The organism is Ruegeria sp. AK11 (assembly GCF_056541095.1).
In genome coordinates, this window is the sequence record NZ_JBQFXU010000006.1 from 56,678 (window position 1) to 114,348 (window position 57,671).

Below are 57,671 nucleotides of genomic sequence, written 5' to 3' on the forward strand. Positions count from 1 at the left end.
CCGCTTGCGCACGCTGGATGAAGCACTGGACATTGTCCGCGCCTCTGATCAGCCCAACGGCGGTATTCTGGTCGATACGCTCTACCTGCACCTCAGCCGCGTAGATCTTGGTGAGCTGTTGCACGTTCCCTCGGACCTGTTTCACTTCCTGCATATCTCTGATTGCCTGCCCGGCATCGCCGATACGCGTGAGGGCATGATCCAACTGGCCCGCGATGCGCGGCTATATCCCGGTGAGGGATGGATCGATTTCACAGGCATCATCGAACGGATGCCACCCGTCGACTATTCCATCGAACTGCCCAACCGAAGCCGCGTGGCCGAGTTGGGATATGAAGAACACGCGCGTCGCTGTCTCAGCCACGCCAAGCGAACATTCGGCGAGGCGCGGTCACAGCGTCGTATGCCCGATGCTGCAATTCCAAAACACCAAGAGGATCATCATGGGCAAAGAGCTCACTGAAAACGACCGCAACATGGCGGCCGATATGCTGGCACGCGCCCGCGCTGCCATGGCCGAGATCGAGGATTGGGATCAGGGCAGGTTGGACCGCCTGTCTCAGGCCATTGCATGGTATGCGGGGAACGAGAAAACCTTCACGCGTCTGGCCCAGCAAGGCGTGGACGAAAGCGGTATCGGAGATCGCGAAGGGCGTCCTGCCAAGCGATTTAAGATTCACATGGTGTTGCGTGACGTCTTGCGGACACCATCGACCGGGATCGTCGAAGTAGACGAAGAAAAGGGTCTGGTAAAATATGCCAAGCCTGCCGGTGTGATCGCATCTCTGATTCCGATGACCAATCCAGCGATGACACCACCGGTGACCGGTGTTTCCGCCGCCAACGCCCGGAATGCTGTTATCTTCAGTCCGCATCCGCGAACCGCTCATACCACCTTCGAGATGGTCGAGGTCATGCGAGCGGCCTGCCGTGCCGCTGATGCCCCCGAGGATCTGTTTCAATCCATTCGCAAACCGTCGATCCCATTGACGCAACATTTGATGGAGATCTGTGATCTGACGCTGGCAACGGGCGGCAAGCCCATGGTCAAAGCGGCGTACAGTTCAGGGCGCCCGGCCTTTGGCGTCGGCGCGGGCAATTCATCCATCGTCATCGATGAGACTGCCGACCTGGACATCGCCGCTCAGAACACACGAATTTCCAAGACGTCTGACTTTGGTTCGGGTTGTTCGGCCGACGGTAACATCATCATCCAGCGCTCGGTTTACGACGATATGGTCAAGGCGCTTGAGGCCGAAGGTGGATACCTGTGTTCGACCAAAGAGAAGGCCATGCTCGAAGCTGCCATGTGGGATGAGAAAGGAAACCGTACCTTCCCGACTATCGCCTGTCCGCCTCAGCAAACGGCCAAGGTCGCCGGTTTCTCGATCCCCGAAGATCGCAAGTTCCTGATGGTTGAAAATCAGGGGCAAATCGGGCCGCAGCACAAGTTCTCGAAGGAAAAACTGACCACGCTGATGGCGCTATATCACTTTGACACTTTCGATGACGCGCTGGAAACGGTCAGCCAGATTTACAACACCGGAGGCAAGGGCCATTCCTGCGGCATCTACAGCCACAATGACGATCACATCGACCGGTTGGCGCGCCTGGCTCCGGTCAGCCGCATGATGGTGCGACAGCCTCAGTCCAAGGCCAATGCGGGTGCCTGGACCAATGGCATGCCTATGACCAGCAGCCTAGGTTGCGGCATCTGGGGCGGCAACATTACCAATGAAAATGTCACCATGAAACACATGATGAACTACACCTGGGTCAGCCGTCCCATCCCCGAGGATCGCCCCTCGGAGCCGGACCTGTTCGGTGAGTTCTACGGACAGGAGGTCGCGTGATGGACGGAGCGAAACTGGAAGGCAAAACCGTTGCCGAACACATCGTCGACTTTCTCGAACGTCGCGAGGTCAAGCATGTATTTGGCCTGTGCGGGCACACGAATATCGCGGTTCTGGCCGCGTTGGCGGAAAGCCCCATCGATTTCGTCACCGTACGGCACGAACAAATCGCCAGCCACGCAGCGGACGCATATGCCCGCGTGACGGGCAAGGCCTCGGTGGTGCTGTCCCATCTCTCCCCGGGGCTGACCAATTGTGCAACCGGGGTCGCCAACGCCGCACTGGACTGTATCCCGATGGTCGTGATCGCGGGCGACATTCCAACGCACTACTACGGTAAACATCCACATCAGGAAGTGAACCTCCATGCAGACGCCGCCCAGTGGGAGATCTATCGTCCCTTTGTCAAACGCGCCTGGCGGGTCGATCGGGCAGACCTGATGGCCGAAATTCTGGAAAAGGCGTTTCATCTGGCCGAAAGCGGCCAGCCCGGGCCAGTGCTGGTCAACGTGCCGATGGACATCTTCTCCGAGGTGATCCCCTCGGACAGTTTCGACCGTATCCGCGACAACACGCGCGCGCTCAAAAAACCGTCGATTGACGATGAAACAGCGCGAGAGATTGTCGAAGCGTTGGCGCAGGCTCAAAGTCCGGTCGCTTATGTCGGTGGTGGTATTCTACTGGCACAGGCCAGCGAGGAATTACGCGCCTTTGTGGAGCACATGGGCCTACCAGTCGCGCATTCTTTGATGGGTAAAGGCGCACTGCGCGACGACCATCCGCTTGTGCTGGGAATGACCGGGTTTTGGGGCACCGAGCTGGTCAACCAGTCTTGCCTGAATGCGGATTACATCTTTGCTGTCGGAACCCGGTTCAAAGAGGCCGATTGCTCCAGCTGGTATCCTGGTTACACGTTCAACATTCCTGGCTCAAAGGTCATCCATATCGACATTGAACCGCAAGAGATTGGACGGAATTATCCCACCGAGATCGGAGTCGTTGCTGACGCCAAGGCCGCTTTGCGCGTCGTCAACCGAGTTGCCCGCGAGATGTATCCTGAGGGCTTCAAACGCCCCGCGCTGGAACAGAAGATCACCGACTTCCGAACGAACTTCAAAGCGCGCAACGTGGACATGGCGACCTCGTCGTCCTTTCCGATGATGCCCGAACGTATTTTGGCAGATACCCGCAAGGCACTGCCCGAGGATGCCATTATCACTACGGACGTGGGATGGAACAAGAACGGCGTCGGACAACAATTTGATATCCTGGCACCCGGTTCAATCCTGACCCCGGGTGGATTCGCGACGATGGGCTTTGGCCCTCCGGGAGCGATCGGCGCAAAACTGGCAGCCCCTGACCGTGTGGTGATAAGTCTTGTTGGCGATGGGGGGTTCGGTCAGAACCCGTCGATGCTGGCAACCGCGGTCGAGCTTGATCTGGGCATCATCTGGCTGGTTATGAACAACAACGCCTTCGGCACTATCGCGGGCCTTCAAAAGGCGCATTACGGTCTGACATACGGGACCACGTTCCCTGGATCAGCCGCAGCTCCTGCAAACGGACCGGGTTATGCGGATATTGCAAGAGCTTATGGTGCAGAAGGGCACAGGCTCAGTGCTGCTGATGAATTGTTGCCCGCATTGGAAGCGGCAATCGCCAGCGGCAAACCAACCGTTCTTGATGTCCCAATGATCAACAACCCAACACCAACGACCGGACATTGGAACATCTTGGACATATACTCACCGGACAAAGAGGTATCTCACGTCGCGACTTGACGAAACTGGGCGCGTCTGAACGCGCCCAGTTTCTTGTGTCAATGCTCATCCGTGTTCGAGCAAATATCAACAGCTCCGTCGCGGCGCGGTCATCGTTGTTGTGTGTCTGAACTTTTTTGTTGGTTAGTTATTCTCAACGAAGCACGTGAGATAATGTCAAATTGCAATAACGCTGAAGTATGTGCGTTCTTAGCGTCCAAGTTTTCTCTCTCGCAGCGAATGGCAGATACGACGGGATGCGTCGCAGCATCACCAACAGGCAGCCAACGGCAGCCTAGGGCCGGGCGCGTCGTTTAGGCCAAGGCGCTTATTAGCTACCCGGTACGTGACTGTTTTTTGATGGCGGCGAGCAGTAAATGCCTAAGAAAGAAGGCCCGCAATGACGCGAGCCTTCTTTTGGCGGATGGGTCATCGACTATGCGTCGAGAAACCTTTTCGCGCTCGGCAGGTGGTGCATCAGCACGTAGTAGGTCAGACCCGCCGGGATCAGACTTGCGTACCAGGAGATCCCCGAAAAGATCAGGGCCGCGACAACTCCGACACCCATGGCGATCACGGCAGCCCAGTTCACGCCGTTATAGGGGCCTTCCGGATCATAGAGCTTGTCAAGATCAAGCGTCTGTTTGCGCAGCACGAAGTAATCGACGACAAGGATCGCGAAGATGGGACCTAGGAAAGCCGAGTAGGTCTGAATGAAAATGCTCAGGCCTGCCGCGGACTCATCTTTTACAAGTTCCCACGGGAAAGTGCAGAAGGCGAGCAAGCCGACGATCACTGCAGAGGTTTTGAATTTGATCTTGAAGACATCCATCAGCGCATAGGCGGGAGGGACGACGTTGTTCAGGATGTTCGTTGTGACCTGAGCAAAAGCAATGAACAGGAGCGTTACGACCAGCAGCAGCTTGTTGTCGACAGCGCTCGAAAACACCTTGATTGGATCAACTTCACCGGTAGCACCGGACACCATCAGCCCAATGAGGCCCATAAAAAGTGTCGCCGGCAGGATCGAATTGGCATAGATCGCGACCTGCCTTAGCGGCCCAACGCTCCGACGCAATTCGCGCGAATAGTCCGATACGTTCAGCATCATCGTACTGTAGATCCCAAGGAAGAGCATGGTTGCCCCCCAGAACGGTGCACCCCAGGTGCCCTCGACATTTACCAGATTGGTCGAGATTTCTTCGCCGTATTTGTTGATGACGCTAAAGAACATGTAGATCAGCGACGCGATGATGAAGATCGATCCGATATTCTCGAGCCACTTGATCCCGTGAAACCCAAGCACCGAAAGACCGATCTGAAGGAACTGGAAGCCGATAAAGAACGCCCACATGTTCGAATAACCGAGGAGCGTTTCCGACACGAGGTTGAGTGCGCCCGCGCCGATCCAACTCTGGAACCCGAACCAGACGATAGCGGGAACCGAACGCACCAGCGCCGGAATCCGAGTGCCCGCAAAGCCAAAGGCGGACCGGGCCTGTACCATGAACGGAATGCCATATTTGTGACCGGCCTGACCGTTGATCATTAGCGCGAGCCCGATCACCGTGCAGCCGATGGCGATAGCGACAAAGGTCTGCAGGAGGTTCAGCGTACCGACCAAGCCCGACCCGATAGTAAATGTTCCGATGGAAACACATCCGCCAAGCCACGCGAAAAGATAGGACCACGGGTCCATGATCCGCGTCTCTTGCGGTGCCAGGCTCTCTTCCCCGATCGCCTTGTGTTCGATATGGGTTACGTGATCGTCGTGCGACATAGCGACCGTGTCGGCCGTGTCTGATTTGATTGTCATTTTCTCCTCCGATGACAGGTTATTTTAGTTTTGGCCGGGCGTAGGCATTGATTTTGCTGGTCTTTAGGCCGCAACCGACCAGCGCTTCGATCATGCGGGTTGCCACGCTCACGCCATCGATCACAGGAATGCCGGTCTCTTCGCTGAGCCACGCGGTCAAATCGGCCATCCCCGCACATCCCAGAACAATTGCTTCGCAACGATCTTCCTCAATCGCGCGCAGGATTTCCTCGCGGATCTTTTCGCGCGCGTTCGAGCCGGGCTCTTCCAAGATCAAAACAGGGATCTCTGCTGACCGAACCCGCCGGCATTGATGCGACAGGCCATAGCCATGGATCATGTGTTCGATGATGGGCACTGACCGCGGCAAAGTGGTGACGACCGAGAACGAGGTGGCAAGCATGCTCGCCGCCTTCACCGCAGCTTCGCAGATTCCGATGACAGGGCCCGTCGCGATCTCGCGGCAAGCGCCGATACCGGGATCATCGAAACAAGCAACGACAATGCCATCGACCTGCTGGTCTTCTGCGGCTTGCACGCAGGACAGAAGGCCGGGAACTGACATCGCTTCGTCGAAATGCCCTTCGATACTCGCCGGTGCGCCTTGCGCGGTAGCGCCTCTGATCACGACACCGGCACTCGCGGCCGCCTGGGCGGACGTGATGATCTTGCGTGTCATCGATTCAGTAGAGTTGGGGTTTACAACTAGAATTTCCATGTGATCTCCCTTGACGATATAAATTGTTAACAAACAGTGTTAACGATTCCAAACAAAATGTTAACTTAAATTGTCAAGGCGTTACCGATGCCTAGATGGCGTCTGTTCCGACTGGGGGCAGAATGACAGGGGTGTTGTCAGGTTAACCCTAGATCGGTTGCTCGTGTCTGGATTTGGACATAGATCGCATTGGTGAATCCATCGTCCAACAGCTACAAGCGTCACCGATTTCCGCCTCAGATCATTGCCCACTCTGTGTGGCTGTATTTCCGCTTCAATTTGAGCCTTCGCGAAGTTGAAGAGATGCTGCTTGCGCGCGGGATCGGCGTTTCTTACGAGACTGTCCGGCGTTGCGTGATCAAGTTCGGACGGATGATGGCTCGAAACTTGCGACTAAGTCAGGACCGTCCTGGTGATGTCTGGCATCTCGATGAAGTTGTCGTGAAAATCGCTGGTCGCAGGTATTGGCTTTGGCGCGCGGTCGATCAGCATGGCATCGTGCTGGACGAAATACTCCAACCGAAGCGGGACAAACGGGCCGCAAAACGGTTGTTGCGCCGCCTGATAAAGCGTCTTGGCTTCCTCCATTGGTCAGCAAAGAAGTGAAATTTCTTTCAGACAGTTACACATATCCGCAATGCATCGAGAATTGCGGCGTGTATATTTCGGCTTGTAACTGCGTCGCCAATTCGGGCCAAATGGAAACGGCCGCTTAGATTGGTGTCAACGAATGGAAATGTCCCACCAATAAGCGCCTTGTGTTCAACCTGCCCGTGGTTCCGCGAGCTTGGTTTGAGATCGTGAAAAAGTCCGTCCATTGGGGACAGGCCATGTTCTACGACTACGTGATCAACAAGACGTTCAGTGACATCCCCCGTCAACACATGACGCAGGCTGGCGCGAACTCCATCATCTTCGCGCACCAGGGAGGTAAGCTCTTGCAGGCAGGTGAAGGTAACTCCATTGGCGGCCAGATCGCGTAAGGCGACGGCAGAGGTCGTTGGGCCAAGGTCATGCAGAAGTGCCCGGTCCGGGGTTACAAGATTTACACTGCAACCATTGCCCGCCAGCGCGTCGGCAGTTACAGCCGCAGGGTGGTCGCCGACTTCATCGAACAACAGCACCTCGCCCGAGACACGTGCCTCGCCCGACAACACGTCCCAACTGGAAATTGCCAGGTCGCCGCCGGGGATAACTGTGGTTTCGGGCCAGCCGCCTGTTGCAACGATCACCAAATCGGGGGCTTCGGATATCACGTCATCAGCTTCGGCATAGGTGTTCAAGCGGATATCGATCCCAAGCAAAGTCACTTCGGAAATCAACCAGTCAGCTACGCCCCAGACCTGTCTGCGCGTTTTCCCTTTAGAGGCCAGAACCAACTGCCCGCCCAGCCGATCCGATGCCTCGAACAGCACGACTTCGTGACCGCGCAGGGCGCAGACCCGTGCGGCCTCCAGTCCGCCGGGCCCGCCGCCGACGACAACAACTTTCTTTCGGGTGTCGCTGTAGGCGATGATATGAGGCAAGGTCTGCTCACGCCCCGTGGCGGCATTGTGTCCGCAAACGGCAGGTTTGCCCTGATTGACCCGGTCCACGCAGTAGCCCAAGCCGACACAGGGGCGGATGCGTTCTTCTTCCCCCCGCGCGAGTTTTTCTACCAGATAGGGATCTGCCATCTGTGCGCGGGTCATGCCCACCAGATCGACATGGCCGCCGGAGACCGCGTGGCGGGCCGTGGCAATATCCGCAATCCCTCCTGCGTGCAGGATAGGCAAATCGACGGCATCACGGATGCGCCCGGCCACGGTGATATGCGGTGCCGCCGGCAGGCCCATGGGGCGCACCCATTCAGCCAAACCCAGATCATCATAGGGCGCGCCGGCGAGGATGTTGAGCAGGTCGACATCGCTGGATTTTTCCAGCATCCTGGCTGCGGCAATGCATTCTTCAGCGCTCAGCCCACCTTCTTTCAGTTCATCGCCGGTGATGCGCATCGACAGGATGAAATTAGCGCCGACTTCGGCGCGCACGGCGTCGAGCACCTGCAAGGTCAGGCGCATGCGGTTCTCCAGCGTTCCACCATAGTCATCGTCGCGCTTGTTTGTCAGCGGGGACAGGAATTGCCCCAGAAGGTGTGAGTGGGACAGGAGCTCGATCCCGTCGAATCCTCCTTGCTGACAGCGACGCGCAGCGGCTGCGAAATCGTCAATCACGCGGTTGATGTCTTCTTGTTCCATGGCCTTGGGAAAGGCACGATGTGCACGTTCGCGGATACTGGACGGAGCTATGACAGGCAGCCAATGGCCATCATCCCATGCAGTGCGGCGCCCCATATGAGTGATCTGACACATGATCGCGGCACCATGTTCGTGAACGCCATCCGTTAGTTTCCGAAACCATGGAATGACGCTGTCATCACCGGCATAAAGCTGGCCGAACACCGATGGGCTATCAGGGGCGATATTGGTCGACCCACCGACCATGGTCAGGGCAACCCCGCCCTTTGCCTTTTCCTCGTGATACAACCTGTAGCGGTCCCGGGGATGGCCATCTTCAACAAAATTCGGCGCATGGGACGTGCTGACGATGCGGTTGCGCAAAGTCAGGTGTTTCAATTGAAACGAATCGAGTAGGTGCGCCACTTTCGTGCCCCTTCGGCCAAATCTGCTGTTTGAAAACTGTCCAGGGTCGGCTCCGCTGGTCAGTTTCAACACCTGATGAGTTTGGTTGTCGAAAGCACTTTACTTGGGAAGCTATGCGTAAGAATTCACTGCTTCCGACATTGCTGTATGAAAAGGCGACCCGACCAGGAAATCCAATGGTGGAACACCCTTTGAGTACAGAAGGGAACCTGGCAGGGGCCGCTCGATCCATCAAGGTCTGCACAAGGTTGCAATCACGTGCAATCTTAGATTGGAGGTGCTGCGCGCGCTGTGATCAACTGTCTGGCAGTAACTCTTTCGCGATGTATCATGTACAGACCTGCACCGATGATGATGGCAATGCCAAGCAGGCTAAGCCTGTTCGGAAAGTCATTGAAGACAAGGTAGCCAAACAAGGTTGCTACCGGCAGCTCAAAATACTGCAAAGGAGCCAATGTGGCAGACGGGGCAAATGACAGCGCATAAGTCATCATCATGTGGCTTACCGTCGCAAAAAAACCGGTCCCAAGAAGCCACAACAGTGCAATGTCTTTCGGCCAAACGGGATCGAAAAGTTCGGAACCAGAACCTTGCGCAACCAATAAGATTGGAATGCAAAACAGACTGGCAACCAGGCCAGTGTGAAATTGCAGAGCCACCGGGTGCATCCGTCGCGACAAGCCCCGCGTCACAAGAATGTAGAAAGCGAAAGCAACAGCCGTACCGAGAGGAATAATTGCCACTGCGCCGAAAGCCGCGAAGCTGGGTTGGATGACGAACAATACGCCAACAAACCCTACAAGAGCTGCCCCGACGCGACGAGGACCGACATCTTCACCAAGGTAAAACTTGCCGACCAGCAAGACAATGAACGGTGCCACAAACACGATGGCAAGGGCATCAGCAAGCGGCATCACTCGGATAGCCGTAATGAAACAAAAAGTCGCGAACAGCAAAAGTATTGAGCGGAATACAAGTACCATCAATTCACCGCTCGCGACACGCAATGACAGTCCCATTTTCCAGACAAACGGTCCCATCAACGCACATTGCAATACAAAGCGAGCGGCCGTTATCTGCCCAACCGGCACACTGGCCGATGCGAGCTTGGCAGCTACATCGAGCAAGGGAGCAGTCAGGCAAAATCCAAGCATCAGTGCAACGCCCGCAAGGGTGCGATCCGTGGATTGAGGTGTGGAATCAGCTGAGGTCATCTCATCATGAAGAACTGTCGCCAAATGCGTGTCTGTTCTCAATGCGACGCCAGGCAAAAGTCCCGATATTCCCGAGCTCGGGCAGAGTAGGAGTTTGCTCATGCAGCGAACCGCAGGTTCCATGACCCGCACGGCAGCATCAACTGCCTTGTTTCAGGATTCGCTAACGAGATGTACTGGCTTTTTCATTCAACGGTTTACCTGCAAGGCTAGGCACAGAGATCGGCGACCTGCAAATCTCTAGAAACCGGTCAATCAACGCTGTCTGCACTGTTTGGCGAGAGCGGGCAATCACCACCCTGTAGTGTCCGATGCTTTCCTCGAGCGGTCGCGCAACGATGGGGTCGCCTTCAATCGTGCGATCCTGCTTGGGCGGGAAGCCTGCCAGGGTGAAGCCGAACCCCTTGCCGACGTAGGCCTGAACAAGCTCGCGTGATTGGGATTGGAATGGCACTTCGGGGTGAACGCCTGCGGCCTGCAGCAGTTGAAGATAGCTAGGGCCGGGCCCGGCTGGTGATACAGCGATATAGGGCAGTCCGATCAGGTCGGACAGGCTGATCCGGGCTTTTGCTGCCAAAGGGTGTTCGCCTGACAGCAGAACCAGGGGCGGCAGCTCCAGCAGCACTTCTGCCTCATGCCGCTTGAGATCGAACCCCTGGTCAAAGACCACCAGCGCATCCACTTCGCCACTGTCCAGTGCGTCCACCAAGGTCGGATAATCCGCTTCCTTCACCTCGACACGAACGTCTGGGTAGCTTTCGCGGAAGGCAAGCACCGCAGGCAGGACGATCCGCTGTGCCAGTGCGTGATGAGTGCCGATGTGGATCCTGCCAGTGCGTCCTGACGCCAGGTTCTCGGCCTGCCTGTCCAGCGCCGCGGCCTGCGCCAGCAGCGCCTCAGCCTGGGCGAAAAACTCCTTTCCCGCAGGCGTCAGCCGCATGCCTTGTGCCGGAAAGCGGTCGAACAGGGTCAGGCCGGTGGTCGTCTCCAGTTTGTCCACCGCTGAGGCAATCGCGGCGGGAGAAACATTCAATTGCCGGGCGGCCTGGGCAATACCGCCCCGCCGGGCGGTTTCTGACAGGTAGGCGAGTTGACGAAGGGTGAAATTAATCATCTAAAAAACTAACTTTTGAGGTGTATTAAATCAGTTTTACCGACCTTTTGGCAAGCCCTATGCTGCTTTTGGGACAAACAGGAGACTCACATGGAGATTCTTCCACTGACGGGGGGGCTCGGTGCCGAAATTCTGGGTGCGGATGTCCGCAGCGATGCAGATTTTGACGCCATTCAGCGCGCTTTTGCCAAATACTCGGTGATTGTGCTGAGGGGGCAGGCTGTGGGTCCGGAAGATCACCTGGCCTTTGCCCGCCGTTTCGGGCCGGTCAACGTGAACCGGTTCTTCAAGCCGGTCAAAGGGCACCCCGAGATCGCCATGGTGCTGAAAGAGAAGGACCAGAAAGAAGCCGTTGGAGAAGGTTGGCATACCGATCATTCTTATGATCAGGAACCGGCGATGGGCTCGATTTTGCATGCGATCGAAATGCCGCCTTACGGTGGCGATACGCTGTTTGTCTCAATGGGGGCCGCCTACGAGGCGCTTTCGGCCCCGATGCGCCGGTTTCTCGCCGAGCTGACGGCCGTGCATTCCTCGCGGCATGTGTTCGGCGCTGCCGTAATGGATAGCGAGGCAGTAAAGTCAGGACGTCTGGGCAATGCAGAGGCCGCAATCCAGGACGCCCGGCATCCGGTCGTTATCACGCATCCCCTGAGCCGACGGCGTGGCCTTTTTGTGAACCCGGTCTTCACAACCCGTATCGAGGGTTTGGCCCCGGCTGAGTCTGAGGCGCTTCTGGCCATGCTCTATGCCCATTGCCAGCAACCCGAGTTCCAATGCCGTGTGCGCTGGCAGGCCGGTGACATTACCATGTGGGACAACCGCGCCACCTGGCATAAGGCGATCAATGATTATCACGGCTTCCGCCGCCTGATGCATCGTGTCACTGTTGAGGGCGTGCCCCTCGCGCCCGCTGCTGCGGCCTGACCTTAGCGAAAGTATCGCAATGACCCACCTCAACTCACAGGCAGCAACCAGCCGGCCCAATGTCATCCTGATCCTTGCGGACGACATGGGATTTGCCGATCTTGGCTGCACCGGTTCTGAAATCCAGACCCCCAACATCGACGCCCTTGCGCGGGGCGGCGTTATGCTGTCGGCGATGTACAACTGCGCCCGCTGCTGCCCCACCCGTGCTTCGCTTCTGACCGGGCTTTATCCGCATAATGCAGGCGTTGGCCACATGGGCGCCAATCTGGGCACCCCTGCCTATCAGGGCTTCCTGCGCAATGACAGTGCCACGATTGCCGAGCATCTGCGCGCCAGCGGTTATGCCACGCTGATGTCGGGGAAATGGCATGTGGCGGGCGATTTTGAAGCCCGTAAGGTGGACAGTTGGCGGGTTGGCGACGTCGAACACCCAACCCCGCGCCAACGCGGCTTTGACCGGTTTTACGGGATCATGGATGGGGCCACACATTTCTTTTCGCCGCATTACATGCTGGAGGATGACAGTCGGGTCGAAACCTTCCCCGATGACTTCTACTTCACCGACGCCATCACCCAAAAGGCTATTGGTATGATCGAAAGCGCTGTGGCGGAAGAAAAACCCTTCTTCCTTTACCTAGCCCACACAGCGCCGCACTGGCCGTTGCACGCCCACCCTGAGAACATCGCAAAATACGATGGGGTCTATTCAAAAGGCTGGGACCATATTCGCACCGCGCGCCATGAAACCATGAACAGCCAGGGTGTGTTCCAGCGCGGCTGGGACATCTCGCCCCGCGACAGCACTGTACATGGTTGGGAGCAGGAACAGAACCGGGACTGGGAGGCCAGCAAGATGGCCACCTACGCGGCGATGGTTGACCGAATGGATCAGTCGATCGGCACGCTGGTTGCGGCCCTGAAACGGCTCGGTCAGTTCGACAACACGCTGATCCTGTTCCTGTCAGACAACGGCGGCTGCGCCGAATTCATGGCCGAGGACGGCTGGGCTAAGTTCTATCCCGACCGCACCCATGACGGCAAGCAGATCACCATGGGCAATGTGACCGGTCTGCGCCCCGGCGATGCCCAAACCTTCCAGAGCTATGACAAACCGTGGGCCAATGTCTCCAATGCGCCGTTCCGGCTTTACAAGCATTATGTCCACGAGGGCGGTATCTCCACGCCACTGGTGGCCCATTGGCCAAATGGGTTCGAACCGCGCGGCACAGCTCATGCAGCTTGCCATGTGGTCGATATTCTGCCGACCATCCTGGAAGCCACCGGAGGCGCCTATCAGACAGAGGTGGGCGGTCATGATATCCAACCGTTGCAAGGGGAATCTCTGCTAGGTCTAATGAAGGGCAAGGACTGGCAGCGCGAGCAGCCGATCTTCTGGGAGCACGAGGGCAATGCCGCCATCCGGTTGGGCCAGTTCAAGCTGGTTCGACTGCATGACCGCCCCTGGGAGCTTTACGATATCGAGGCCGACCGTACCGAGTTGACCGACCTAGCGGGCCGCAACGCCGCCCTTGAGAAAGACATGATCCATCAATACCAGGCTTGGGCGGAAACCGTCGGCGTGATGGACTGGAACGTAGCGTTGCCGAAACTGCTGGCGGCATGGGGGATGGAGAACGCGGATGGCTGAAGCTGATCGCTAGGTGGCTGCTGAGGTCCCTTGGTAAAGGACGGGTTTGCTCGCATCCTGCCAGTTCTGGCGAGGTGTAACGAATGGAACCGAAGCCAGCATCAGATCATCCATTTCGATCTTACCTGTGACTTTGGGGGTATCTTGCTCTGGGTAGATTGCTCGCCTCATCTTTTTTCTTGAGACGAATGTTTAATTATAGGAATGTATTTGAAAAAATCGAAAGTAGAACAGAGGAGTAGGCGTCAAATGGCCGGGAAGTTCGAGATATATAAAGACAAGGCTGGTGAATTTCGATTTCGTCTGAAAGCAGGGAATGGTGAAATCATTCTGGCCAGTGAAGGATATGTTCAAAAGGCGAGTGCCACGAACGGGATCGAGTCAGTCAAGAAGAACGCGCCGGATGACAGCCGGTACGAGCGCAAGGAAACCAAGTCCGGCGGTCATATGTTCAACTTGAAGGCCAGCAACGGTCAGGTGATCGGCACCAGCGAGAGCTATACCAGCACTTCAGGGCGGGATAACGGGATCGATTCCGTCAAACGGAACGCACCTGACGCACGTGTCGACGATCTGACGTGACCTGACACGGTAACTTTTTACCACTTCCATTTGTGTAAACTGCGAAGGCGAGATGCATCGACGCATCTCGCACAAAGGCTTGAACAACCAAGCCGAAAGCACACATCAATCAACCCGTAGGCGCGAACGCATCGTGAAGCGTTTCGTTTCGATTCTGTTTCAAATCCGTGCCTACCGAATAAAACGGCGTTTTAGCGACAGAGGATCCAGACCCATGCTGGCAATCAAATCCTTTGCTTCAACCGCATTTGCCCTGACGACCATTAAGCTGAAAAACATGATCCGCTAAAGGCAGATCTCCCCTGGACTCCGTCCATTTCAGCATTTCGCCCAACTGGCAGGCCAATCGAGTCGCCATCTCCACTGATGCTGCCGCTATTAAGACCGTAGTAGAATTGTCAACTTTGGTTCCGCGCGGGTGGGTTTGTCACAGGCAAATTGGGTTTGCTCGCGAGGTCCCCAAGGCTAAAAATCCGGGAGTGAGTGTGAGACGGAGGTAGAGCAGTGACCCAACAGAACTGGAGCCAGGCCATTCTCGACCGGCTCAAGTCCGCAGGAAGTAATCTGACTATACCAGACGGATCCCAACTGTTTGCTCCGGGCGCTTACGGTGAGATGTTTTTGATCGTCCGTTCGGGCATCGTCCGGGTGGAACAAACCAGTCCGTCGGGACGCACCGTTGTTCTTTATCGGGTTGGCCCGTACGACAGTTGCGTTATGACGACCTCGTGCATGTTGTCGGACATCCCCTATTCAGGGTTCGGTTATGCCGAGGGGCCGGTGACGGCGCTGGCCATCGGGCGGGACAAGTTCAACACGTTGCTGGCTACAGATGCCGAGTTTCGGGGCGCGGTCTTCATGGCGTTTTCACAACGCATTGTTGAGCTGTCCGAGGTTATCGATGATCTTCTACTTAACCGGATGGACCTGAAACTGGCGCAGTGGCTTTTGGATCAGGGCGCAACTTCGGGCGATATTCGCACCACGCACCAGCGCATTGCAGCCGAACTGGGCAGCGCGCGCGAAGTCATGTCCCGTATCCTCAAGGATTTTGAACATCGCGGGTGGGTCAGGCTTGAGCGAGGTGTGATTTATCTGCAGGACCGCCCAGCTCTGCACCACCATGCCAGAACGGGGGTTGTGTGACCTCGTCACATAATATGGCTTGGAAAACAGTGAATCTTGGGCCAGACAATCAAGGAGATTCGACCATGCAATTCACGTCTAATGTTGGTTCTGTCGACCGGATTCTGCGCCTGATCCTCGGTGGTGTGCTGATCCTTCTGGCACTGACCGGTACTATCGGCCCCTGGGGTTGGCTTGGGGCTGTGTTTGTGGTGACGGCATTCATGAAATTCTGTCCGATCTATGCGCTTCTGGGTCTGTGCACCAACAAGCAAGCCAAGCCGTAACACGACCAACCCTTGCCTCGTGCAACACCGGGATTTTCTGGATCCCGGCGTTGCGCAGCGGGCGCGGGTCAGGCGCGGCGTTTCTCAGAGCTGACGCTGTTTGAGGCGGCCCGAGCGCCCGTGATCCTGGCAAGGGCGGGGGCCAGCTCGGGGCTATTGAAACGGAACCCGCTGCGTAGCAGTTTTGCCGGAATGACACGCTGGCCACCCAGTATCGTTTCACGTCCCATATCCCCTGCGACGTTTGTGATCAGCCAAGCAGGCAGACGTATCAAGGCAGGGCGGTTCAATGCGCTTGCCAAAGCCTGTGTGAACTCTGCGTTGCGCACCGGGTTTGGAGCAGTGGCGTTGAGCGGGCCGTTGATATCCGGATGCGACATGACGAATGCGATGACGCGGATCAGATCATCCCGTTCGATCCAGGGCATCCACTGTTGTCCATCCCCCAGCTGACAACCGGCACCAAACTCGAAAGGTGTCAGCATTCGGGCCAGCATGCCGCCTTCAACCCCCAGCACCAGACCGATACGCAGTTGCACAACCCGGACGCCCATATCCACGACTGGCGCAGCGGCGCGCTCCCATGTGTCGCACACCTCATGGATGAAGGCGGGGCAGTGCGTGTCGTCTTCGGTGAGGGTCTCGTCTTGCCGCAGCCCATACCAGCCCACGGCGGAGCCGGTGATCAGACAAGATGGTTTTTGATCCAGCCTGCGGATCAGTGCGACCAAATCTTTCGTCATCTTGACCCGAGACTGCAGGATGCGCGCGCGTTTCCGAGGCGTCCAATGCGCGTTTGCTACCGGCTCACCCGCCAGATTGACGATGGCGTCAAAACGCTCTGTGTTGTCAATTTGCTCGAGTGAGGTGATCAGGCGTACCGGATGGGTCAAAGCGTCGACCTTTTGCAGATTGCGGGTCAGGACGGTGACGTGGTGGCCGCCAGCAACCAGGGCTTCGACCAGGCGTTGTCCGATGAAACCGGTGCCACCCGTGATCAGCAGATGTTGTCGGGGCGCGAGTTGCGCGACCAGAGAGGTCGCGTTGACAGCATTCAACCGCGTGCTGCGTGCGGCCGCCACCAAATCGCGCGCGCTGAACAGCGCCACACCAATCGCGGCAAGGGTCGCCATGATGCTCCAACCGCCGCGATGGACGGGTACCATCTCTGACGGCAGGGCAGACCAGGTCCAAAGGTATGGGGCAGCCAGCGCGAGGATCGCACCATAATTCAGCGCCAGCAAAGTGTGATTGACCCGTTCTGTGGCGGGGAGACGGCGGGTCAGGTCCTCTTCAACGAAATCCCAAAGGGTAATCAGGACCTCAAGGCCCAGGATTATGGTCAGAGCAATGGTAAACGTGCCGTGGGGTTCGAACCATCCAAGGCACAGGAAGATGACGGCGTAGAAAGCGTTCCTGACCCCATGCAGGCGCAGTTCGGTCTGTTGCGAAGGGCGCCAGGCCAGCCGCTCGGTGCCTTCATGGTGCACCAGCGTGTCGAATGCACCCATCGAGATCTGAAGGGCAATCAATGTCCAAAGCAGCGGGTCAGTCATGTCGGATCCTTTCTGTCGTAAAAAATGGCGTCCTGGTGGATCAACTCTCCGAACAGGCGGCTATGAAGGCTTAGGGAAAACAGAAACCGCGCGTCGCCAAGATCGGTGTGAGTGATGGTCAGAACGCCAGGGCGAATCCAGCGCGGGAGGCGCAGTTTCCTATCACCCAATTGAACGAAGTAATGATCGCTGAGAAAGCGGAGACCGGTGCGGTCTGCTTGAACGCGCAATGCGATACCGATACCGGCGCCGATGTATTCTTCGATCCCGGTCGGTCCAGAGAACCGTTTTGCGCTGTGGATAACTTGAGGAAACCCTCCGGCGCGCCCATACTGGCGGATCCAGAACTGTCCGTTAACGGAACTATCCTCGGTCACGGTGACAATCGCGGGCTGATCCACGCTGGATGTATCAAAGGGTAGGGGGCCGCCGATCAGACGGGCCAGATGCGCCAGCAGTTGCCCGGCCAGCGTCAGACGCATTGCTACAACTTTGCCCTGATAGACCACGCTGGCGCCGTTCGCTAGGCAATGACCAAACCGCGCCCGGACCTGATGGGGCAGGGCGGCCCAAGCTGCGGGGCCAACCAAGTCGCGAAACCTTTGATCGGACATGTCCATAACATGCGGAGAGAAGTTGCTCAGTTTCATATCACACCATATGCTGTAGTTGCTGTTATTTCTGTATGAAGAGAAATATATTCTCAAAATTTTTTACGACTTGCCTTTCTTGCTCCCGATCTTGAGGAGCATGATGATCTTGTCGCCCATCTTCATAAGAGCCGAAAGCTTGGACTTAGGGACCGACAGCATTTGCTCGGACCATTGGTCGGCCGTAGTCAGGAACTGTTGCATATTTTGCATTCTCTCCAATACGACAGGGGACAGATCAGCCTCGTCCGAGGCTTGTTGCACGCAGATGTCCAACGCCCGCATCGCGGGGTCGATCTCGCGCTCTTTGCGGCCTTTTGCAATCAGAAGGGCCATGTTCCAGACATCAGTTTCGGCTGCGAAGTGCTCGCGACGATCACCGGGGACGGGCACGCGGTGGATCAAACGCCATCCGGCCAGCTCTTTCAGCGAGTTTGAAACATTTGACCGGGCGATGCCAAGTTCGTTTGCGATTTCTTCGGCATTCATGGGCGAAGTGCTGAGGTACAAAAGCGCATGTATCTGCGCTACGGATCGGTTCACACCCCACTGGCTGCCCATATCACCCCAATAGAGGATGAATTGTGAACGGGCCGAGGATTCGGATAAATCAGTTGTTTCTGTCATGACAGAAATATGAGATACCGGTAGTCTGATGTCAAACAAATTTACCATGACGTCAGGGTGATCCGCCCGAAACCTGTACCGAGGTCTTGTCGCAACCGGATCGCAATTGATGACCGTGGAATCCTGAGTGACTAACCAATTCCAAAGTCAAATTTAGGGAATTAACCAGCCGCAATACCTGCCGTGCATTTGTAGCTAACAAACTATGCTAAAACCCGCGGTACGTTGGAACTGGTCACCTGACCGTGGCAATCTGGACATTTCCTACACGGAACCGACCATCCGCGGCCAACGGTACCCATTTTTCAGGACCGACACGCCGTCCACCTGTCCAGGTTCCGTTCGTTGAGCCCATATCACGAATAAAAAGATCGCCCGTTTTTTCTACGCGTAAAACACAATGCTGACCCGAAGTTCTTTCGCTGCGAGAAAGCGCAAGATCAGCCCAGTTCTTGTCACGTCCGATTTTGATCTGATGTGTGTTAGACAAGCCTTTAACATTCCGAAATTCGACAAACTTGCCGCGATCCGGGCCGTTCAGAACAACCAGTTGCCAAAAGGCCAAGGCGCGGGGAGCCATCGGGCTGTACCATGTCACATCGGCGGCCCTGTCATACCGGGATGCGACGTTCGGATTTGCTCCGGTTAAGCCAAACGACATGATCTTCTTCAACGCGCGGGTAGAACGCCGCATATGAGATACCGGATTGCCGCGTTTGTCGCGCATATTCAGACGTAAGGCATATCGTCCCAGGCTGTGCCCACCAAGAAAACCTTCGCAGATCAACCAGTAGCTAAGAACCAGGATCAGATAAAGCCCTACCGGTAAGGCCAGACCGGTATTTCCCAACCGTAGTTCCTGACGCAACACAGGTTCCAAAGTGACCAATACAAAACCCAGAAACATAAAATCTAGGACAGCGGCGGCGCTCAGCAGGCGCGCGGCGTTTTTTGAATCCAGAGGTCCACTGAGCTTCATGTCCGCGCCCCCAACAAAGTAAGCACCATAAAAAGGGCCGCGCCGATCGAGAATAGGAACAGCGCGTCGCACCTGATCCGCAGTGCTCGTCTACCACCTGCACCGGCGCTTTGAAAATGGAATCCAGCGACCCACACGGCAAGACCCGTTCCTGTGACAGTGAATAACAGGACTTCCGGCAAGACCTGTTGGTGGGGCGCAATAGAAAGCCAGTCAGCGGCCCCCACCATAAGGCCGCCCCACAAAAGCGCGACGACATAAGCTGCAAAGCCAAGAGACTCATTTCTTTGCTGACTTAGCTTTCCGACAAGTGCACCCAATCCCCATCCCAATGCCGCAGCGACTAAAACTAATAATGTCAGGCGGACAGGTAAAGACAGTGAAGAAACCTGAACATTGAACACAATACTGGACGTATTGTTCGTCAAATTGGAAGTAATACCGAGAAACGCAAGAAATGCGCCAACTCCGGCACCGAGGTGCCCAAGGAAGGTAAAAATATCATTTGCGAGTGAGAGTTTATCTCTGATATCAAAGGGTAATTTCATTGAAAATCTCGAGTTTGATAAATAAGGAATTCACGTGTTCGGCGACGTGAGACGATATTACCATTCTTCACTTGCACACATGCGAATCGTTGATTGAAAATAAAAAGTATGTGACTTCATAATCAACTACGAAGAAAATTATGAGTACGGAGTTTGTTGATGCGTTCAGTAGCAATTTCTATTTTTGCGGTTTTTTCTCTTCTACTTTCAGCCTGTACAGAAGAAACAATTCAATCTGCGTCATCATCGGCAGTCGCTGGCAAGACGCAGCAGGAAAAGCAACTTGAAAAGCAGGTTCGAAGCCTGGATCAGGTTTCAAAAGATATCATCGTCAACAATACCATTCAGGGTGCCCTGGCTGGTGCAGTCGTTGGTTGTGGGATCGGATTGTTGCTGGGTGGCAGTGGCAGCGATTGTGCCGCTGGTGCAGCAGCAGGTGGCCTGATCGGCGGCGTAGGCGGCAATCAGGTCGGCAAGAAAGCGGCAGCCAAAAATGTTGAAATCGTCAACAGCAAGGCTGTTCTGGCCAATCTGTCCAACGTCAGTAAGCAACTGAATTCGGTCGAAGCAAACCTGCGGTCAGTTCTGGCATCGCAAAACGCGGAACTGAAGTCGCTTCGTCGTCAACTGGATGGCGGCCAGGTTTCTCAATCGGCGTACAACGCACGCGTCAAGGCTATCAAGTCAAACCGCCAGGTTGTTTCGAATGAGCTAAAGCGCAGCGAAAAGAACATGGATGGAACGATTTCCGAGTTGCGTGCTGCCTCAAGCAAAGGCCAGCCTGGTCTGGGTGGAGCCACGAATGCAGCCGTCAGCAACAAAAATCGTCTGGCGCGGACGCGGGCATCCATCAATCTTCTTTAAGTTTCTTTGACCCGCGTTCGTTACCGGACGCGGGATTTCCAATAGTAAGTGTGTACCATGACCTCTGATCTTTTTCGTTTCTCAAAACCGGTAATGCTGGTCTCATTGATCGCCCTTGCGGGATGTACAGGATCTACGGACCCAACCACCGCGACTCTCTTCGACAATATAGCTAACCTGAATTCCGGGGAATACGATCGCCAGATTGCGCAGAACAAGGCGCAAGCGGATGCCATTCTTGCTCAGAACAAGGCGGCTGAGCAGCGAAACGCTCAGCTAGCGGCGCAGCGCAATGCCAATCAAAGCGAGATAAACGCGTTGCGTCAGCAGATTGCGGAAGTCAAAGCCCAAGGGGCCAAAGCCCGCGCAGCGTCAGCTTCGGACCCGGTGAAACTGCAGCAAGTTCAGGCTTTGGACAATCAACTGGGGGCCGTCGAACGGGACGTATCAAGCGGCGCTGATCCGTCTGTTGTACGCAACGAACTGAACCGGATTAAGTCGGCCTATCGCGCGCTGTCGATCTGATAAGAAACACGCCAGGTCGGCGCTTGTCGACGCATGCGACGACCGGGACAACTTGCCTGAGGGGGGTCTTGGGATCGTGACCTACGGAATATCACGCACATTTATTGCGGTTGCGGCTGCATTGGTTTTTGCAAGCTCAGCCCAGGCGCAGGACGGTAAGACGCGTGCGCCTGCGACCGGGCTTGCCATTCTGGATTGCGCTCCGGCAAAACCTGCACCGGAAGACAGTTGTCTGGTGCGGGTACCGTCAGGCAACGAACGCGGCGGTATGAGCTTTCGATCCCTTGGTGATACGCAAGCTGATTTCGAGTTCGTCAAAGATGTCGACGAATTGCCCGGTAACCTGACCCTCTCTGCTACAATGGTTCTGATTGACCTTTCTGTCGGGGATCGCAGTGGCAGGGTGCGCAGCTGGAGCCGCGAGAGGGACCTTATATCGCGCGTGGTGACGAACCTGCCGCCAGATGAGAAAGTTGCAATCTACGGTTTCGGTAACGATATTGTCGAACTCTCACCATTCTCCACCAGCCGCTCGCGCGCGGAAGACGTGGTCAAATCTCTAGAAATCAAAGAACAGAACACGCGCCTTGTTGCAAACTCGACCCGGGCAATCGAATTGCTCAGCGAGCAGGACGATGTGCTGTTGAAAAACCTGATCCTGATCACCGACGGCGACGAGGAAGGGTTGGCCACCGTTGAAGAGATTTCAGCGGCTGCGGAAAAGGCAGGGGTGTCTGTCTCAGCTCTTGGGATGTTCTGGCGGGCACAGGGGAATGCCCGTACCACGCGCGGCATCGATGTTTTGAAACGCCTGACCGATCCTCAACAAGGTCTAATGGAAGAAGTGTTTCTTCAGAACCAACAAACAGCAAACACGGTAGTTTCAAGCTTCATTCGAACTTATGGAAATTCGGTCAAGGGCTCAGGCCTGATCGTCCCCGTAGGCGATGCGGCGCCAGCGCGTATCACGATTGACATGATCGAACCTGTTGTTGGTCAACCTGGTCAGACACAGACCAAGAGCTACTCGGCAGAGTTTCAGCCTGTCAATGTAGCGGCGGCGCAAACGGAAGAACCGGCTGAACCGGAAGTGGATGAAACTCTGATTTTCGGCTTGCCGGCTTTGTATGTCTATGTCGGTGCCGGTGTTCTGGCATTGCTGGTACTTTTGCTGGCGTTCTTGCTGATGCGTCGCGGGGGCTCTGGTTTTGATGATGATCTGGAAGAGATCGAACTGGGGGATATCCCAAATGCTGAGGAAGTGCCGAACCGCGACGCAGCACCGACGGCTGCGCATGTACCACCTCCGGTTGCCTTTCTTGTGCGTGTTGACAATGGACATCGGTTTCCGGTGCCCGCAGGGCGTTCGACCTTGGGCCGCAGCAGCACTAACGCCGTGGTCGTTCCCGATAGCGGCGTATCCCGTGTTCATGCCGAACTGAGCGGATCGCTGGATGGCAAGTTCACACTCAGTGATCTGGATAGTCTGAACGGGACGCTGGTCAATGATCGCAAGATCAAAGGCACGCAAAGAATAAATGTGGGTGACACTGTGGGCCTTGGGCCCGTGCGCCTGAAACTGGTCCGCGGTTAATCCGCCAGATCATCTGAACAGGAAAGGTGATGAAAATGGGTAACGATAACAAGACTAGCTGGTTGTTCGATAAGGATGACGAAGAGTTGAACGATCTGGACATAGAAGGAGATGACGGTTTTACCGAAAGCCTTGCCCCTTCGAACAATGAACCGACACATGCAATCGGCGGATCATCCTACAGCGAAGCCCCGACCGAATATGTAGAATCTGACAAGACGCAGATCTACCACGGAGGTATGTCCAAGAGCTTTTCCGGAAAAGCCGAATTTGATCCAATGATTGATCCCATTACAGGGTGGTTGGTCGTGGTGAAGGGCCCCGGACTGGGACAGTCTGTAAACCTGGGTTCAGGTATGAACACGCTGGGACGCGAGGGAGGAGAGCGTGTGTCACTGGATTTTGGTGACAAGTTGATTTCTGGTAAGGATCATCTGCGTATCATTTTTGACGACGCCAATCGGGTATTCTTTGCAGCCCCCGGAACAGGCCGCAATATCAGTCGGATCAACGGGCAGATCGTCGCCACGACAATGCCGCTTGAGAACTATGCTTTGATTGAATTGTCCAAGCAGACTCATGTGCGTTTTGTTGCTTTCTGTAACGAGGATTTTGACTGGTCGGAACTGGCCCAATCCTCTGAAGACTAATTCAGATGACAATTATCAGCGGCAAGCAAAGCCTGGGCCAGCGCGAGAACCAGGAAGATGCGTTTGACATCGTATTCCAGAATGAACGTGACCCCAAATCAGATATCCTCATGCTGGTCGCCGACGGGATGGGGGGGCACGCTGGTGGTGAAGTGGCCGCGAACATGGCGTTGTCAACCTTCAAATCCCATTTCATCGAAGGCTCGAACGCCCCTCGTCCTCGAGACCGGTTGCAGGAGTCATTGATCGCGGCCAATGAAGCTCTGCGTCACAAGATTGGCAGCCAACCGGATCTAAAGGGCATGGGGTGTACACTTGTTGCCGCCCTGAAACTGGGTGACCGTTTGGTCTGGTTGTCCGTCGGAGACAGCAGCTTGTTTCTACTACGCGACGGACGGCTGAAAAAGCTCAACGCTGATCACTCGCTTTACGGCGAGCTTTTGCAGATGGTTGCGTCTGGTCAAATCACTCAGGACGAGGCTGACAACCATCCGCGTCGCAACGCACTGCGCTCTGCCTTGATGGGAGATCGGATTTCACTGACGGATATCAACGCGATCAACCTGAAACCCGGTGATGTCGTACTGGTATGTTCTGACGGGCTTGATACGTTGTCGCAAGCCGAGATCACCGGTGTGTTGCAAAGCGGTAAAAGTCGCGACATGCGTGGTGTGGCCTCGGATCTGCTGAATGCCGTCGAGGCGAAAGGCAAACCGAAACAGGATAATACGACTGTTGTGGTTTATGCACATGTTCAGGAAGGCATGAGCAGCATGTTGCGGGGCAGCCAGTGGGCGTTCACACCCGCTGACAATCGAAAGAAAACACTGAAATACATTGCGATCGGACTTGGGGCTTTAGCCGTTGGGGCCACTATTGGTGCGCTGAGTTTCGGTGACAAGAAGTCAGCGGAAACTGATCTGGCACCAAAGCCCGAGTCCGCTCCAGTAGAGCAGGAAGAACGCAGTATCGGAGACAGCTCGGTCGCCGAGCCGGTTTCGCCGGAAACGCCTGTTGAAGGTGTTGAGAGCCCCGCACCCGAAGAATCGGATGCTCAGGAACCGGTGGCTGATCCGGAAGCGCCTGGTGAAGAAGCCCCTCCGTCAGATGCGCCTGAAGCGTCGGGTGATCAGCCTGGTGAAGATGTGACCAATCAGGATGAGCAACCGTCCACTGATTCAGTAGTTCAGGAGTAGCGCCGCCCGTGTCCGCTCATTTGCCAAGGGGAGAAACCTTTGCCGGCTATGTCCTAGGGGACGTGCTTGGGCAAGGGGGCTTTGGCATCACCTATCAATCGCGCAACCGGGAATCAGGTGAACGATTTGCAATCAAGGAGTACTTCCCGGCGGATTACGCCAGTCGCGGACCGAAGAACGCAGTCGTTCCCACAAACGAAGGGCGCCAGCTTTTTCACATGGGGCTCGAAGCGTTTTTGCAGGAAGCTAACATGTTGCGCGACCTGCCGCAGCAGCAGGGCTTGATGCGTGTTCGGGCGGCTTTTCGCAAGCATGGTACAGCCTATTGCGTGATGGAATACATCCACGGCGATCCGTTGGACCGGATGCTGACTCGTATGATCGAGGCACGTGGCTCCGTACCTCAGGACCTCGTAAAAAAGTTTCTCCAATCAATGCTTGGTGCATTGGATGCGGTTCACAAAGTTGGCATTGTGCATCGCGACATGAAGCCTGCGAATGTCATGATCCGAAAAGATGGGCAGCCGATCCTGATTGACTTCGGAGCAGCGCGACTGATGGGCAAGTCCAGCGGGTTGGCTTCTATGTTCACACGGAAATACGCCGCGATCGAGCAGTTTCCGCCCGAAAAAACCGGGTTGGCGGGCGGAGTTCACGAAGGACCGTGGAGCGATCTGTTCGCATTGTCGGTTATTCTTTACGAAATGGTGTCGCAAAGCCTGCCGCCAAATGCGGAAGAACGCTGGAAAGACAAGCGGGCCACTGGTCGTGATCCTTATGTGCCCGTGCGTCAGAATCTGATCCGCAACCGTGTGCAGGCCCAATATGATGACGTTCTGCTCAATGCGATCGACATGGGGTGTCAGCTGTTGCCCCGAGACCGAATTCAGACTGCGCGAGACTATGCCCGGATTTCAGGTATCGATTTGCGTCACCCTGTCGAGAAACATGAACCACCTGACCCGAAACCAAAGCGACCGCAGGACGGTCGCACGCCTCGACATAAGCGCGGTGGTCGTGCTGGGCATAAGGCATCGCTAGTGGTGTTGTTGTTTATTCTGGTCGTTGCTGTGGCCGTAATTGCGTATGGAACTTTGATGTGAATGTTGTGATCGCCCTTCGTGCAATGTTTTTCTCAGTTGTTTGGTCAGCTGCTTTCGAAGTGTCAGCTGCATGCGCGCAGATCCAATCCGAAGTCGTTACGGTGGCTGATGGTGCGGTTGGGCGTGTGGTTGTCCAATACGATGGTGGATGGGGAACCGGGTCTGGCTTTGTGCTTGCGCCTTTGCCGGGTGGAGGCGGGTATTATTTCCTGACCAATCACCACGTGATCGAAGGTGGTGTCAGCGCGTTTGTTGGCTTCAAGAAAGGCGACCGGATCTACAAATACGGCGTTCAGGTCGCATACGATTCCTTTGAAAAGGACATGGCTATCCTGAAGATCACACCGCAGGAATCCTTTGATCACAAACCCAACGTTCTGGCGGTGCGTGTTGGGACAATCAACAAAGGCGAGCAGGTTGCCGCAGTCGGTTTTCCTGGCACTTCAGACGTATCCAATGACAGCGGAAACGAGCTGGCCTTTTTTGAGACCACATTGACACAAGGGGCCGTCAGCAAAGTTTCACCCGGAAAAACGCAGCGGAATCGTGGTACGCAAGAAATTGTTCAGCACACTGCAGCAATCAACCCCGGAAACTCCGGCGGGCCGATGATCGATTTCTGCGGTTCGGTTTTGGGGATCAACACCGCCGGTGTCATGTTGAATTCGGATGGTGAAACTCCTGCTAACGGCACGTTCTTTGCACCATCCGCCAATTCCATCGCCGGTTTCCTGCAAGACAGCAATGTCCCGTTCACGCGTCACAAGGCAGGTTGTGATCCTGACAATCCAACTGTCGTTTCCGGTGGTACGTCAGACAGCAACCTTCTGATCATCCTTGCTGTATTGTGCGGTGGAGGCGCTGTGGTGATCGGTGGGATGTACTATGTCGTCTCGCAAAGTCGCGGTAAGGCTGATTTTAAACCCGAGCGGTCGGCTGCGTCTTCCAAATCCTCTGGGCGGTCTATTCTTGCCGTGGGCATGGCGGGTCATTCTGCGCAGTTCAGTGCTCGGCAGTTGCAATCCGGTGTCACCATCGGGCGTGCCAGCGAGAACACATTGACAGTCACTGATCGCAATTTGAGCCGCCGTCATGCAAGCCTCTCTCTGCAGGGGCGCAAGATGATGCTGACAGATCTTGGGTCTTCGAATGGGACCAAGGTTGACGGGCGGCGCCTCAAGCCAAACGAGCCGGTGCAGATCAACACCACGTCGAGGGTTGAACTGGGAGGGATAGCGCTTGTCCTCAAACGACCCTGATACCGTCCTGTCAATCCGGAACCTTGGTATAGAACGAGCGCCGAGTTTCTTTGTTGTGATCGAAGAACTGGACCTGAGGGCAGGTGAGACCATTGTTCTGGATGCTGTCAGCGGGGCGGGTAAAAGTACCGCTCTGGGGTTGATCGCGGGGGCGCTTCCGTTGACTGCATTGCCGGATACGCACCACGAGATAGCTGGCGTTACGGTGACGCCGGATACGCCTCGTGCGGATTTTGCGGGGCCGGACAAGCTGGGATTTGTACTTCAAACAAACACACTGGTTCCATATCTGACATTGCTCGAAAACATCGAACTGCCCGTGCGCGTTGCGGGTCAGGAACCCGATGCAGAATGGCAGGACCATCTAATCCGGTCGATGGGCCTGGGTGACTATGGGGCGCGAAAGCCGGGTCAGTTATCTGTTGGTCAACGACAGCGAGTATCCGTTGCGCGGGCTTTGTTGGGTCGACCGGCCCTGTTGCTGCTGGATGAGCCGGTGTCGGCATTGGATCCCGCGAATGTCGCCGAGGTCGAGGGCTTGATCGTGCATCTTGCGGCAGAGGCCGGGTCTGCTGTCGTGTTGGCCAGCCATCAGGCGCAGACCGGTGAGTTTGCGCAAACGCCTCGGGCTGATCATCGGCTTCTGGATCATCAGGGGCAGTCCTATTCCATCTTTTCCACAGCGGGTCGTGTAGCGGCCAAGGTGGCATGATGTTGAAAATACCAACCAAACTGGCCCTCAGGGAGTTAAAGCACGACTGGCAATCGGCTTTATGTTTTGTCGCTGCCTTGGCTGGTGTTCTTGGACCTCTGCTGATCATACTTGCGCTCAAGAATGGGGTCATCGGCACAATGGTCGGGCGTCTGATCGAAGATCCGTCGAACCGTGAAATCCTGGCCATCGGTGCGGGGCAGCATGATGCTGCCTTCTTTGCAGGTTTGAGTGCGCGGCAAGATGTAGGTTTTGTTGTTCCTGCAACACGCTCAATCAACACATCCGCAAACGCTGTTCGGAATGAGGCGCAGCGGAAACTGGAGCGGGCGGTGCCATTGATCCCGTCATCTGCGGGTGACCCCTTGGTCAAGGGCGAGGCCGTCGGTCCCGGCCGGATCTGGATATCAGACACGCTGGCAAGTGATCTTTCGGTTTCCGCAGGTGATACACTGGACATGATTATCGGGCGCGAGGTCGACGGGCAGCGCGAGAACGCGCGGCGCGACCTGACGGTTATCGGTGTGCTATCGCCTGAGATCTGGCCGCGGCCCGCAATCTTCCTGTCGGTTCCCGACTTGCTGGCAGTTGAGCGGTTCCGGGATGACCTGTCCGCGACACCTGGTAACTGGACGGACCCGGTTCCGGAACCTGACAGCTTTGCCAGCTATCGCCTGTATGCCAGGTCTCTCGAAGATATCGCAACCCTTTCCGCTTATTTGGCGGATATCGGTTTGCAATCTCGTCCAAGGGCTGAAAACGCAGCGCTGTTGCTGTCATTTCGCCGGAATTTAAACATCCTTTTCACGGCCGTAGCGGCATTGGCGATGTTCGGGTTTTGGGCTGCAATGTCAGCCAACCTTCGTGGTATGGTCGAGCGTCAACGCGTCATCTTCAGTTTGTTTTCCATGTTGACGATGCCCGATCGTCAGCGGTGCGTCATTCCCGTTGTGCAAAGCCTGACGCTTGTACTGGGTGGTGTGATTGCGACCTTGGTTATCATCCTGCCTTTTCTGCTTGCCATCAATGCCAGCTTCGAAACGGCGCCCGGAGAGGCCATTGCGCGCCTTTACCCCGGTGACATTCTGGCCACTCTGGGTCTGGGCGCTGTGACAGCTGTCACGGCAGCGGCCTGGGCGGTATTTGCCGTTCGCAATGTTGAACCACAGGAGGTTTTGACCCATGCCTAGACTTCCTCTGAGTATGATTGCCACTCTGATCGGCCTTTTCAGCTTGACTTCAACCGCACAGGCGCAGGACATCACTTGGCGCGAGAAATATTTTAATCCGCAACCCGCCGAGGGAGATTTGACTCTGCCAATGCCGTGCGGCGGAGCGATGACGTTTCGAAAGATCGCAACTCCTAATACTGACGGCGTGATTGGCGATGTTTCGGTTGTACTTGGTCAGGAAGGAAGCGAGCAGCCCTATCTGAACGGTCTTCGCCGGGCGTTTGTATCTGGTGCGTTCGCGGATGAAGATGGTGCGGCCAAGGGCTACTTCTACATGGCCAAATACGAGTTGGCACAGGCACAATGGGATGTGGTCATGGCTGGTCAATGTTCCGAAAAGGAACCCCGCCGACGCGAGTTTGTTCCTGCCGTCGCACAATCAAAGCTCGACTATCAGCGCTTTGCTGAGGCCTATACGCTATGGTTGATGCAGAACGCCCCGGATACGTTACCGCGTGTCGGTGAAACACGTGGGTATCTGCGATTGCCGACTGAAGAAGAGTGGGAATACTCTGCCCGCGGTGGGTTGGCCGTTGATCAAGCTCTGTTCCGGGCGCCCTTGCCCCCGATTCCGGAAGGGACGCCGCAGGACGAATTCATAGCACATGGTGGAACAGCGTCGGCGGGCGGTAAATTACAGGTTATAGGTTCGTTGCGCCCCAACCCTTTGGGTCTGCATGACATGCTGGGCAATGCGGCCGAAATCGTTGGCGATCCATTTGCTTTGGTCCGTCACGGCCGATTGCACGGACAGGCCGGAGGATTTGTGAAACGGGGGGGTGATGCACGCACACCCTTGGCGGACATCACTTCTTCGACCCGGTTCGAAGTGCCGCCGTTTGACATTTTGTCCAATACCTCTTCAGCGGACCGGTTTACCGGCACACGTCTTGTGTTGCAGGGCTTGGCCATTACTTCGGCTGATCAGGACCAGGCTCTGAAAGATGGACTGGACCAATTGGCACGCCCGGACGAAGGTCTTGCTGTAGCGGCCAGCGAACAAGAGGCGATGGACCTTCTGGATGAGATATCGGCCGAGACGTTGTCGGATCGGACCAAAACTCAATTGGCGGTGATCAAGGATACCTTGAACAGGGGGCGTGTGGAACGTAACGCGCAACGCGACCAGTCGATCCGCCTTATCCTGACCTCGGGTGTACTTGTCTGCGGGCAGGGCATTCGACGTTATCTAAATGCGCTGATTTCATCACTGACAATTGCACCTGAGCTGGATGCGCTGGAGGCGGAAGCGCGGGCAAGCGGGGACCAGTCTTTCCTTGACGAAGTGCTTGCTGCCAAAGAGGACGCTGCGGCCAAGCTGGCCGAACTTGAGGCCAAGGCCAAGGCTGATATTGTCGAATATGCCAACCTGATCGAAGGGTTGGTCGATCAGTATTCACCTGTTTTGCTGCGCAAGCAGATCGATTTCATCTATCCGACAGAAGCAGAGCGGGGTCGCGAGCGCGCGACTTGCCTTGCTATGGTTCAGGATCATATCGGTGCGCGAAGCGTAGCTGGCTATTCGGATTTGGATCAGATTGCGAACGACTTTCAGGCAGTTGCTTTGTCGTTTGTCGAAGAATGAATTGGAAAGGTTGAACTATGCGGGATGTATTGAACAAATCGCTTGAAGTACTGGTCTGGATAACGACTTGTCTATCCATTGTCTTTTTCTGTTTCACAGCAATTACGATGTTGCGGCTATCTCCGCTGGGGCCGGATACAACGACCATCATTGCAGCCTTTCTGACTGTGGTGTTCGGGATTACCGCTTCGCTTGTTTTTGCTGGCATCTGTTTTCAAATCATGGATATCCGCACCTTTTCCAAACACAGCGCGATCAGTTTGAAGAGCCGGAGGTAACATAAGCTATGGAACATTCTGTACTTGGGCTTCGACCCGGCAGCGTCCTTCAGGATACCTACGAGATCAAGTCTCTGTTGGGTGAAGGTGGTATGGGTGCCACATTCCGGGGTTTGAACCGGGCCAGCGGTCACGAAGTGGCAATCAAAGTAATGACACCTAGCTTTGCCAAGAACCAAAAAGCGGTTGACCTGTTCCGGCGCGAAGCGAATTTGCTGCGAACTGTCCGTAGCGAGGCGGTGGTCCGGTTCGAAACCTCCATGCTGGATAAGGACGGGCGCTTGTTTCTGGTCATGGAATTTGTACCGGGTCATCCTCTGTCGCATTATCTGAAAAAGGGCGCGCGACTTTCGTCCGATGACGTTCTAAAATTGGGGTTGCGACTGGCGCAGGGGCTGGAGGCAATCCATAAACTGGGCATCGTTCATCGAGATGTTGCACCCGACAATGTGATGATCTCGCATGAAGACATTAATCAAGCGAAGTTCATAGATTTCGGTTTGGCATCTGACAGCATCGGAACCGACAAATCGATAATCGGCGACAGTTTTGCAGGCAAGCTGCGCTATTGTGCTCCAGAACAGTTGGGTTTGTTTGGCAATAGTGTTTCAGCCGCGACCGATGCCTACGCATTGGGTCTTGTGTTGATGCGTACGACCGGGCTCGAGTTGCCAGGTGAAGGTAAAGGTTTTGCCGCGGTTGAAGACCGAAAGGTGGACATCAAGATAACCGATCCAAAGGTTGCGCCCGGTCTGAAATCTGTTTTGGAACACCTGCTGAAAGCCAACCCCAAAGACCGTCCCAGTGACCTGCCTGGCTTGTTTCGCACAGCAATGAGCGGTGCCAAGGCAGCACCGACTTCGGCGGCTGTACCCCGTCAGCCGACTGCCGCGCCCGACCAGGGTGGGGGCAGCAAACTACCTTTGATTGCGGCGGGTATCGTCGCTCTGATCGCAATTGCTGGAGGTGCATGGTATTTTCTGTCAGGAGCTGGTGGTTCGTCAGCCAAGGTCAATGAGTCTGTCGGGATTGCGCAGGAGGCCGTTGCTGCCGATAACCCACTGACAGCCGCACGAGACCTCTTGGCTGTGGGCGGGGCACAGAATCTGGATGCCGCTTTGGGCGCGCTGATTGCGATCAGCAACGATCAGGAGTTGTCCCAACAGGATCGGGCATCAGCCAATATCCTGATTGCTGAGATGTATGATCCTAAAACGCACAGCACCGTTACATCGCCTTTCCCGCGCCCTGACCCGTCGGCAGCACGGCGTTATTATCAGCGCGCAGCTGATCTTGGGTCGGACCCGGCGCGTCAGGCTTTGGATCGATTGGCTGAGTGAGGAGGTGAAGAAGATGTTGATACGAGTTATTTCCCTAGTTGCCTTGTTGGCCTCTATGGTCGGTCCGGCTACGGCGCAATCAAGATCTCCGCTTCCAATCGAAGGCAAAGAAAGCCTGTATCAAAGGGTTCTGATCCGTGAGCGGATCGACGCGAGGCCCGAGCCAGACAGCGAAAGTTCCGCGGCGTCTCTTTCTCCATTACAGGTGTTTTTTGTCTATGCTCGTGACGGCGACTGGATGCAAATCGGAGCGAGCGATCAAGGCGACGATCTTATGTGGATTCCGGAAGGGGCGGCTATTCCCTGGAATCAGAACATTGTTGCAACGTTGGAAGGCAGTGACAATGTCGGACGCGTTTTGTTTTTTAATGATATCGACCCGATCTATGACATCATCGAAAGCGAAAACCCCGCCGGTCTTGCAAAAAACGCCAGAGATGAAGCGCTGGCAGCTGAGCAGGGCGGCGAACCGTCAGAAAGCGTGATCGCCTTAGGCCCGCGCGAAACGATTGATCAGCGTCAAAACCTTTATGTAATGCCAATCCTGGCAACGGAAGAGGCTGTGTTCGACATCGGACCGTTCGTAAATCTGCTGCAAGTGGCCGTTGCCAGTGCCAACGCCCCGAACCGCCCGGCGCCATCGGGTAGTCAGAATTCGGGCGACTTAAAAACAGCAGTGGTCTTTGTCGTGGACACTACGATATCGATGGAGCCGTATATCCGCGCTACCCGTGCAGCACTGCAAGAGGTTTATCGAGAGGCCGCAGGATCAGCGGCAGCAGACGCGATCAGTTTCGGGCTTGTTGGCTATCGCGACAGCCTCGAGGCAGCTCCGGGCCTTGGGTATGACGTTCGGACATTCGTGGATCTTCAGCAGGGCCTTAACGTTGACAACTTCCTGAGTGGCATCGATCAGATGCAAGAAGCGGAATCCAGCAGTAAGAATTTTCGCGAAGACAGCTATCGCGGTATTGAATACGCATTGGAAGGCATGGACTGGAGCGACTTTGGGGGACGGTTTATCGTACTGGTTACAGATGCAGGTCCACGCGAATTCGATGATCAGTATTCTGCCACAGGGTTGAGCGCCGAAAGTCTGAACAGGATTGTCCGTGAGCGCATAGGTGGTGCGATGGCCGTCATGCATCTGCGTACCGCGCGAGGTGCCAAAGACCACCCTTCGGCTGAAGCGGCTTATAAGCAACTGACCGCCTTTCCGAATTCTGCTCCCTTGTATTTCCCGATCGAGAACGGTGACCCAGACGTCTACAAGGAAACCGCACGCACGTTGGGTGGGATTGTGGCAAAGCATACGTCTTCTTATCGTCGCAGCGGCGGCGACGAGATTTTGGACGAAGACGCCATTGCTGACAAAGGTGACAACAGGTTTTCCGGCCTGAGTACAGCAAGCCGGACTATGCAACTGGCCTACCTTGGAAAAACAGAAGGCGCGCGAGCGCCCGACTTGTTTGAAGCTTATGTGGCGGATCGGGATTTTGATCGACCAGGATTGAAACCTTTGTCTATCAGATTGCTCATCTCGAAGGCGGATCTGAGTAACCTGGAAGAAGCGTTGCGGATCATTGTCGACCAGGCCGAGCGGAACGTCGTGAACCCTGATCAGTTCTTTGCACAGGTTCTTGGAGTTGCCGCAGACATGAGCCGCAGACCTGATCAGGTATCACGCCAATCAGACCCCAGCCTTGCCGAAGCTGTGGCGTTGGACGAATACCTGTCTGACCTGCCCTATAAGTCTCAGATCATGACTATTACTGAAGATGATTGGGTGCGCCTTCCGATTTCAGAGCAGCAAACCATCGTCAACGGGCTATATGACAAGATCGAACGGTACCGGCGGTACAACGAGTCGACCGATCAATGGGTTGATTACCTTGGGGCCGGGCCGCAGGCAGGAAACTTGCTGTACCCGATGTTGCTGGATGATCTGCCATAACCTCAAAGGTGTTGTCGCAAATCTTCTGCGCGAGCCAAGCCGTCGAAAGCGGTTTCTAGATCATTTGACCATGCGCTAAGCGGGCGATGTGTTCCATCGGGTCACGTTTCTGGTCCCCGACCAACGTATACTGCCAGGGTCCGTCCTGCCAGAAGACGACGAGATATCCGTCCTCTTGTCGAAACCGAAACGATTGAGTTTGAATTGTGTCGCCGTGCGTGGCCATCAAACTCAACCGATCACCCTCTGCATTCTCATACATAAATAAAGCTGAGGCATGGTCGCCTGCGGGCAGAAGGCGTCCTCCAATCAGGGTAAACCCGGTTTCCCCAAGTTGTGGCGCGATAATGGCAGAGCCCAATCGATTGGAGAGCCAGGTTTGCAAGTGATCTTTTTCCGTAGCGGCGACCTCTACAGGGTGAAGAACTTCAACGGCGAACAAAGAATGCGCCGCTTTTGCGTGTTGCGAAAACAATGCCAGATCGTCGGTTGCCCGACTGTTCCAAGGTTCCAAATAAGATCCCAAACCAAAACCAACAGCAAAAACCGCAACCGAAGCAACCAGCCTGAAAGAGACTGGCGAGGGTAGCGTGGCCTGTTTTTGCAGACCTCGAAGATGTGCCGCAGAAGGTACAGGGACCGCCTTGTCTATCAGGTCTGTTTGATGCTGCATTGCACGAATACGCGCTGCATCGTCCGGGTGTCGAGCAAGGTGATGGTCAAGGCGTTCGCTCTCTTCCGGTGACAACTCACCGTCTATACTACGCTGAACCAGGTCTTCGATGGATGGGGTGTGCGTCATTTCACGCTCCTGATCTTCACGGCGGCCGAAGCGTCCATTTCAGATTTGATTTTAGTACGGGCGCGCGATATCCGCGACATTAGCGTACCCTTTGGAATGGACAAAGTTGTGGCCGCTTCTTCATAGCTTAACCCACCAATCACTACAGAAAGAAGGGCTTCTCGCTGATCTTGGGGAACAGAATCCAGCGCCTTCCAGACTGCCTTGATTTCCAACCGTTCTTCGGCCGTGCTTGTCGTAGCTGCCAGTGTTGAAATGTTATCGAGATCGACAGTGTTGAATTTGGTTTCTCGACGCCACCTGTCCCGATAGAGGTTTAACAATATTTTAGTGAGCCATGGTTTCAACGGCCGCCCCGGAAGCCAAAGCAATCGTTTGCGCAGGGCGCGTTCAACACAATCCTGCACCAGATCATCCGCCGCATCACGATCACGGGTCAGCGACCAGGCATAACGCCACAGATCGGGGAGGCAGTTTTCAAGCTGGTTTTCAAATGACTGAAGCATGTACGTAAGCCGGGAGAGGAAACCTTCCCCCGGCACCAAGGTTCAGGGTCGTGCGATATGCCAAACACCTTTTACACCGTCCCCTGTCATGTCCCCAGGATTTTCGTCTTTGAACCATAGATAAAGCGGCTTTCCTTTGTAGGCGATCTGAACGCTGCCATCCTTGCGTTCGATCAGGCTGTAGCCTTTTTTCAGTTCCATGTTGGCATCACCCATCAGCGGCGGCCATTTGGCGGCACAGTCATCATAGCAATTCGAAACACCTGTCTCGTCCTTGTCAAAGGTATAGAGAGTCATCTTGTGCGCATCCATAAGGAAGGTTTCTCCGTTGAGCTTGCCAGTTACGGCTGGCGCACCGGTGTGACCATCCGCAAATGAACCGGTTGCAGTCGCAACCAGCGCGACACCAGAAAAAGTAAGGGACTTTAGGGACATTGTATTCTCCGACTGTTTCAGGTCTGCCGAATGGCAGACAATACAACTACGAAGGCACCTGGAAAAAATTCCCCAAAGTGAAACATTTTTTCGGCGGCGTGTGGGCATTGTTTTGATGGTAAAGCCAGAGTCCACGCCTATGGGAAAGGTCACGCATATCCAGTTTGGGTACGAAGAACCTGTATCTGTTCGACAAGTGGGACAAGCGCGTTAGGGCCCGAGGGGCAGGGTGCTTCGTCACCTGTCAGTATCTGAAGTAAGGACAATTAAGTGTTGGCACGGCTATCGCAAATCTTGCAAAACGAAAGCACAGGCGAGCTGATTGCATGCGCCCGGAACAATTATCTCTCAGAAACTTCTGTCTCCGAGCTATCCAATTTGAATTGGGACGCCGCCTAGGCTTAGACCTAGAATTTTCCGGGGAAAAGTCCGCATAAAAACCTTCGAACAAGGTTGACAGAGCGGCGGCGTGAAAATCCCTGCATATCGGTTAGGTAGTTCACCCACATCCCCTCCAGCAAGGCCAGCGTTCCGCTGGTTGCGTCATCTACCAGGTTCGGGTCGCCTCTGTTTTCCGAGGCTATCTCTGTGAACGCGGACCGCAAGGTTTCGACAAGTTTGTCATCCTGAGTGCTGCTGTAACGGGCGATACCTGGATGAGAGCTTGCGATACCCCGAAACGCATGCCAGATTTTAGTACTGCGGGGATTGAGCAGTGCTTCTGACAGGTCGGCCTCAATCACTGCCATAACACGGTCTTCGGGTCTTGCGCTCGGGCCCAGATCTGTCCTTCTGTCCATCTCGGCATAATACTCGGTGCTGAAATGCTGGGCGGCTGCGGTCAGTAAATTGTCCTTACCCCCGAAATGCAAATGGATCATTCCGCGTGACAGACCGGAGCGCTCGCAGATTCGGCTGACCGAGGTATCGGTCACCCCAATATCGGCAATCGTGTCCAGAGTCGCGTCGATCAGTAGCTGTTTATTGGCTTCCGGATCCCGCTTTGAACCGCGTTTTTGTTCCTTGACGCTTTGCGCTTTATTCAATGGTACCAACCGTTTGTGAATGTCTCATAGAGGTAGCTCACAGGAATATTGACACGAAAGGCCATTCTGGCGCAACATTTAATGGACGATCGTCCATTAGTGACTCGTGAATTGCGGGAAGGGAGGTTGGGTGATCTTTCGCAGCGAAGCGTCCCGGGGATATACCCTTAGCGCGCCAGCCACGGCTTACGTGGGCTTTCTGGTCGCGGCGCCATTGGTGATCCTGATTGCCTATTCATTCTGGACCCAAACCTATGTGACGCTCGACAAGACACCGACGCTGAAGAATTACAGCGATGCGTTTGCGGATCCGCTGGTCCGACACCTGATGCTTCGGTCGATCTGGATTGCCGGAGCGGTGACCATAGTCACCGTCGCGCTGGCCTATCCCATCGCGTATTTTATCGCGATGAAGGCCCAGAAAAAGACCATCTGGTTATTACTGATCACCATACCGTTTTGGTCCAGCTATTTGCTGCGCGTATTTGCCTGGAAGCTCATTCTGGGGTTCAATGGAGTGATGAACTCTGCGCTTCTTGCGCTGGGTTTGATCAGCGAACCTCTCGACTTCCTGCTCTACAACGAATTCGCAGTCGTGCTGACGCTCGCTCATGCCTGGGCACCATTTGCGATCCTGCCGATCTATGTCTCACTGCAAAAGATCGATCCGAGCCTTCTTGAGGCTGCAACAGATCTTGGGAACAGCCCCTTTCAACGTTTTATGCGGGTGACGCTGCCGCTGACGATCCCAGGTATCATTGCTGCTTGCCTGATCATCTTCATCCCTACAGTCGGTGATTATGTGACCCCGGCTCTGGTTGGTGGTTCAGATGGGAAGATGATCGCCAATCTTATTCAGGTGCAGTTCGGGGCCGCCAACAACTGGCCACTTGGGGCTACGCTATCGTTAATCGCAATGCTGTCGGTGGGCTTTGCGGCCATCGTGTTTGTCATGTCCGCCACACGGCTGGGGAGGCGGATCAGATGAGACGTCCTACGACCCTGACAGCCTATGCGTTCGTGTATCTGCTGTTTCTGTACCTGCCGGTTTTGTTCCTGCCTTTGTTCTCTTTCAACAGCGGCACAATCGTTGCGTTTCCGATTAAGGGCTGGACACTGGACTGGTATCGGAAGCTGGGCGAGCAGGACACGTTGATCCAGGCGCTTTGGAATTCGCTTGCTGTCGGCACTGTTGTTGCCCTTCTGTCGACCGCCATGGGATTGTTCGCCGCCCGTGCCTTCGTTCGGTACCGTTTTCGGGGTCAACGCGCGGCAGAAGGTCTGGTGATGCTGCCTTTGGTGATCCCAGGTATTATCGTCGCCTCTTCAATGCTGGTCCTGTTTCTGTTTCTTGGTCTCAAGCCGTCATTGCTGACCGTCATTCTGGGCCACACGTTTCTCGCGCTGCCGTTCTCTGTCTCGATCTTGAAATCAGCCTTTGATGACTTCGACGCATCACTGGAGGAAGCATCTTACGATCTGGGCGTCGGTGTGTTCGAAACCTTCCGCCGCGTGACGCTGCCGGTCGTCGCCCCCGGTATCGTAGCCAGTGTTTTGGTCACATTCACCGTCAGTTTCGATGAGTTCGTCCTTGCCTTTTTCCTGTCCGGCAACCAGCCAACCCTGCCGGTTTACATCTGGAGCCAGATCCGTTTCCCCGCCAAGCTTCCAAATGTGTTGGCGCTGGGGTCGATCCTGCTGCTGACTTCGGTTCTGCTTCTGGTTCTGGCCGAATACTTCCGCCGCCGTTCATCCGCATCAGAGGTCCGATGACACACAGAAACATCATAGAGCTCAGGGACGTCGAAAAGCGCTACGGAACATTTGTGGCCGCGAGCGGAATAAACCTTGACCTCAGAGAGGGTGAGTTCTTTTCGCTCCTCGGTCCTTCAGGGTGTGGCAAGACCACGGTTTTACGCATGATCGCGGGCTTTCAGGAACCCACCAGGGGGAAGGTGCTGATTGACGGTCAGGATATGGAAGGAGTGCCGGCCAACAACCGACCGACGAACATGGTCTTCCAAAGCTACGCAATCTTCCCACACCTCAATGTCGGGAACAACGTAGCCTACGGGTTGCGGGGCAAAGCGCCCAAGGCCGAGATCGACCAGCGCGTCGCCGAAGCTTTGGAAATGGTCGAACTGGGTGGTCTTCAGGATCGCGGCGCAAGCGAGTTGTCGGGCGGGCAGCGTCAAAGGGTGGCGCTTGCCCGCGCGCTGATCATGCGGCCAAAGGTGTTGCTTTTGGATGAACCCTTGTCAGCGCTTGACAAGAAGCTGCGTGAACAGATGCAGTTTGAAATGCGCAATCTGCAACAGTCGCTTGGCATTACCTTTGTGATGGTCACGCATGACCAGTACGAGGCTATGACCATGTCCGACCGTATCGGCGTGATGTTCAACGGACAACTCAAACAAGTTGACACGCCAACGACGCTTTATGCCCGTCCCTGTGATCAACAAGTGGCCAGCTTCATCGGTGAGATGAACATATTGCCGGCCCGGTTACTGAGCGAAAGCGGTGACATGTTGTCAATCGATGCGGCTGCCTTCGGGCGGATGGAAATCGAGAGAAACCCCAATGTGGCGACCAGCGCCAGAAACATGAACATCGGTATTCGACCGGAACAGTTGGAGATTGCTGAGGACCGTCCTGAAGACTACCCATCAACGGTTCAGGGCACTGTCAGCAACGTCGCCTTCTACGGTGAGAATATTCACTACCACATTCAGGTGGCTGGGGCCGAGAAACCAATCTCGGTCTCGGTTCCGAACTATTTCCACACGGTCGACTTTAAACGCGGCGATGTCGTTTGGCTGGGGCTTCAGGCGGCTAGCGTGATCGATCTTGGTACGATCTCGGAATAAAACAGAGGGAGGATAGAATGAAACTTCAGGGAATTGCGGCCTTCGCGTGTGCGACGGCAATAACGACAGGCAGTGCCAGTGCAGGTGGCGCCGATCTGACGGTTTTTGACTGGTCGGGATATGAAGATCCCGGATTCTTTGCCAGCTACATGGAAAAATACGGGGATGAAGCGCCAAGCTATTCCTATTTCGGAAGCCAGGAAGAAGCCTTTACCAAGCTGAGTTCCGGTTTTACCGCTGATCTGGCACATCCTTGTTCTGACGCGGTCAGAAAATGGGTCGCAGCTGATCTGATTCAGCCTTTGGATGAAAGCAAGCTGACCAATTGGGCGGATGTGCTGCCCGAGATCAAAGAGGTCGACGCCATCGTTCTGGACGGCCAGCTTTACATGCTGCCGTTCGAATGGGGGAACACAGGTCTTATCTATCGCACCGACAAGATATCAGGGGATGACATCTCACTGCAATTGATGGCGGACCCGGCCTATGCAGGCAAAATCGCCATCCCGGATGCTGCATCGTCTGCTTATGCCTTGGCCGCGCTGGCCACCGGAAACGCGGATGACTACACCAACCTGAGCGATGAGCAATTCAAGGAAGCATCGGATTTCCTGCGCTCGATCCACCCGAATATGCGTTTTTATTGGTCCGATGCGGGTCAGTTTGACCAGGCCATGACCAGTGGCGAGATCGAAATGGGGTGGGCCTGGAACCAGTCCGAACTGAACCTGATCTGGAACGAAGTGCCCGCGGCCATGATGCGCAACGTGGACAAGGGCATCGCGACCTGGGCGTGTGGCTATGTGCATCTGAAATCGTCCACGACACCGGTCGATCAGGTCTATGACCTTTTGAACGCGCTTACGGACCCTGCCAGTGGTCAGTACATCATCGACAACTGGGGCTACCCGCATTCCAACGCAAAAGCGTTCGAAATCGCCGATCAGGGCAGTATAGAAGCCTATGGTTTTTCCGATCCCAAAAGCTTCTTCGAAGGCAGTTTGTTCTTTGATGCTGTGAACCCCGAGCTTGAGGCGAAGATGCTGGCCGAATTCGAGCGGATCAAAGCCGGCTTCTAACATAACCCACTATCCGGAGCCTTTAGGCTCCGGAACTCAACTACAGGAAAACGCGTGATTATGTCGAACGCGAACCCATATGCTCTGCTTTTCGAACCGGTCCAGATCGGGCCCGTCACAGCCAGAAACCGCTTTTATCAGGTGCCGCATTGCACCGGGATGGGGCATCTCAGGCCGCGGGCGGACGCTGCCGTTCGGGGAATGAAAGCAGAAGGTGGCTGGGCCGTGGTGTCCAATCAGGAGACCGAGATTCACCCGACCTCGGACTTGTCCCCGTTCCCCGAAGGGCGATTGTGGGACGCACGCGATGTGCCTGCGCTGCGGCTGATGACAGATGCAGTGCATTCACATGGCGCGTTGGCGGCCATACAGCTGGTTCATAACGGCAACCACGCGCAAAACCTGCTGACCCGCGCTCCGGTTCTTGCACCGTCCGAGATGTCTGTGGATACGACGCAACCAAAGCACGCGCAGGCCATGGACAAGGCCGATATCCGGGAACTCCGCCGCTGGCACCGCGACGCGGCCCTGCGCGCGAAAGAGGCCGGCTTTGACATCGTTTATGTCTATGCCGGGCACAACATGACATTGGCGCAACATTTCATGCTAGCCCATATGAACCAGCGCAGCGATGAATATGGGGGGTCGCTTGAAAACCGTGTGCGGCTGACCCGTGAGTTGCTGGAAGACACCCACGATGCCATAGGCGACAGCTGTGCCGTTGCGTTCCGCTTTGCCATTGACGAGATGATGGGCGCCGACGGTATGCAGGCAGCAGAAGAAGGCCGCGCGGTTGTTGAGCTATTGGCCGATCTTCCCGACCTGTGGGACGTGAATGTCGCGGATTGGTCCAATGACAGCGCAACGACCCGTTTCCAGCCCGAAGATGGCTATCAGAACGCGTTTCTGTCCCACGTCAAACAGATCACCCGAAAACCTGTTGTTGGCGTGGGCCGACTGACGTCCCCGGACATGATGCTGTCGATGGTCAAAAAGGGAATTGTCGACCTCATCGGTGCCGCGCGGCCATCCATTGCGGACCCTTTCATTCCAAAAAAGATCGAGGAAGGCAGGATCGACGAAATCCGCGAATGCATCGGCTGCAATATCTGCGTGTCGTCGGACAATCTGGGTATTCCGATCCGTTGCACGCAAAACCCAACGATGGGCGAGGAATGGCGCCGTGGCTGGCACCCCGAGATCATCGCGCCGAAAAAAAGCGAGGCCGAAGTGCTGGTCATCGGCGGCGGACCTGCGGGGTTGGAATGCACGATGCAATTGGCACGGCGCGGGTATCAGGTGACTCTGGCCGAGGCCTCGGCCGAATTTGGTGGACGGGTAGGTATGGAAAGCAGACTTCCCGGCCTCGCCGCCTGGTCGCGCGTGGTTGACTATCGCCTGAACGATCTGAAACAGCGGGCCAATGTTCAGTTATTCACGGACAGCAAGCTCGAAGCCGGACAAGTCGCCGAGCTTGGCATCGAGCATGTCTTTGTTGCAACCGGCAGCCATTGGCGTGCCGATGGAGTGGGTCGCAATACGCAGCGCCGCCTGCCTAGGGTCACGCCGGATGCCAAGGTGTTGACGCCTGATGACATCATGAAAGGCGTTCTGCCCCCGGACGGCCCGGTGATGATCTATGATGATGATCACATCTATCTGGCTGGGGTGATTGCCGAGAAATTGGCGACTGCCGGATATCAGGTCATTTTTGCCACGCCTGAGAGTTTGGTTTCGGCCTACGCCGTTCACACATTGGAACAGTCCCGCATCCAGGCCCGCATGATCGAACTGGCGGTCGATATCCGCTGCAATCAGGTGCTTACGGCGGTTCAGAGCGACGCGGTGCGGATAGGCTGTGCCTTTACCGACCGCGAAACTGAAATCCCGTGCGCCTCAACGGTTCTGGTGACCGAGCGCCAGCGTGAAACCGCCCTTTTCGACAGCCTGAAGGGAGCCGGTTTGAAAACCCTTGACCTCATTGGTGATGCCGCGTCGCCGGGGCTGATCGCAGACGCGGTTTTTGCAGGCCATCGCGCCGCCCGCGATTTCGAACGCCCAAAGGCCGATGCAGACAAAGACTGGTTTCGCCGTGAGATTATTGATTTGGCAGAGGATGCAACATGAACAGCACCAATGAAGCACCCCGTTCACGTCGTCGCGGGGGCGGGGGGCGCGCAGCGCGTCTGAAGGTACAACAGACGACCACGGGTAACGAAGCCGTACGCGGGGGTCTGAGCGGCGGACGCTATAGACCGCTGACTCAGACCGATATGGAGAACATCCATCATGCGGCCTTGACCGTCCTGGAACAAACCGGAATTACCGACCATTTCCCGGAGTTGCTTGAGCTGGTGCTTCCTAAAGGTGCAGTGCTGAGTGACCTCAACCGGCTGTGCTTCCCACGCGCCCTGATGGAGGACATTTTGGCAGGCGCCGCCAAGGAGTTTTACGTCTATGCCCGAGGGGAGCGCGAAGGTAAGGACGACATGCATTGCACGGCAGAAAGCGTCTATTTCGCCAATTCCGGCACCGCCGTGACAACATTCGATTCCAAAACCAAAACCTATCGTCCGTCGGTTCTGCGTGATGTTTATGATTTCACCCGCCTGGTCGACCGTTTGGAAAACATACACATGCTGGGCGACACGGTTCTGGCGACGGATGTGACCGATGACTTCACCCATGACATGAACACCATTTATGCCATGCTTGCGGGCAGCCAAAAACCCGCCTGCCTGACGTTCCGCGACCGCAGCCACATTCCACATGCCATTCGCATGTTTGATCTGGCTCAAGGGGGCGAGGGGGCTTTCCTGAATAAGCCAAGCGTCATATTCGGCGGCTGCCCCATTGTTTCCCCCTTACGGATCGGCAAGGAAAATATGGAGATCCTGATTGATACCGCCAAACTTGGCCTGACTGTCGATCTGGCCGTGCCACCTCAAGCCGGGGCCACGGCACCTGCGACGCTTGCGGGAACGCTGGTTCAGACCGTGGCCGAAACACTTGCCTGCGTTGCCATCGTCAACCTGATCACGCCGGGTTGCCCCATCTGCTTTGCGGCCTGGCCCTTCATTACGGACTTGCGCAGCGGGTCTTTTACTGGCGGCAGCGGCGAACAGGCGCTGATCGGTGCCGCAGCAATTCAGATGGGCAACTTTTACGGCCTTCCTACCTCGGTGGGTGCAGGTATGACCGATGCAAAAATACCTGATGCGCAATACGGGTTGGAAAAGGCGCTGACCTTTACCCTTGCGGCGCATGCTGGTGCCAATCGCCTGTGCGAGTTTGGTGGCATGATCGGTAGCCTGATGGGATGCAGCTTTGAAAGCATGGTCATCGATGACGAAGCGGGCGGCATGATCCTGCGATCGTTGCGTGGGATAGAGGTTACTGATGAAACCATGGCGGTGGATGTGATTCACCAATGCGCCATAGATCCGGGTCATTTCCTCGGCAATCCGCACACGCTGAGCTATATGAACAGCGAATTTGTCTACCCACAGCTGATGGACCGCGAGCGTACGGACACTTGGGAGAATGAGGGGAAAACGGATCTGTTGGACCGCGCCCGCAACAAGGCGAATTCCATCCTCGACAGCCATTTTCCTAATTATTTTGGTGCTTTGGACGCTCGGGTGCGCGAAGAATTCCCTATTGTACTAAGCGCGGAAAGCATGGCCCGCCATGGATAACTCCAACGCCAAGCAATGGGACAACGACCACTTCCTGCACCCGTGGGAAGGGATGGAGGCTTTGGGTGAAAACGACCGCACCTTTATCGAAGGCGCCAGCGGCATCCATCTGATAAACGAAAAGGGTGCTCGCCTGATCGACGGTCCGGGGGGAATGTGGTGCACCCAGATTGGGTATGGGCGCACGGAAATGGCCGAAGCAATGGCCGAGCAAGCCCGGAACCTTGCCTATTTCTCACCCTTCAACAACACCAACTCGACTGCGGCACAGTTCGCCCGCGAAATCGCCAAACGTGCGCCCGGCGATCTGAATAATGTCTTCTTTACAACCGGCGGTTCCACTGCGGTTGATACAGCCATCCGGTTTGTCCATTTCCGCAACAACCTTATGGGTCGGCCAGAGAAAAAGAAAATCATTTCAAGGCAAAAAGCCTATCACGGAAGCACTTATCTGGCAGCCAGCGTCAGTGGAAAAGAACGTGACAGGCTTTGGCTCGACAAGGCCGACGACCTGGCGCATTTCCTGCCGGACGTGAACCCGCTTTACCGCGCGCCCGGTCAAAGCGATGAAAGCTTTCTGAACGAGAAAGCTGCCGATCTCGAAAACGCCATTGTGGCACTTGGCCCGGAAAATGTTGCCGCTTTTATCGCTGAACCGGTTTTGGCCTCGGGCGGTGTCATCGTGCCACCAATCGGGTATCACGCACGCTGCCTGAACATCTGCAGGAAGTATGATGTCCTGTATATATCAGACGAGGTTGTCACGGCTTTCGGCCGATTGGGTCATTGGTTCGCCTCCGAGGCTGTCTTTGGCATTCAGCCCGACATAATCACCTGCGCCAAGGGGATGACATCCGGGTATGCGCCGATGGGGGCCGCGATTATCTCAGATCGGCTGATAGCGGATGTTGCGGGAAAAGATGCCACCTTTTCGAATGGCTACACCTATTCGGGCCATCCGGTCAGCGCGGCTGCCGGGTTGAAAAACATCGAGATTTTCGAGCGGGAAAAGATACTCGAACACGTTCAAAAAGTCGGCCCGGTTTTTCAGGATCAATTACAGCAGTTGCGTCAGATTGACATTGTGGCCGATGCCCGTGGGATGGGATTGATGGGGTGTGTTCAGTGCTCAGTCGATGGCGATCCCCAGAGCGAGCTTGGGCGCGACTATGAGATTGGCAGTCGTATCGATATGGAATGCCAGAAACGCGGTCTGCTTGTACGACCCGTGATCAACATGTGTGTTCTTTCACCGCCCCTCATCATTACAAAAAGCGAAATCGAGCATATGTTTGCTATTCTGCGACAAGGGCTAGAAGCGACATCCGAGTGGCTCGGCAGGATCAGTGGCCGGTGACTGTTGCAGGCTGTCGCTGCGAAAACCTGGAGATCGGCTACCGTAGCGGCATTTAGATCTTAAGGATTGCCAAGTTCGTTTTCGTCAAGGAGTTGGCGTATTTGCACTGCCCGAGCGACTTTGGCATCTACACGTTGGTTCCAGAGATGGAGTGTTTCGGATCATCAGTGTAGCCGTTTGATTCTGTCGTGCACGGCCATTACAGGACCGATTGTTTACGTCCAGAGAGATCCCAAACAAGGCCAGTAAAGGAATGACGAATTCGTAGCGCGTCAAGACAGTGACTACAGTTTCAACCTCGGGACAGCGTAATCAAAAGGATTCCCAATGCGATCAGGCTTGCCCAGCCGATACGGTGCAGAAAACGGGATTCCTTCAATATGATCGCCGCGAGGGTCACTGAAACCGGGATCGATGCTTGCCGTACCGCGCTGACTGTGGCGGCTTCGGCCCCAAGCTGGAACGCGGTCAGGATGAATAGGTAAGACAGATAGGACGCAATCCCGGCAAAAGCGATCCGCACCGGTGCCTGCGCCCAGCCACGCACGACCCCCAGAAACGGGGCTGACAAGTGGCGATCTTCCCAGGCTCTGATGCCAGCAAGCAGCGGTGTCACCAGAATATAGGTGAAAAACAGGAAAGGTGCCGGATTGGTCAGCTTCATCGCTTGGGCATCGCTTAGCGAATAAGCGGCAGATCCCAGCATCGCCATACTTGCCAGCGCGAATGCTTTGTGATCATGCAGCAGTCCGCCAGGCGACTTCTGAATCATCAGGCTGCCTAGCAGGACCAATGCGATCCCCAGCAGGGTGAACCACGAGTAATGCTGATCAAGGGCCAGCCAGCTGAAGGCGACAATGGCAATCGGCGACGAACGGATAATCGGATAATAAACCGACAGGTTCCCACGTCTCAGGGCCGACAATGTGCCGTAGTAGTAGAAGGTCAACCCAAGGGCTGAGATTGCGACAAAGGGCCAGGTCTCAAGTGGCAGGCTCAATTCCTGACCCATAACCAGCGTATGAACCGCCGCCAGGATCACCCAGGTCAGAGACACTCCGACATAGCACGACACCGGATGCGCAACCCCTTTCAGCGTAAGGTCGCGCAATGGGTGGGTTGCCGCCGAAACCAGAACCAATGCGATCCAATAGGCTTCCATACCTCAGGTCTGATGCAATGGGTTACGTTGCAGGAAAGTGTTGAAATGCACCGTCAGCTGATCCTCGGCGATCTGTACGACACCGTAAGCCGGAGGTTCGTCGCAGAACTCGCCATCGACACTGGCCGCATTCAACGGAATCTGATGGTTGAGACTGGGCAGGCTGGTAAATGGAATGCCGCGCCAGTTCACATAGGTCATGCGGTGCACATGGCCGTAAAACACATGCCGAATGTTGCGCCCGTGTTTGAGGGCGTCAGCAAAGGCGTCCGCCTCGACCAGCCTGATCTCGTCCACAAGGGGAATGCCAAGGTCAAAGGGCGGGTGGTGCAGGAACACATAGGTTGGCTTGTCCTCGGCTTGGGTCAGTTGCTGCCTGAGCCAGTCCAGCCGGGCAGGGCAAAGCTGCCCTTCATGCACATCGCGCCCGTCTTTGGTTGAATCGAGAAACAAGAAAACCCCCTCATCCGTTTCGAACCGATGCTGGACAAACCCGTTGGCATCCTTTGGATGATCCGGGAAGATCGATTGGAAAACAGTTCTGTCGTCGTGATTTCCAATCAGCAGAAAAGAGCGGAGCGGAAATGCGGCCAGTTTCGCCTTGAGCGCCCGATAGGCCTCTTCCTCGGCAAATTCAGCCAAATCGCCAGAGATGACACAGAACGCCGCATCGGAATGGCACCGAACGATATCGTCCAAACAGGCGTCCAGCCGCTGGGATGGAAAGCCGCCGTTTAGCGGGCCGGAGTCGCGGACGAGGTGTATGTCAGTGATGTGAATGAATTTCATCAGCCCTTTTCCCCGAGTATTGCAAGAAATAAGGTATCGACGAAGTTTGCCGATCACACGGATTTAGTAAGAAATTCACTGGGTTCACTCGCTCATACGCGACAAGGTTTGCAGTCGTACACGACAGAGTTCGCGAAACTTCCCCCAAATGATGTGAAGCCGTAGTCCAGATAATCCGGCCGTATCGCTGTCGCGGGTACGCAAGTCTGAAACGGGCGCGGTACCGTGCCTAAACGAACATGTGGAACCCGGGCAGTTTTGCTTAGCAGAGAAAATGGAGAACCAATGTCGCGCACGCCGAGGAGGTAGATACGCTTAGGTTTGCCCTCTGTATGCCGCCGTTTCACACAGCGCAGCCAGTGTCATCACACCGCCTGGCCTGGCTGGGTTGCCGACTTGCGTCCACAGCGGCAGCCTCGCTGGCAAGTAGGCTTCCAATCTCTGCACCCAACTGCAGCTTAGAGACCTGGCCAAAGTGATGTGCCGCAATCCGGCCTGACTGATCCAATAGAACAAGGCTGGGCGTGCCGCGCATTCCGTATGCCGCCATGGTTTCCGGCAAAGGCCCGGTGCCCTGTTTGTCGACCGCCACAGGAAACCTGATACGGTATTCGTGAAGAAAGGCTTTCAGTGATACCGGCGTCATTGCGTCGTGATGTTCGAAAACGGTGTGCAACCCGATTACGGCGACGTGTTCATTGGAAAAATGCTCCCGCACAGCTTGTGCCAGAGGGATGCCATGGATGACGCAGCCTGGGCATAGCATCTGGAAAGCCTCAATGACGACAACCTTACCCTGGAAATCCGAAAGCATTAAGTTCTTGTCAGTGTTGAACCATTCACTGACCTGCAGTTCAGGCGCTTGCATATTGATCTCTCCTGTTCAGAGGTCGGCCGCCTGCCTGAGACGACCGGCTGACATCGTTATTGAAGCTTGCCCGGTAGGCTCAGGTCGCCCGAGGCAATGTCGAAAACATCCGTGACGCACAAAAGCGGAGCGTGAATGTTGGCGTTTACCCGCAGAGCAGAGGTTACGCCATCATAAGCGATGCCTTCCAACTGAACGTCGTTGGAAAATCCGGCTTTGACTTGAATTTCCGGACCATCGAACAGCGGAGTGAACCCTGGGCTGTCCAGGAAGATTGGGAATCCAGGCCAGGTTGCAGGAAGCTTTGGCGTCGTCCCTTCAGGGATATCGCGCACTGCAAGGGCGCCCGGGCCGCAAGTTTCGGTCGGGGCGAGAACAACCCAGTGGCTGTGCCATTCGATACCGTCGTTGGCTGGGTCGCCATCGCCGTTTTCATCAAACAGCGGGGTGTCGTCAAAATCCGGGTGGCTGGTTGCAGCCATTGCCAAGATGCCGGCGCCGCCTTCGAAACCTACTGCAGACGTATCCAGGGATGTAGGCCACACATAGGACCAGACGTCTGACCCTCCTACTGCCCCGGTTCCTGCCGGCACCGATGCCCCGGCAGTACCATTGGTGGTCATGTGGAACGTAATGGTATTGCCGTTGCGATGCGCATGCGCTGCAAGGATGTCAAAGTCGGCCACCTTGGCGACATCAGCGGGAGAGACAACAGCCCCCTCCTGATGTATCGCGTGATCGCCTTCTGCGACGGCGGACGAAGCTCCGATCACAACTGCAGCAAGTGATTTCCAGGTGAGTGTCATTTCTTATCTCCGGTAAAGTGATATCGACTCGCTACCAAACGGAGAAACATATTGCAACTTTAATTTCGACTCGCTACTTGTTGGGCATGAGAACCGCCCACAGTATTCGCATCCTTATCAACCGTCTTGCCCGGATAGATTCCGCTGCGGGCTGGACGGGCGACCTGAACCCGACACAAAGGGCGGCGCTGGAGTACCTTTCCGAGGCGAATCAGTTTTCCCGTTCACCGTCACATGTCGCTGAGTACCTTGGGACAACCCGCGGAACGATGTCCCAGACACTGAAAGCGCTTGTGCGCAAGGGATACGCTGCCGAGCACCGACAAAAATCTGACCAGCGGTCGATCTCGTACGAACTGTCCAAGGCGGGCGCCTCTGTTTTGACAGAGGCCAATCCGATTGCTGACGCCATCGGCAATCTGCCCTCCAGCGTTCAGGTGTCTCTCAAGGATGGTCTGCTTCAGAGCTTGATGTTGGCATTGGCAGCGAACGGTGGTCACTCGTTCGGGAAATGCATGACCTGCGCCTATCATAAGAAAGGTCAGAAAAATGGCTTCTGCAGCTTGCTGGAAGTGAGCCTCGAGCGTGGCGAAGAAGAAAAGATATGTATTGAACACAAAGAGGCCTGAATGACCCTTCCTGAACTATCGACAGTAATAGGTGGCATTTTCCTGGGTTGTGTCACGAACCGCTGGGAGGCAAAGCCGCCCTCTGCCATTCAGAAGGATCGGGTGTCTGGCCGTCAGGTCATTTCGCTTACTGGATTTTCAGATGATGCACAGGCGGACCTGACCGTGCATGGCGGTGCAGAAAAAGCCATTCACCATTATGCGCAGGATCACTATGCGGATTGGCAGAGAGAAGGGCAGCTGCCCCCCGGCGCAGAGCCCGCAGCATTTGGTGAAAACATCTCAACAACCGGTTTGACCGAGGAAAATCTGTGCATTGGCGACATCCTGAGGCTGGGCACGGCAATCGTTCAAATCAGCCAGGGCCGTCAGCCCTGCTGGAAACTGGGACTGCACACCGGAAATGAAAGGATGCCCTACCTGTTTCAGAAAACGGGTCGCACTGGGTGGTACTACCGTGTTCTGGAAACCGGCGAGGTCGAAGCAGGAGATCGAATAACGTTGATTGAAAGGCGCAATCCGGACTGGAGCGTGCAGCACGTGACCCGCGCCCGACTGACACGACGAGTTTCCCGCAAGGATGCCGAAGCCCTCGCAAATCTGACGGACCTCGCCCCTGGCTGGCGGCAAGCCTTTGCGCGCATGGCGATGGGCGACGTAAAAGAAGATACGCGCGCGAGATTGGGGAGCATGTCGAACACATCGCCTTAAGGCCCCACTGCGAGACTTCAGCATGTTTGTTGGAAGACATGGGCAGGTCGCCAGCGCGGTGCACATCGGCACGTCAAGGGGCTATATGAATTTCTGGCGGTTGATCAGCCAGGAAGTTTCCAGTGAACGTTCCGCTTACGCAGTTAGGATATCAGTTCCGGTTGTCGGAAGGAGGGTCCGCATGCGGCGGACCACGTCTTTTGCGCGCCATCTCAGAGATGGCAATCAAAGTTCCTTTGCCCTTCATCGGGCGGTCGCTATCTCCGAGATGAGCGCGCGGAGCCATTGGTGGCGAGGTGACGCTGCCTGGCGCATGTGCCAGATCTGCGCAATTCTATCGGGTGGCAGGTCGACGGGTGGGCTGCAATGAGCAAAGCCGGCAAAGATATTGTCCTTTAACCGCGCAGGCATAGTCGCAATAGTATTGGTCCCGCGAATAAGAGAGGCGATTGCCGAGAAACCGGGCAGCGTCACTGAGATGCGGCGATGCCTTTCCAGGTGGCTGAGCGCCAAATCGATAGCGGTAAGTTCGTGTTGCCCGGGCATCATGACCGCGTGGGGCAACGCGCAATAAGCCGCGATTGTATCAGGAGCAGTCACGTGGTCAGGGTCGAAATAGCAAAGATCATTGTCGGTCAGGATCAGTTTCTGCATCAAGTCGGCTTCGGTTCCGGTAAGCTCGGGCGCCAGCACCAGATCGACCTGCCCGTTGCGTAGTAGTTCGGCCCAGTCTTGTTGCGACTGCGCGCGCCAAATGCGCAGTTGTACCTTCGGTGCGCGGTGTCGCAACGCGTGAAATAAGGGTTTCAGCACGATTTCGGTCTCATAATCATTGGCGGCGATCACAAACTGGCCGCTGTCATCACGAGGCTCGTATTGCGCGGGTTCTGTAAATGCGTCCACTGCCTCCAGAATATGTTGCGCTTGTGCAAACAACTGGGCTGCGCGCGGCGTAGGAGAGATACCGCGCCCCATAGGGACAAACAGCTCATCTTTCACAATTCCGCGTAGCCGGTTCAATCCATGGCTGACAGTGGATTGTGTGACCTCCAGACGTCTGGCCGCCGCCGTGATCGAACCTGTGTCATAGACCGCGGCAAACATGCGTATCAAACGGACGCCGAGTTCCTTGTTATCGTTTTTCTTCATGAGTTGTATGGTTATTCTTTCTGTTATTTTCATCAATGAAAATCTCTATCTGGTCGCCACATGCAACCGAAAAGGTAAACCCATGCCGTTTAGAAGATCCGTCCTCTTTGCTGCAACCGCTGTGGTTATGGCGCTTTCCACTCCGCTCCATGCTGATAAGCTAAGCATTGACGCACAAACCCAGGCCTCGATCAAACTGGCCGAAGGGTTCTATCGGGATGTTTTGGTTTACCGGAACCTCAACAATTTCGGGAAGTACATCGGCGATACCTATGTTCAGCATGCCACCGCATATGGCGACGGGCCGGTTGAGTTGATCAAGGCCGTTGCCAGTGAACTGACTGCCGATCCTGATGTGCAGGTGGATCTCTACCGTGTGCTTGCCGAGGGTTCCTATGTTGCAATCCATTCTGTCTGGACCGGCAGTAACGGGGACCAGTACGTCTATGTTGATGTCTGGCGCGCCGAGGACGGAAAACTGGTCGAACACTGGGACCACTACCAGCAGGTCCCCGAAAGCGCGGCGAATGAAAACACCATGTTTCAGGGACCAAACGCAGATGTTTATTCCGATCAGAATATCGAGCAGAACCGTGAACGTGCTATCGCCGTTCTGAAAAGCTTTGAAAACCCAAGTGATCTATCAGCGGTCGAAGCGTATATCTCCTCCGAGAACTATATACAGCACAACCCGAGCGTGCCGGATGGGCGCGATGCTCTGGCAGAATACTTGACCGGACTAGCTGCTGATAACGTGCGCCTAAAAACAGAAATTGCCAAGACTATTGCGATGGGCGACATGGTGCTGGTTCATTCGAAGCAGACCAACCTCGACATTGAGGGCGATCTGGGCATCGGATTTTTCGATATCTTCCGCTTTGATGACAATAGTTTCATCGTAGAGCATTGGGACATCGAAGAAGCGCAGACCGGAGAATCTGCAAACACCAACGGCGTGTTCGAGTATTGAGGATCAGGAGAAACCCCATGACCATCAAACCCGGCAATGTGCACAGGCGAGGATTTCTAAACAGGATGGCCGGAGGTTTGACTGCCGCCGCCGGTACAGCGATGATCGCTGATATGCTGGCAACGCGGGCCTACGCCAGCGCGGTTGATGGGAAGGGGGTTTCGAAACTCAGAAAAGGAGCCTATGGCATGAGAAGCAGCGAAGCCCCCGTGTCAATCGGCCGTGTGGCACTGATTGTGAACAATCTGGACACTGTTGGGACCTTTTACCAACAAGTGCTTGGCCTTGAGGAATTGGCGCGGGATGGCGAAACCCTGAAACTGGGCGCAGGAAACAACGTTCTGCTCGAGTTGCGCCAAGACCGTGCTGCGCGGCGCTATCCGCATGCGGCGGGTCTTTTCCATACAGCTTTTCTGATGCCGGACCACGATTACCTGGGACGCTGGCTGATCTATGCTGCACAAAACCGCATCCCTTTGACCGGGGCGGCGGATCACGACGTCAGCGAGGCGCTGTATCTAAACGATCCAGAAGGCAATGGGATCGAAATCTACGCCGACCGGCCTGTTGAAACATGGCAGATGGATGGAGAGTATATCCGCATGGGCTCGCATCATCTGGACCTGGAGGCCATTGCAGGTGCGGCCCGTCAAGACTGGTCCGGGGCTCCGGAAAATATGGTGGTCGGACATGTCCACCTACAGGTCGGGGATATCAATGCGGTCGACGAATTCATGACACGACATCTAGCGCAGGATCGCATGCTGCACGAAGGTTCAGCAGGGTTCTACAGTTCGGGTGGGTACCACCATCACTTTGCAGGCAACGTCTGGAACAGCAATGGTGCAAAAGCTCGTCCAACTGACAGCAGCGGCTTGGATGAGATCGTGCTGTTGACGGATGGGACTGTATTGCAACCGCAAGAGCTGACAGACCCTTGGGGAACGCGGTTCACTGTCGAAAGGAAGTGAACCTGCATGATTGGCCAAGAACAAAGGCGTATCTTGCAGGCCGGACAGCGGTAAACTCCTGCGGCGTGGCCGGAAGGTGGAAGCCGGGCGCGGCTTCCACCAAGGGGGAATACCACGCCGGGTCATTTCCGCAAGTCAGTTGCTATCATTCATGATCCGGTCGAAAACATGCGGATCTGTGACGCCCTCTGACCCGATCAACATCACTCGGGATCGCGGCGTAATTTGAAATTGTTTTCGCAAGTCGGTGCGCATCGACGCGCAGATCAAGCCAATCAGACCGGCCACGGCGCTTTCTCCGGCTTCGATTGGCTCATCTCCGAAAGCGCCGTTTGCCAATAGGCGGACGGCCGGTGCCACAAGCTGGTCAGGGATTTTCATGAAACCGCTGGCGGCCTCTTCCAAAACGTTCCATGCCAATTCGGACGGCGCGCCGCAGGATAGCCCAGCCATTATGGTTTCTTCGCCTACTTCGACGGCTGTAGGCCGATTTGCCTGGGCGCTTGCAAAAAGGCAGGGGGCCAATTCAGGTTCGACCACGATGACGCGCGGCGCATTCTGCTCCCATTCGTGGAGGAATACCGCGGTGACGGCAGCCGCTAAGCCTCCAACGCCGCCTTGAAGGAAGACATGAGTGGGTGGCAAAGCCAAATCCTGCACGATCTCGCGCGCCATGACCCCGTAACCAGCCATGACATCAAGAGGTGCCTGAGTGTAACCGGGCCAGGAAGTATCTGAAACAATCAACCAACCGTGTGCCGCTGCATCGGTCCGGGTCTGTGCCACGGAAGCGTCGTAATCTCCATCAACCCTGATCACTTCGGCCCCCAGCTGGCGCATTGCGTCGGCGCGGAATGCGCTTACTTCTTTGTGAATGTAAATTCGGCATGGCGCGCCGAAGCGCTGGGCACCCCAAGCCACTGAACGACCGTGATTGCCATCTGTCGCCGAAATGACGGTTATGTCTGCAATTCCGGCAGTATGGGTGCCGTTTCGGATCTCATCGGCAGTGACTTCACGGCCTGTCTTTTTGGTTAATTCGCGCTGTAATACTCGCAGAACCGCATAAGCGCCGCCAAGTGCTTTGAAACTGCCCAAGCCAAATCTTAACCCTTCATGCTTGTAATAGACTGCGCCCAGATCCAGTGCTTCGGCTAGACCTTGAAGAGACGGCATTGGCGCTCTTTCGTACCCACTCCAGCTTTGAATTTCCCTCTGTGCGAGGTCAAATCCCTCGCGGGGTAAGGTGGCTGTGGCGGCATGGCCAAAGCCTGGCTTGGCTGTATGGCTTTCAATTCCGACTGTCTCAAAGTTTGCGAGCATTTGTGGTCCTTCCATTGTTGGTGCAAATATAATTCAATGTCAGTGATGTTTTCGCTCTGAATTGCTGGTAATTTTGAAGCAAACTTGCATGAGGTCGCCGTGAAACAAAAATATTTATCAGGAAGTCTGGATAGCTTCGATCTCGCGATTCTTAGGGTGTTGCAGCAGGACAATACGGTGCCGCACCGTCAAATCGGTGAAAGCGTGAATCTGTCTGCGCCCAGCGTGCAGCGGAGGATCAAACGCATGGAGGCGGAGGGCGTCATTGCCGCGCAGTCAGCGCATATTGATCCGGCAGCCGTGGGATTGCCGCTGACCATTTTCGTCGAAGTCGAACTAAAAACCGAGACTGGCGGAAAAATCGATGAAATCAAGAAAAGCTTCTATGCTGCCCCTGAGGTTCAGCAATGCTACTATGTTACTGGTGAAGTGGATTTTGTTCTGATCGTTATCGTTCGAGATATGTCCGAATATGAAAAGCTTACCCAACGGTTGTTCTTTTCGAACAAGAACATCCGAAAGTTCAGAACATTCGTTGCAATGGACCGAACAAAGTCATCCATGCAGTTGAACATCTGACTTGTGCCTCTCCAGAGCATGTAGTCTGGCGGGGTATTTGACTTTTGCGCGGCGCGAACTGGAAACAAAGTGCTTGTGCACTCCAAATCTGCCAGAAACCTGGTGATCTGGGCGGTAAATCCTGCCGAGACACCTCTCGGTTTACCTGGAAAATAACCACGTTTCCCGAGGTATTGAGGTTGGGACACATTTGCCCCAACCTCATCAAGGTAACAGGAGTTTATCTTACGATTTGATACGGTCCATTTTGGGATCGTAAAGCGGTTGAAGTGTCACGTCGCAGGAGACACGTTGGGTCGCAACCTCCAACTCATACGTGCCGGACGTAACAAAATCTGCATCGACGCCGCCCTGATTTCGGACATAGCCGTAACCGATGGATTTGCCGGTTGTATAGCCATAGCCTCCCGACGTTAGCCAACCCACCCGTTCTCCATCCCGGTATATTGTTTCGCGGCCCAACAGCACCACATCGGGGTCGACGGTGAAGCAGGCCAGCATCTTTTTGACGCCCTCGGCCTTTTGCTTCTCGCTTGCCGCGCGACCCTTGAAGTTTATGTTTTTGCGCAGTTTCACAGCCCATCCCAGACCGCTTTCAAACGGCGTGTGATCAGGCCCGATATCAGACCCCCAGGCGCGGTAACCCTTTTCTAACCGAAGAGATTCAATTGCGCGGTAGCCCGCATTAACCAGCCCTTGCGGTTGCCCTGCTTCAATCAGCGCAGAATAGACTGTTTGCGCGTATTCGACAGGCAAGTGCAGTTCCCAGCCAAGCTCGCCCACATATGTCACCCGCAGCGCCTTGACCGGGCAACCCGCGATGCCGATTGTCCGGATTGTGCCAAACCTGAACCCGTCATTCGAGACATCATCACGGGTAACTGCCGCCAGAATATCTCGTGCTTTTGGCCCCATCAGCGACAACACTGCGTTCGAGGAGGTGATATCGAACAGCTGGCAGTTCAGCCCGTCCGGAATATTTCGGCTGATCCAGTCAAAATCGTGGGTGGCATAGCCCGTACCAGTGACAATGTAGAATTCATCATGCGCTACACGGCCCACGGTCAGGTCGCATTCAATTCCGCCCTTGTCATTGAGCATCTGGGTATAGACCAGCGCTCCCACCGGTTTGTCCACATCATTGGCACAAATCCAGTTCATCGCCGCCAAGGCGTCCGGGCCTTTCAGCGCGAATTTGGCAAATGATGTTTGATCGAACAGCACTGCCGCTTCTCGGGCCGCTTTGTGTTCACGACCAACGGCAGCGAACCAGTTCTGGCGACCAAAGCTGTATTCGTCCTTGGGCGTTTCACCCAGCGATGCGTCGGCAAACCAGTTTGGACGCTCCCAACCCAGTTTTTCTCCAAAGCAAGCGCCCTGATCCATAAGCGTATCGTACAGCGGTGACTTGCGGCAGGGGCGGCCGGACTCGTGTTCTTCATGAGGCCAAGCCATAGTGTAGTGTTTGCCATATGCTTCGACTGTTCGGGTGCGAACCCAATCGGTGTCGAAATGCGGGCGGCCAAAACGGCGAATGTCGGCGGACCACAGGTCAAAGGGCGGCTCGCCCTTGGCGGCCCATT

54 protein-coding genes and 1 pseudogene (2 of these 55 running past the window's edge) are annotated in these 57,671 nt (G+C 55.5%); 33 read left to right on the forward strand and 22 right to left on the reverse strand.

Going from position 1 to position 57,671, the window contains the following annotated elements:
* The 3 genes in view from ACR0D9_RS14290 to ACR0D9_RS14300 are tightly spaced (each overlapping or abutting the next) and all read left to right on the forward strand, a layout consistent with a single transcriptional unit that may run on beyond the window.
* On the forward strand, nt 1–463 hold the 3' portion of the coding sequence (locus ACR0D9_RS14290; protein WP_480539175.1) for a sugar phosphate isomerase/epimerase family protein. 452 nt of this gene lie to the left of the window's left edge; 463 of the gene's 915 nt are visible here — the last part of the coding sequence; the start codon falls outside the window, past its left edge; the stop codon is at nt 461–463.
* Nucleotides 444–1,853 carry an aldehyde dehydrogenase family protein gene (locus ACR0D9_RS14295; RefSeq protein ID WP_480483569.1) on the forward strand — a complete coding sequence of 470 codons (1,410 nt, stop codon included), beginning with the start codon at nt 444–446 and terminating at the stop codon, nt 1,851–1,853. Before ACR0D9_RS14290 ends, ACR0D9_RS14295 begins: the two co-directional genes overlap by 20 nt.
* The gene (locus ACR0D9_RS14300; protein WP_480483568.1) at nt 1,853–3,634 is read left to right on the forward strand and encodes a thiamine pyrophosphate-binding protein; all 1,782 of its coding nucleotides are present in this window, start codon (nt 1,853–1,855) and stop codon (nt 3,632–3,634) included. The genes ACR0D9_RS14295 and ACR0D9_RS14300 overlap by 1 nt, the downstream gene beginning before the upstream one ends.
* A gap of 415 nt (nt 3,635–4,049) precedes the next feature.
* Here the strand turns inward: ACR0D9_RS14300 and ACR0D9_RS14305 are convergent, their stop codons facing one another.
* Both ACR0D9_RS14305 and ACR0D9_RS14310 read right to left on the reverse strand, forming a co-directional pair.
* A complete protein-coding gene (locus ACR0D9_RS14305; protein ID WP_480483567.1) occupies nt 4,050–5,429 on the reverse strand; it encodes an NCS1 family transporter in 1,380 nt (459 codons plus the stop codon).
* 19 nt (nt 5,430–5,448) lie between these two features.
* On the reverse strand, nt 5,449–6,147 hold the full coding sequence (locus ACR0D9_RS14310) for an aspartate/glutamate racemase family protein (protein ID WP_480539177.1): 699 nt from the start codon (nt 6,145–6,147) through the stop codon (nt 5,449–5,451).
* Nucleotides 6,148–6,330: 183 nt separating this feature from the next.
* Here ACR0D9_RS14310 and ACR0D9_RS14315 point away from each other — a divergent pair.
* A pseudogene (locus ACR0D9_RS14315) lies at nt 6,331–6,726 on the forward strand (IS6 family transposase); the annotation flags it as partial.
* A 35-nt stretch (nt 6,727–6,761) separates the two neighbouring features.
* Here the strand turns inward: ACR0D9_RS14315 and ACR0D9_RS14320 are convergent.
* From ACR0D9_RS14320 to ACR0D9_RS14330, 3 genes are all read right to left on the reverse strand, one after another.
* A complete protein-coding gene (locus ACR0D9_RS14320; protein ID WP_480483565.1) occupies nt 6,762–8,789 on the reverse strand; it encodes an oxidoreductase in 2,028 nt (675 codons plus the stop codon).
* A 266-nt stretch (nt 8,790–9,055) separates the two neighbouring features.
* A complete protein-coding gene (locus tag ACR0D9_RS14325) occupies nt 9,056–10,003 on the reverse strand; it encodes a DMT family transporter (protein WP_480483617.1) in 948 nt (315 codons plus the stop codon).
* 163 nt (nt 10,004–10,166) lie between these two features.
* Complete coding sequence (locus tag ACR0D9_RS14330) at nt 10,167–11,117, reverse strand: LysR family transcriptional regulator (protein WP_480539179.1); 951 nt, start codon at nt 11,115–11,117, stop codon at nt 10,167–10,169.
* Between the two features lie 90 nt (nt 11,118–11,207).
* On the opposite strand from ACR0D9_RS14330, the gene ACR0D9_RS14335 reads away from it, so the two are divergent.
* Nucleotides 11,208–12,044 (forward strand): TauD/TfdA dioxygenase family protein, encoded by an 837-nt coding sequence (locus tag ACR0D9_RS14335; RefSeq protein ID WP_480539181.1) that lies wholly within the window; start codon nt 11,208–11,210, stop codon nt 12,042–12,044.
* Nucleotides 12,045–12,063: 19 nt separating this feature from the next.
* A complete protein-coding gene (locus ACR0D9_RS14340) occupies nt 12,064–13,695 on the forward strand; it encodes an arylsulfatase (RefSeq protein WP_480539183.1) in 1,632 nt (543 codons plus the stop codon).
* 9 nt (nt 13,696–13,704) lie between these two features.
* On the opposite strand, the gene ACR0D9_RS14345 is transcribed toward ACR0D9_RS14340, so the two are convergent.
* Entirely contained in the window at nt 13,705–13,866 is a 162-nt protein-coding gene (locus ACR0D9_RS14345; RefSeq protein WP_480539185.1) for a hypothetical protein, read from the reverse strand.
* Between the two features lie 78 nt (nt 13,867–13,944).
* Between ACR0D9_RS14345 and ACR0D9_RS14350 the strand changes: the two genes are divergently transcribed.
* The 3 genes from ACR0D9_RS14350 (at nt 13,945) to ACR0D9_RS14360 (ending at nt 15,689) form a co-directional block, all read left to right on the forward strand.
* Nucleotides 13,945–14,277, forward strand: a complete 333-nt coding sequence (locus tag ACR0D9_RS14350; protein ID WP_480539187.1) for a YegP family protein — start codon at nt 13,945–13,947, stop codon at nt 14,275–14,277.
* A gap of 504 nt (nt 14,278–14,781) precedes the next feature.
* Entirely contained in the window at nt 14,782–15,423 is a 642-nt protein-coding gene (locus tag ACR0D9_RS14355) for a Crp/Fnr family transcriptional regulator (RefSeq protein WP_480487969.1), read from the forward strand.
* A gap of 65 nt (nt 15,424–15,488) precedes the next feature.
* Complete coding sequence (locus tag ACR0D9_RS14360) at nt 15,489–15,689, forward strand: YgaP family membrane protein (protein WP_480483558.1); 201 nt, start codon at nt 15,489–15,491, stop codon at nt 15,687–15,689.
* A 68-nt stretch (nt 15,690–15,757) separates the two neighbouring features.
* On the opposite strand, the gene ACR0D9_RS14365 is transcribed toward ACR0D9_RS14360, so the two are convergent.
* The 5 genes from ACR0D9_RS14365 to ACR0D9_RS14385 form a co-directional block, all read right to left on the reverse strand.
* Entirely contained in the window at nt 15,758–17,245 is a 1,488-nt protein-coding gene (locus ACR0D9_RS14365; protein ID WP_480539189.1) for a TIGR01777 family oxidoreductase, read from the reverse strand.
* Nucleotides 17,242–17,895: a DUF4166 domain-containing protein gene (locus ACR0D9_RS14370; RefSeq protein ID WP_480487972.1), complete on the reverse strand. Its 654-nt coding sequence runs from the start codon at nt 17,893–17,895 to the stop codon at nt 17,242–17,244. The genes ACR0D9_RS14365 and ACR0D9_RS14370 overlap by 4 nt, the downstream gene beginning before the upstream one ends.
* Before the next feature lie 63 nt (nt 17,896–17,958).
* A complete protein-coding gene (locus tag ACR0D9_RS14375; RefSeq protein ID WP_480483554.1) occupies nt 17,959–18,522 on the reverse strand; it encodes a GbsR/MarR family transcriptional regulator in 564 nt (187 codons plus the stop codon).
* A gap of 235 nt (nt 18,523–18,757) precedes the next feature.
* Entirely contained in the window at nt 18,758–19,501 is a 744-nt protein-coding gene (locus tag ACR0D9_RS14380; RefSeq protein WP_480483552.1) for an FHA domain-containing protein, read from the reverse strand.
* On the reverse strand, nt 19,498–20,049 hold the full coding sequence (locus tag ACR0D9_RS14385) for a hypothetical protein (RefSeq protein ID WP_480483550.1): 552 nt from the start codon (nt 20,047–20,049) through the stop codon (nt 19,498–19,500). The genes ACR0D9_RS14380 and ACR0D9_RS14385 overlap by 4 nt, the downstream gene beginning before the upstream one ends.
* A 159-nt stretch (nt 20,050–20,208) precedes the next feature.
* Here ACR0D9_RS14385 and ACR0D9_RS14390 point away from each other — a divergent pair, with 159 nt between their 5' ends.
* From ACR0D9_RS14390 to ACR0D9_RS14445, 12 genes are all read left to right on the forward strand, one after another.
* Entirely contained in the window at nt 20,209–20,913 is a 705-nt protein-coding gene (locus ACR0D9_RS14390; protein WP_480483548.1) for a hypothetical protein, read from the forward strand.
* A 57-nt stretch (nt 20,914–20,970) separates the two neighbouring features.
* A complete protein-coding gene (locus tag ACR0D9_RS14395; RefSeq protein WP_480483546.1) occupies nt 20,971–21,438 on the forward strand; it encodes a hypothetical protein in 468 nt (155 codons plus the stop codon).
* A gap of 76 nt (nt 21,439–21,514) precedes the next feature.
* Nucleotides 21,515–23,032 carry an FHA domain-containing protein gene (locus ACR0D9_RS14400; RefSeq protein ID WP_480487974.1) on the forward strand — a complete coding sequence of 506 codons (1,518 nt, stop codon included), beginning with the start codon at nt 21,515–21,517 and terminating at the stop codon, nt 23,030–23,032.
* 35 nt (nt 23,033–23,067) lie between these two features.
* Nucleotides 23,068–23,682: an FHA domain-containing protein gene (locus ACR0D9_RS14405; protein WP_480483542.1), complete on the forward strand. Its 615-nt coding sequence runs from the start codon at nt 23,068–23,070 to the stop codon at nt 23,680–23,682.
* Nucleotides 23,683–23,687: 5 nt separating this feature from the next.
* Nucleotides 23,688–24,878, forward strand: coding sequence for a PP2C family protein-serine/threonine phosphatase (locus ACR0D9_RS14410; RefSeq protein WP_480539191.1), 1,191 nt, complete (start codon nt 23,688–23,690; stop codon nt 24,876–24,878).
* A gap of 8 nt (nt 24,879–24,886) precedes the next feature.
* The gene (locus tag ACR0D9_RS14415) at nt 24,887–25,981 is read left to right on the forward strand and encodes a serine/threonine protein kinase (protein WP_480483538.1); all 1,095 of its coding nucleotides are present in this window, start codon (nt 24,887–24,889) and stop codon (nt 25,979–25,981) included.
* Nucleotides 25,982–26,040: 59 nt separating this feature from the next.
* The gene (locus ACR0D9_RS14420) at nt 26,041–27,240 is read left to right on the forward strand and encodes a trypsin-like peptidase domain-containing protein (RefSeq protein ID WP_480483536.1); all 1,200 of its coding nucleotides are present in this window, start codon (nt 26,041–26,043) and stop codon (nt 27,238–27,240) included.
* Nucleotides 27,221–27,952 (forward strand): ATP-binding cassette domain-containing protein, encoded by a 732-nt coding sequence (locus tag ACR0D9_RS14425; RefSeq protein ID WP_480487980.1) that lies wholly within the window; start codon nt 27,221–27,223, stop codon nt 27,950–27,952. Before ACR0D9_RS14420 ends, ACR0D9_RS14425 begins: the two co-directional genes overlap by 20 nt.
* Complete coding sequence (locus tag ACR0D9_RS14430) at nt 27,952–29,142, forward strand: ABC transporter permease family protein (RefSeq protein ID WP_480487982.1); 1,191 nt, start codon at nt 27,952–27,954, stop codon at nt 29,140–29,142. The genes ACR0D9_RS14425 and ACR0D9_RS14430 overlap by 1 nt, the downstream gene beginning before the upstream one ends.
* Nucleotides 29,135–30,769 (forward strand): formylglycine-generating enzyme family protein, encoded by a 1,635-nt coding sequence (locus tag ACR0D9_RS14435; RefSeq protein WP_480483530.1) that lies wholly within the window; start codon nt 29,135–29,137, stop codon nt 30,767–30,769. Before ACR0D9_RS14430 ends, ACR0D9_RS14435 begins: the two co-directional genes overlap by 8 nt.
* A gap of 286 nt (nt 30,770–31,055) precedes the next feature.
* Entirely contained in the window at nt 31,056–32,387 is a 1,332-nt protein-coding gene (locus tag ACR0D9_RS14440; RefSeq protein ID WP_480483528.1) for a serine/threonine-protein kinase, read from the forward strand.
* A 13-nt stretch (nt 32,388–32,400) separates the two neighbouring features.
* On the forward strand, nt 32,401–34,341 hold the full coding sequence (locus tag ACR0D9_RS14445) for a vWA domain-containing protein (protein WP_480483526.1): 1,941 nt from the start codon (nt 32,401–32,403) through the stop codon (nt 34,339–34,341).
* Between the two features lie 55 nt (nt 34,342–34,396).
* Here the strand turns inward: ACR0D9_RS14445 and ACR0D9_RS14450 are convergent, their stop codons facing one another.
* The 4 genes from ACR0D9_RS14450 to ACR0D9_RS14465 form a co-directional block, all read right to left on the reverse strand.
* Nucleotides 34,397–35,143, reverse strand: coding sequence for an anti-sigma factor family protein (locus ACR0D9_RS14450; RefSeq protein ID WP_480539193.1), 747 nt, complete (start codon nt 35,141–35,143; stop codon nt 34,397–34,399).
* Entirely contained in the window at nt 35,140–35,649 is a 510-nt protein-coding gene (locus tag ACR0D9_RS14455; protein WP_480539195.1) for an RNA polymerase sigma factor, read from the reverse strand. The genes ACR0D9_RS14450 and ACR0D9_RS14455 overlap by 4 nt, the downstream gene beginning before the upstream one ends.
* A 42-nt stretch (nt 35,650–35,691) precedes the next feature.
* A complete protein-coding gene (locus tag ACR0D9_RS14460) occupies nt 35,692–36,084 on the reverse strand; it encodes a COG4315 family predicted lipoprotein (protein WP_480539197.1) in 393 nt (130 codons plus the stop codon).
* A 407-nt stretch (nt 36,085–36,491) separates the two neighbouring features.
* The gene (locus ACR0D9_RS14465) at nt 36,492–37,130 is read right to left on the reverse strand and encodes a TetR family transcriptional regulator C-terminal domain-containing protein (protein WP_480483517.1); all 639 of its coding nucleotides are present in this window, start codon (nt 37,128–37,130) and stop codon (nt 36,492–36,494) included.
* A gap of 130 nt (nt 37,131–37,260) precedes the next feature.
* Between ACR0D9_RS14465 and ACR0D9_RS14470 the strand changes: the two genes are divergently transcribed.
* Genes ACR0D9_RS14470 through ACR0D9_RS14500 form a run of 7 tightly spaced genes read left to right on the forward strand, consistent with a single transcriptional unit; the run spans nt 37,261 to nt 46,131 of the window.
* Nucleotides 37,261–38,118 (forward strand): ABC transporter permease, encoded by an 858-nt coding sequence (locus ACR0D9_RS14470; RefSeq protein WP_480483515.1) that lies wholly within the window; start codon nt 37,261–37,263, stop codon nt 38,116–38,118.
* Nucleotides 38,115–38,903 (forward strand): ABC transporter permease, encoded by a 789-nt coding sequence (locus ACR0D9_RS14475; protein ID WP_480483513.1) that lies wholly within the window; start codon nt 38,115–38,117, stop codon nt 38,901–38,903. Before ACR0D9_RS14470 ends, ACR0D9_RS14475 begins: the two co-directional genes overlap by 4 nt.
* Entirely contained in the window at nt 38,900–39,997 is a 1,098-nt protein-coding gene (locus ACR0D9_RS14480) for an ABC transporter ATP-binding protein (RefSeq protein ID WP_480483511.1), read from the forward strand. Before ACR0D9_RS14475 ends, ACR0D9_RS14480 begins: the two co-directional genes overlap by 4 nt.
* A 17-nt stretch (nt 39,998–40,014) precedes the next feature.
* On the forward strand, nt 40,015–41,076 hold the full coding sequence (locus ACR0D9_RS14485; RefSeq protein WP_480483509.1) for an ABC transporter substrate-binding protein: 1,062 nt from the start codon (nt 40,015–40,017) through the stop codon (nt 41,074–41,076).
* Between the two features lie 60 nt (nt 41,077–41,136).
* Nucleotides 41,137–43,203, forward strand: coding sequence for an FAD-dependent oxidoreductase (locus tag ACR0D9_RS14490; protein ID WP_480487990.1), 2,067 nt, complete (start codon nt 41,137–41,139; stop codon nt 43,201–43,203).
* Entirely contained in the window at nt 43,200–44,774 is a 1,575-nt protein-coding gene (locus ACR0D9_RS14495; protein ID WP_480539199.1) for a trimethylamine methyltransferase family protein, read from the forward strand. The genes ACR0D9_RS14490 and ACR0D9_RS14495 overlap by 4 nt, the downstream gene beginning before the upstream one ends.
* A complete protein-coding gene (locus tag ACR0D9_RS14500) occupies nt 44,767–46,131 on the forward strand; it encodes an aminotransferase (protein WP_480487994.1) in 1,365 nt (454 codons plus the stop codon). Before ACR0D9_RS14495 ends, ACR0D9_RS14500 begins: the two co-directional genes overlap by 8 nt.
* 292 nt (nt 46,132–46,423) lie before the next feature.
* On the opposite strand, the gene ACR0D9_RS14505 is transcribed toward ACR0D9_RS14500, so the two are convergent.
* The 4 genes from ACR0D9_RS14505 to ACR0D9_RS14520 all read right to left on the reverse strand — a co-directional run bounded on the left by ACR0D9_RS14505 (nt 46,424) and on the right by ACR0D9_RS14520 (nt 49,756).
* Nucleotides 46,424–47,293 carry an EamA family transporter gene (locus ACR0D9_RS14505; protein ID WP_480487995.1) on the reverse strand — a complete coding sequence of 290 codons (870 nt, stop codon included), beginning with the start codon at nt 47,291–47,293 and terminating at the stop codon, nt 46,424–46,426.
* Between the two features lie 3 nt (nt 47,294–47,296).
* Nucleotides 47,297–48,082: a phosphodiesterase gene (locus ACR0D9_RS14510; RefSeq protein WP_480487997.1), complete on the reverse strand. Its 786-nt coding sequence runs from the start codon at nt 48,080–48,082 to the stop codon at nt 47,297–47,299.
* A gap of 343 nt (nt 48,083–48,425) precedes the next feature.
* A complete protein-coding gene (locus ACR0D9_RS14515; RefSeq protein ID WP_480483497.1) occupies nt 48,426–48,950 on the reverse strand; it encodes a redoxin domain-containing protein in 525 nt (174 codons plus the stop codon).
* 56 nt (nt 48,951–49,006) lie between these two features.
* The gene (locus ACR0D9_RS14520) at nt 49,007–49,756 is read right to left on the reverse strand and encodes a hypothetical protein (RefSeq protein WP_480483495.1); all 750 of its coding nucleotides are present in this window, start codon (nt 49,754–49,756) and stop codon (nt 49,007–49,009) included.
* On the opposite strand from ACR0D9_RS14520, the gene ACR0D9_RS14525 reads away from it, so the two are divergent.
* Nucleotides 49,750–50,385, forward strand: a complete 636-nt coding sequence (locus ACR0D9_RS14525) for a MarR family winged helix-turn-helix transcriptional regulator (protein ID WP_480483493.1) — start codon at nt 49,750–49,752, stop codon at nt 50,383–50,385. The two genes, ACR0D9_RS14520 and ACR0D9_RS14525, sit on opposite strands and share 7 nt — an antisense overlap.
* Nucleotides 50,386–51,096, forward strand: coding sequence for an MOSC domain-containing protein (locus ACR0D9_RS14530; protein WP_480483491.1), 711 nt, complete (start codon nt 50,386–50,388; stop codon nt 51,094–51,096).
* Nucleotides 51,097–51,339: 243 nt separating this feature from the next.
* Here ACR0D9_RS14530 and ACR0D9_RS14535 read toward each other — a convergent pair whose 3' ends face one another.
* Entirely contained in the window at nt 51,340–52,245 is a 906-nt protein-coding gene (locus ACR0D9_RS14535) for a LysR family transcriptional regulator (RefSeq protein WP_480483489.1), read from the reverse strand.
* Between ACR0D9_RS14535 and ACR0D9_RS14540 the strand changes: the two genes are divergently transcribed.
* Both ACR0D9_RS14540 and ACR0D9_RS14545 read left to right on the forward strand, forming a co-directional pair.
* Nucleotides 52,226–53,215: a nuclear transport factor 2 family protein gene (locus ACR0D9_RS14540; RefSeq protein ID WP_480539201.1), complete on the forward strand. Its 990-nt coding sequence runs from the start codon at nt 52,226–52,228 to the stop codon at nt 53,213–53,215. The genes ACR0D9_RS14535 and ACR0D9_RS14540 overlap by 20 nt on opposite strands.
* A gap of 17 nt (nt 53,216–53,232) precedes the next feature.
* On the forward strand, nt 53,233–54,186 hold the full coding sequence (locus ACR0D9_RS14545) for a VOC family protein (protein ID WP_480487999.1): 954 nt from the start codon (nt 53,233–53,235) through the stop codon (nt 54,184–54,186).
* Nucleotides 54,187–54,321: 135 nt separating this feature from the next.
* Here the strand turns inward: ACR0D9_RS14545 and ACR0D9_RS14550 are convergent, their stop codons facing one another.
* Nucleotides 54,322–55,524 (reverse strand): diaminopropionate ammonia-lyase, encoded by a 1,203-nt coding sequence (locus ACR0D9_RS14550; protein ID WP_480488001.1) that lies wholly within the window; start codon nt 55,522–55,524, stop codon nt 54,322–54,324.
* Between the two features lie 69 nt (nt 55,525–55,593).
* Here ACR0D9_RS14550 and ACR0D9_RS14555 point away from each other — a divergent pair, with 69 nt between their 5' ends.
* Nucleotides 55,594–56,088 (forward strand): Lrp/AsnC family transcriptional regulator, encoded by a 495-nt coding sequence (locus ACR0D9_RS14555; RefSeq protein ID WP_480488002.1) that lies wholly within the window; start codon nt 55,594–55,596, stop codon nt 56,086–56,088.
* Between the two features lie 225 nt (nt 56,089–56,313).
* On the opposite strand, the gene ACR0D9_RS14560 is transcribed toward ACR0D9_RS14555, so the two are convergent.
* A protein-coding gene (locus ACR0D9_RS14560; RefSeq protein ID WP_480539203.1) for a GcvT family protein crosses the window boundary here: on the reverse strand, nt 56,314–57,671 show its 3' portion. Its footprint extends 1,087 nt past the window's final position; the window shows 1,358 of its 2,445 coding nt (coding positions 1,088–2,445); its start codon lies beyond the right edge, outside the window; the stop codon is at nt 56,314–56,316.

Bases quoted from the DNA above. Each gene is read 5' to 3' on its own strand.
- ACR0D9_RS14435 (WP_480483530.1), top strand. From the start codon at position 29,135: ATGCCTAGACTTCCTCTGAGTATGATTGCCACTCTGATCGGCCTTTTC.
- ACR0D9_RS14375 (WP_480483554.1), bottom strand. From the start codon at position 18,522: ATGACAGAAACAACTGATTTATCCGAATCCTCGGCCCGTTCACAATTC.
- ACR0D9_RS14385 (WP_480483550.1), bottom strand. From the start codon at position 20,049: ATGAAATTACCCTTTGATATCAGAGATAAACTCTCACTCGCAAATGAT.
- ACR0D9_RS14505 (WP_480487995.1), bottom strand. From the start codon at position 47,293: ATGGAAGCCTATTGGATCGCATTGGTTCTGGTTTCGGCGGCAACCCAC.
- ACR0D9_RS14350 (WP_480539187.1), top strand. From the start codon at position 13,945: ATGGCCGGGAAGTTCGAGATATATAAAGACAAGGCTGGTGAATTTCGA.
- ACR0D9_RS14550 (WP_480488001.1), bottom strand. From the start codon at position 55,524: ATGGAAGGACCACAAATGCTCGCAAACTTTGAGACAGTCGGAATTGAA.
- ACR0D9_RS14380 (WP_480483552.1), bottom strand. From the start codon at position 19,501: ATGAAGCTCAGTGGACCTCTGGATTCAAAAAACGCCGCGCGCCTGCTG.
- ACR0D9_RS14340 (WP_480539183.1), top strand. From the start codon at position 12,064: ATGACCCACCTCAACTCACAGGCAGCAACCAGCCGGCCCAATGTCATC.
- ACR0D9_RS14475 (WP_480483513.1), top strand. From the start codon at position 38,115: ATGAGACGTCCTACGACCCTGACAGCCTATGCGTTCGTGTATCTGCTG.
- ACR0D9_RS14535 (WP_480483489.1), bottom strand. From the start codon at position 52,245: ATGAAGAAAAACGATAACAAGGAACTCGGCGTCCGTTTGATACGCATG.
- ACR0D9_RS14495 (WP_480539199.1), top strand. From the start codon at position 43,200: ATGAACAGCACCAATGAAGCACCCCGTTCACGTCGTCGCGGGGGCGGG.
- ACR0D9_RS14325 (WP_480483617.1), bottom strand. From the start codon at position 10,003: ATGACCTCAGCTGATTCCACACCTCAATCCACGGATCGCACCCTTGCG.
- ACR0D9_RS14305 (WP_480483567.1), bottom strand. From the start codon at position 5,429: ATGACAATCAAATCAGACACGGCCGACACGGTCGCTATGTCGCACGAC.
- ACR0D9_RS14300 (WP_480483568.1), top strand. From the start codon at position 1,853: ATGGACGGAGCGAAACTGGAAGGCAAAACCGTTGCCGAACACATCGTC.
- ACR0D9_RS14515 (WP_480483497.1), bottom strand. From the start codon at position 48,950: ATGCAAGCGCCTGAACTGCAGGTCAGTGAATGGTTCAACACTGACAAG.
- ACR0D9_RS14365 (WP_480539189.1), bottom strand. From the start codon at position 17,245: ATGACTGACCCGCTGCTTTGGACATTGATTGCCCTTCAGATCTCGATG.
- ACR0D9_RS14395 (WP_480483546.1), top strand. From the start codon at position 20,971: ATGACCTCTGATCTTTTTCGTTTCTCAAAACCGGTAATGCTGGTCTCA.
- ACR0D9_RS14430 (WP_480487982.1), top strand. From the start codon at position 27,952: ATGTTGAAAATACCAACCAAACTGGCCCTCAGGGAGTTAAAGCACGAC.
- ACR0D9_RS14480 (WP_480483511.1), top strand. From the start codon at position 38,900: ATGACACACAGAAACATCATAGAGCTCAGGGACGTCGAAAAGCGCTAC.
- ACR0D9_RS14440 (WP_480483528.1), top strand. From the start codon at position 31,056: ATGGAACATTCTGTACTTGGGCTTCGACCCGGCAGCGTCCTTCAGGAT.
- ACR0D9_RS14545 (WP_480487999.1), top strand. From the start codon at position 53,233: ATGACCATCAAACCCGGCAATGTGCACAGGCGAGGATTTCTAAACAGG.
- ACR0D9_RS14330 (WP_480539179.1), bottom strand. From the start codon at position 11,117: ATGATTAATTTCACCCTTCGTCAACTCGCCTACCTGTCAGAAACCGCC.
- ACR0D9_RS14405 (WP_480483542.1), top strand. From the start codon at position 23,068: ATGGGTAACGATAACAAGACTAGCTGGTTGTTCGATAAGGATGACGAA.
- ACR0D9_RS14370 (WP_480487972.1), bottom strand. From the start codon at position 17,895: ATGAAACTGAGCAACTTCTCTCCGCATGTTATGGACATGTCCGATCAA.
- ACR0D9_RS14345 (WP_480539185.1), bottom strand. From the start codon at position 13,866: ATGAGGCGAGCAATCTACCCAGAGCAAGATACCCCCAAAGTCACAGGT.
- ACR0D9_RS14445 (WP_480483526.1), top strand. From the start codon at position 32,401: ATGTTGATACGAGTTATTTCCCTAGTTGCCTTGTTGGCCTCTATGGTC.
- ACR0D9_RS14530 (WP_480483491.1), top strand. From the start codon at position 50,386: ATGACCCTTCCTGAACTATCGACAGTAATAGGTGGCATTTTCCTGGGT.
- ACR0D9_RS14490 (WP_480487990.1), top strand. From the start codon at position 41,137: ATGTCGAACGCGAACCCATATGCTCTGCTTTTCGAACCGGTCCAGATC.
- ACR0D9_RS14450 (WP_480539193.1), bottom strand. From the start codon at position 35,143: ATGACGCACACCCCATCCATCGAAGACCTGGTTCAGCGTAGTATAGAC.
- ACR0D9_RS14390 (WP_480483548.1), top strand. From the start codon at position 20,209: ATGCGTTCAGTAGCAATTTCTATTTTTGCGGTTTTTTCTCTTCTACTT.
- ACR0D9_RS14460 (WP_480539197.1), bottom strand. From the start codon at position 36,084: ATGTCCCTAAAGTCCCTTACTTTTTCTGGTGTCGCGCTGGTTGCGACT.
- ACR0D9_RS14310 (WP_480539177.1), bottom strand. From the start codon at position 6,147: ATGGAAATTCTAGTTGTAAACCCCAACTCTACTGAATCGATGACACGC.
- ACR0D9_RS14485 (WP_480483509.1), top strand. From the start codon at position 40,015: ATGAAACTTCAGGGAATTGCGGCCTTCGCGTGTGCGACGGCAATAACG.
- ACR0D9_RS14455 (WP_480539195.1), bottom strand. From the start codon at position 35,649: ATGCTTCAGTCATTTGAAAACCAGCTTGAAAACTGCCTCCCCGATCTG.
- ACR0D9_RS14520 (WP_480483495.1), bottom strand. From the start codon at position 49,756: ATGACACTCACCTGGAAATCACTTGCTGCAGTTGTGATCGGAGCTTCG.
- ACR0D9_RS14360 (WP_480483558.1), top strand. From the start codon at position 15,489: ATGCAATTCACGTCTAATGTTGGTTCTGTCGACCGGATTCTGCGCCTG.
- ACR0D9_RS14500 (WP_480487994.1), top strand. From the start codon at position 44,767: ATGGATAACTCCAACGCCAAGCAATGGGACAACGACCACTTCCTGCAC.
- ACR0D9_RS14335 (WP_480539181.1), top strand. From the start codon at position 11,208: ATGGAGATTCTTCCACTGACGGGGGGGCTCGGTGCCGAAATTCTGGGT.
- ACR0D9_RS14295 (WP_480483569.1), top strand. From the start codon at position 444: ATGGGCAAAGAGCTCACTGAAAACGACCGCAACATGGCGGCCGATATG.
- ACR0D9_RS14410 (WP_480539191.1), top strand. From the start codon at position 23,688: ATGACAATTATCAGCGGCAAGCAAAGCCTGGGCCAGCGCGAGAACCAG.
- ACR0D9_RS14510 (WP_480487997.1), bottom strand. From the start codon at position 48,082: ATGAAATTCATTCACATCACTGACATACACCTCGTCCGCGACTCCGGC.